Raw genomic sequence first — 57,671 nt, forward strand, 5'->3', positions numbered from 1 at the left:
CCGGTCACCTTCAACCCGCTGTTCCTCTATGGCGGCGTCGGCCTCGGCAAGACGCACCTGATGCATGCCATCGCCCATGAGCTGAACACCCGCCGTCCCGACCTGCGCGTGCTCTACCTCTCGGCCGAGCAATTCATGTATCGCTTCATCCAGGCGCTGCGCGAGCGTCAGATCATGGACTTCAAGGAGATGTTCCGCTCGGTCGACGTGCTGATGGTCGACGACGTGCAGTTCATCGCCGGCAAGGATTCGACGCAGGAAGAATTCTTCCATACGTTCAATGCCTTGGTCGATCAGGGCAAGCAGATCGTGATTTCCGCGGACCGTGCGCCGGGCGAGATCAAGGATCTCGAGGAACGCATCCGTTCGCGCCTGCAATGCGGCCTGATCGTGGACCTGCACCCGACCGATTACGAACTGCGCCTCGGCATCCTGCAAACCAAGACCGAGGCCTATCGCGCGCAATATCCGGCGCTTCAGATCGCCGATGGTGTGCTCGAATTCCTTGCCCATCGCATCACCACCAACGTGCGCGTGCTCGAAGGGGCCTTGACCCGCCTCTTTGCCTTTGCCTCGCTGGTCGGGCGCGAGATCACGCTGGATCTGGCGCAGGAATGCCTCGTCGATATCCTGCGCGCCTCGGACCGCAAGGTCACGATCGAGGAGATTCAGCGCAAGGTGGCCGAGCATTACAACGTGCGCCTGTCGGACCTCGTCGGGCCGAAGCGCGTGCGCACCATCGCGCGGCCCCGGCAGATCGCGATGTATCTGGCCAAGAACCTCACCACCCGCTCCTTGCCCGAGATCGGCCGCCGCTTTGGCGGGCGTGACCACACCACGATCATGCACGGTATCCGCAAGATCGAGGAGTTGAAGAGCTCGGACGTGCAACTGGCCGAAGACCTGAACCTGCTGCGGCGCCTTCTCGAGTCTTGACGCTCGGGGCAAACCGACGGAATGTCCGAAAAAATCTTGAGCCCGGGCGGGAACCTGCTAGGTTTCCGCTCCGGCTAGCGGTGAGGGATGGAAATGAAGATCAGCATTGAACGTGCAGCCCTGCTCGACGCGATTTCGAAGGCGCAATCGGTTGTCGAACGCCGCAACACGATCCCGATCCTCGCCAATGTCCTGATCGAAGCCGAGGGCGATAACGTGCAATTCCGCGCGACCGACTTGGATATCGAGGTGGTCGACAAGGCCCCCGCGCAGGTCGAACGCGCCGGCGCCACCACGGTTTCGGCGGTGATGCTGCATGAGATCGTGCGCAAGCTGCCCGATGGTGCGCTGGTGTCCCTGTCGGACGATCCGGCGGCGGGGCGTCTGTCGGTGCAGGCGGGTCGCTCGAGCTTCAACCTCGCGACGCTGCCGAAAGAAGATTTCCCGGTCATGGCCTCGTCGGAATACACGGCGAATTTCGCGGCCAAGGCGGGCGACCTGAAACGCCTGTTTGACAAGTCGAAATTCGCGATTTCGACCGAAGAGACCCGCTATTACCTGAACGGCGTCTACATGCATGTGGCCACCGGCGAAGATGGCGCAGTGCTGCGCTGCGTGGCCACCGACGGCCACCGTCTTGCCCGCATCGACGCGGTTCTGCCCGAGGGCGCCAATGGCATGCCCGGCGTGATCGTACCGCGCAAGACGGTGAACGAGCTGCGCAAGCTGCTGGACGATGACGATGCCGAAATCGCGGTTTCGGTTTCCGAAACCAAGGTGCGCTTTGCCACACCGGTGGTGACGCTGACCTCGAAGGTCATCGACGGCACTTTCCCCGATTACACGCGCGTCATTCCGATGGGCAACACCCGCCGCCTTGAGGTCGACGCGAAGGAATTCGCCAAGGCCGTCGACCGCGTGGCGACCGTGTCCTCGGAACGCTCGCGTGCCGTGAAACTGAGCCTCGACGAAGACCGCCTCGTGCTCTCGGTCAACGCCCCCGACGCGGGCGCCGCCGAAGAGGAGCTGGCCGTGGCCTATGGCGACGAGCCGCTGGAGATCGGCTTCAACGCGAAATACCTGCAAGAGATCGCCGATCAGGTCGATCGCGAGAATGCGGTCTTCATGTTCAATTCCTCGGCCGATCCGACGCTGATGCGCGAAGGCAATGACACGTCGGCGGTCTATGTCGTGATGCCGATGCGCGTGTGACCCGATCCGGGCGCCGCGGCAGGCAACTGACCAACGCAATGAGGGGCCGATGCTGCGCGAACTGACATTGTTGCAGTTCCGCTCTCATCGGCGCAGCCATCTGGAACTGGATGGCCGCCCGGTGGCGATCTACGGGCCGAATGGCGCGGGCAAGACCAACATCCTCGAAGCGATTTCCCTGCTCAGCCCCGGTCGCGGGCTGCGCCGCGCCAGTGCCGAAGAGCTGATGCGCCGCGAAGAGGCCGTCGGCTGGAAGCTGCGCGCGACGCTGGGCGACGGGCAAGAGATTGAAACCTCGGCCCTGCCCGGCAACTCGCGCGAGGTGCTGATCGACGGCAAATCCGCACCACAGGTCGCGCTTGGCCGCATCCTGCGCGTGGTCTGGCTGGTGCCCTCGATGGACCGGCTCTGGATAGAGGGGGCCGAAGGGCGGAGGCGCTTCCTTGACCGCCTCACGCTCTCGTTTCAGCCCGGCCATGCCGAAAGCGTGCTGGCCTATGAAAAGGCGATGCGTGAGCGCAATCGGCTGCTCAAGGACATGGTGCGCGATGCTTCGTGGTATCATGCGCTCGAACTGCAGATGGCCGAGGCGGCGCAACTGATCCGCGCCAATCGCGCCACCGCGCTGACTCGTCTGGCCGAGGCGCAGGCCGATGCCGAAACCGCCTTTCCCGCCGCCGATCTGACCTTGGTCCAGGATGGCCCCGACGATCTGGCCACCGCCTTGGCCGAGGGGCGCGGGCGTGACATGCAGGCCGGGCGCACGCTGCAAGGGCCGCATCGCGCCGATCTCGAGGCGCGCTATGCCGCCAAGGACCAGATCGCCGCGCAATGCTCCACCGGCGAGCAAAAGGCCCTGCTGATCTCGCTGATCCTCGCCAATGCGCGCGCGCTCAAGGCCGAAACCGGCGAGGCGCCGATCGTTCTGCTCGACGAGGTGGCCGCGCATCTCGATGTGAACCGTCGCGCCGCGCTTTACGACGAGATCTGTGCGCTTGGCGTGCAGGCTTTCATGACCGGAACCGACCCCAATCTGTTCGACAACCTGGGTCCGCGCGCACAATACTGGACGGCATCCGAAGCCGCCGAAGGCACTTCGGTTTTGCATCAGGAGGGCTAGATGAACTATCCGGTTCAGCGCGTGACCTTGATTACGCTGGGCGTCGAAAGCCTGCCCCGCGCGCGGGCCTTTTACGAGGCTTTGGGCTGGGTTGCGACCCAGGCGCAAGAGGGCGTCGTGTTCTTCCAGATGCACGGGGCGGTGCTGGGCCTCTTTGGCCGCGCCGATCTGGCCGCCGATCAGGGGCGCCCGGACGCAAACCTCGGCACCGGCGCGATGACGCTCGCCCAGAACTTCGACACCGAAGCCGATGTCGACGCCGCCTATGCCGCCGCGCTGGCGGCCGGGGCGCAGCCCCTGAAGGCGCCGGAAAAGGTGTTCTGGGGTGGCTATTCTGGCTATTTCGCCGACCCCGACGGCCATGTCTGGGAGCTCGCGATGAACCCGTTCTGGCCGCTCGCGAAAGACGGCTCGCTGACCCTTCCGTCGCAGGCGTAATCCTACCAAATATTGTGTCTGAGGCGTGACATTCCTGCGCTAAGCCCCTATAAATTCGCAACCTAATTCAGGACGCGCAGGCATGACCGAGACCACCCCGAAGAAAAACGAATACGGCGCCGAATCCATCAAGGTTCTCAAGGGCTTGGAGGCCGTCCGCAAACGTCCGGGCATGTATATCGGCGACACTGACGACGGCTCGGGCCTGCATCACATGGTTTATGAGGTCGTGGACAACGGCATCGACGAGGCGCTGGCGGGTCACGCCGACTACGTCAATGTCAAAATCCACGCCGACAGCTCGGTCTCGGTGCGCGACAACGGGCGCGGCATCCCGGTCGACATGCACCCCGAAGAGGGCGTCTCGGCGGCCGAGGTCATCATGACCCAGCTGCACGCGGGCGGCAAATTCAATAACACCGACGACGACGGCAACGCCTACAAGGTCTCGGGCGGGTTGCACGGCGTGGGCGTGTCGGTCGTGAACGCGCTCTCCGACTGGCTGGAACTGCGCGTCTGGCGCAACGACAAGGAATATTACGCGCGCTTCGAAAAGGGCGAATGCGTCGAGCATGTGCGCGAAGTGGGCGACGCACCCGGCGAGAAGGGCACCGAGGTGCGCTTCATGGCCTCGTCCAAGACCCACGACCCCGAAGGCACCTTTTCGAACCTGGAATACTCGTTCAAGACGCTGGAGACCCGCCTGCGCGAGCTGGCCTTCCTGAACTCGGGCGTGCGCATCATCATCGAAGACGAGCGCCCCGCCGAAGCCGTGAAAACCGAGCTGTTCTACGAAGGCGGCGTCAAGGAATTCGTGAAATACCTCGACCGCTCGAAAACGCCCGTCATGCCCGAGCCGATCTACATGCTGGGCGAGGTGCGCGGCATCGGCGTGGAAATCGCGATGTGGTGGAACGACAGCTACCACGAAAACGTCCTGCCCTTCACCAACAACATCCCGCAACGCGACGGCGGCACCCACCTTGCCGGCCTGCGCGGGGCGCTGACGCGCACCATCAACAACTACGCGCAAAGCTCGGGGATCGCGAAGAAGGAAAAGGTCGATTTTACCGGCGATGATGCGCGCGAAGGCCTGACCTGCGTGCTCTCGGTCAAGGTGCCTGATCCGAAATTCTCCAGCCAGACCAAGGACAAGCTGGTCTCCTCCGAGGTTCGCCCGGCGGTCGAGAACCTTGTAAACGAAAAGCTCGGCGAGTGGTTCGAGGAACACCCCGCCGAGGCCAAATCAATCGTCGGCAAGATCATCGAGGCCGCGCTGGCGCGTGAAGCCGCCCGTAAGGCGCGCGAACTGACCCGGCGCAAAACGGCGATGGATGTCGCCTCGCTGCCCGGGAAACTGGCCGACTGTCAGGAAAAAGACCCCGCGCTGTCCGAACTGTTCCTGGTCGAGGGTGACTCGGCCGGCGGCTCGGCCAAACAGGGCCGCGAACGGAAAAACCAGGCGGTGCTGCCGCTCCGCGGGAAAATCCTCAACGTCGAGCGCGCGCGCTTTGACCGGATGCTGTCCTCGGACCAGATCGGCACGCTGATCACCGCGCTCGGCACCGGCATCGGCCGCGACGAGTTCAACATCGGCAAGCTGCGTTACCACAAGATCGTCATCATGACCGATGCTGACGTCGATGGTGCCCACATCCGCACGCTCTTGCTGACGTTCTTCTTCCGCCAGATGCCCGAGCTGATCGAGCACGGCTATCTCTACATCGCGCAGCCGCCGCTCTACAAAGTCGCGCGCGGCAAGTCCGAGGTGTATCTGAAGGATCAGGCCGCGCTTGAGGACTTCCTGATCCAGCAGGGCGTCGAGGGCGCGATGCTGCGCCTTGGCGACGGGCAAGAGATCGCCGGTCAGGATCTGGCGCGGCTGGTCGAAGAGGCCCGCGTGATCCGCCGCATCCTGCAGGCCTTCCCGACGCATTACCCCCAACGCATCATCGAGCAGGCCGCGATTGCCGGCGCGCTTCTGGCGGGCCGCTTGGATGCCGATGCGCAAGGCGTGGCCGACGAAGTCGCCCGGCGCCTTGACCTTGTTGCGCTGGAATATGAGCGCGGCTGGCAGGGGCGCCCGACGCAAGACCACGGGCTGCGTTTCACCCGCATCCTGCGCGGCGTCGAAGAGGCCCGCACGCTCGATGGTCCGGTGCTTCGCTCGGGCGAGGCGCGGCGCCTCTCGCAGCATACCGAAAGCCTGCAAGAGGCCTATGCCAAGCCCGCCAAGCTCGTGCGCAAAGACCGTGAGACGCTGATCCACGGCCCGATCGAGCTGTTGAACGCGGTGCTGCAAGAGGGCGAGAAAGGCCTCTCGCTGCAGCGCTACAAGGGTCTGGGCGAGATGAACCCCGAACAACTCTGGGAAACCACGCTGGACCCCTCGGCGCGCACGCTCTTGCAGGTCCGGATCGAGGACGTGGCCGAGGCGGACGACATCTTCACCAAGCTGATGGGCGATGTCGTCGAACCCCGGCGCGAGTTCATCCAGCAAAACGCGCTGAGCGTCGAAAACCTCGACTTCTGAGGCCCGCGACACCACCAAAGCCCCGGTCGGCACCCGCCACCGGGGCTTTTTTCTTGGCGAACTCTGCCCTCTTGACGCGGCCCGGTGCATTTTGTTAGTGGTCACTCACTTACTTATGGAGTCACCATGCGCAAACGGGCCGAGCTTCGCAAAGCCGAGATCGTCCAGACGGTTCTGGACCTTGCCGACCAGATCGGGCCGGACCGCGTGACCACCAATGCCGTCGCGGGCGAGATCGACGTGACGCAGGCCGCGCTGTTCCGGCATTTCCCCAGCAAGGCGACGCTCTGGCAGTCAGTGGCCGAGCAGCTCGCCGAGACAATGGCCGCCGCCTGGGAGGCCGCCCTGCAAGGCGCAGACGGCCCGGAGGCCCGCATCCTGGCCCTGATCGGCGCGCAGCTTTCGCAGATCGAGGCCACACCCGCGCTGCCGATGCTGCTGTTCTCGCGTGAACTGAACGTCGAAAACGACGCGCTGCGCGGGGTCTTCCGCACGCAGCTCGCGCGCTTTCACGCCCTGCTGTTGGCCGAGGTCGATCAGGCCCAAAAACAGGCTCTGTTCCGGCCTGATATTCCTGCCGATGACGTTGTCGTGCTGCTGACCTCGCTGGTTCAGGGCGTGGCAATCCGCTGGGCCTTGGGCAAGCGCGACTTTTCACTTCTCGATACGGGGCTGCGCCTGCTGAACGCACAGCTCCGCCTGCTTTCGACCGACGAAAGGATCTGACCTGATGCGCCGGAAATGGATCTATGCGACCCTGCTTGGGGCAGGAATTGCGGCGGGGGCCTTTGCACTTAGCCATCGCCCGCTGAGCGTCTCGGTCATCGCCCCCGAGACCGACGTGCCGCTGCGCCTGTATGGGCTGGGCACGGTCGAGGCACGGGTGTTGAGCAAGGCAGGGTTCGACTTGGCCGGAACGCTTGAGGCGCTTTTGGCCGATGCAGGCGACACGGTGAGCGCGGGCCAAGCCCTCGCGCGGCTCCATTCCGCCGAACAAGAGGCCCGTGTCGCCCGCGCCGAACAGGCCGTTCTGGCCGCCGAAGCCGCCCGCGCCAAGGCAGAAGCTGCGATCCCACGCGCCGAGGCGGTTCTGGCGCAATCCGAGGCTGCCAACCGTCGGCAGCAGGAATTGGCCAGAACAGACACTATTTCAGCCCAAAAAGCCGAAGAAGCGCAACGGGACCTTGATGTCGCCACCGCCGATCTGGCGATTGCGCGCGCGGATGTTGCCGTGCTTCAGGCGCAGCTTGAGGACGCCCGCGCATCCCTGCGGCTCGAACAGGCGCTCTTGCAGAAATACACGCTCAGCGCGCCCTATGACGCGCGCATCGTGACCCGCCACGCCGAGGCTGGCGCGGCGGTCAAATCCGGCGACACGGTGTTCACGCTGATCGACCCCGGCTCGATCTGGATTCAGGCCTATATCGACGAGGAACGCGCCGGGCAGATCGCGCTGGAGCAAAGCGGCGAAATCCGCCTGCGTTCCCACCCGCAAGAGACATTCTCGGGTCGTGTCGTGCGGATCGGGCTCGAAAGCGACCGCGTGAACGAAGAGCGCAAGATCTGGCTGCACTGCACCGACTGCCCCACCGAGATGTATCTGGGCGAACAGGCCGAGGTGCGCGTGCTGACCGGCCAGCGCGACCGGGCGCTGATGGTTCCGCAGATCGCGATCCGTGGCTTTGATGGCCAAAGCGGCCGCGTCTGGATCGTGAAGGACGGCAAGCTGGCCGAGGCGACCCTGAGCTTTGGCGCAGGCGATGACCGGGGCCGTGTCGAGGTCGTCAATGGCCTGCCGGATGGCGCAGCAATCGTCTCTAATCCACCTAAAAACGTAGAAATCGGCCGTGCCGTCCGGGTCGAAACGGGGGCCGAATGAACCTCGCGCTCAAGGATATCCGGCACAGCCTGTTCCGCTTTGTGCTGACCTGTTTCGGGCTGGGCCTGCTGATGACGGTCGTGCTGGCAATGATCGGGATCTACAACGGGCTGGTGGCCGATGCGCTGGCGATCGTGAAGGCGCCCGAGGCCGAGCTTTGGGTCGTCGAGGCGGGCACGCAGGGCCCCTTTGCCGAGGCCTCCAGCATCCCCGCCGACACCCGCGACGCGGTGGCGCGCCTGCCCGGCATCGCCGCCTCGGGCGCGATCACCTATCAGACGCTGGAAACCGAGAGCGCGGGCAAGGCGCTGCGGCTTTATGTGATCGGCTATGAAACCGGGCGCCTTGGCGGGCCGTCGCACCTGATTGCGGGCCGCGAGATCGGCACCAGCCATTTCGAGGCCGTCGCCGACCGCAAGACGGGGCTTGTTCCGGGCGACACGATCCGGCTGGGCCGCGACCGCTTCACCGTCGTCGGGCTGACCGAAGAGGCGATGAATTCGGGCGGTGACCCCGCGATCTTCGTGACGTTGGCCGACGCGATTGCCCTTCAGACCGAGATCGCCCCCGCGGCCGAGCGGGTCCGGGCCGCGCGCGGCGCCACGCCGCCCAGCGCCAACAACGTTGCCGCCGTAATCGCACGGCTTGAACCCGACGCGGATGTCGAGTTGGTCGCCGCCACGATCCGGCAGTGGAAACACCTCTCGGCGCTCAGCCAATCCGATCAGGAAAACCTGCTTCTGGCCTCGGTGGTGGACCGTGCACGGCGCCAGATCGGCCTGTTCCTCGGCATCCTGCTGAGCGTCTCGGCGGTCGTGATCGCGCTCATCATCTACACGATGACGATGGAAAAGCTGAAACAGATCGCCACGCTCAAGCTGATCGGCGCACCCGACCGCACGATCCTTGGCCTGATCGTGCAGCAGGCGCTGATCCTTGGTGGCTCGGGCTGGGGGATCGGGCTGACGCTGATCTTGCTGGTGAAAGACAACTTCCCCCGCCGCGTGCTGCTGGAACCGATGAACGCCGCCGTTCTGGCCGGGATCATCGTCGTCGTCTGCCTCGTCGCCTCGGGGCTGGGAATCCGCGCCGCGCTCAAGGTCGATCCGGCCACCGCATTGGGAGGCTGAGATGGCCATCGGAGACCTTCTGATCGACGTGCAACAGGTTGCCAAGCATTACGGCGAGGGAGAAACCCGCGTCGATGCGCTGCGCGAGGTGAACCTGCAGGTCCATGCGGGCGAGGTGATCGCGCTGCTCGGGCCGTCGGGGTCGGGCAAGACGACGCTGCTCAATATCATCGGCTGCATCGTGGCGCCGTCGACCGGGCGCGTCGAGCTGGATGGCGAGCCGGTGTTTGACGGGCATTGGCTGCGCGGCGATCTGCGCAAGCTGCGGCTCGATAAGATCGGCTTTATTTTTCAGGCGCATAACCTCTTGCCCTTCCTGACCGCCGAAGAAAATGTCTCGGTCGTTCTGGATCTGGCCGGGCAATCGCAGGCAGTGGGCAAGGCCCGGGCGCGCGAATTGCTGGATTACCTCGAGGTCGGGCATCGCGCGCCGGTGAAGCCGTCGCATCTGTCGGGCGGCGAGGCGCAGCGCGTCGCGATTGCCCGCGCGCTGGCGAACCGCCCGCGGATCATCCTGGCCGATGAGCCGACCGCCGCGCTGGATAGCAAGCGCGCGCAGCTGGTGATGGACCTGTTGCGCAAGCTCGCCGCCGAGCAAGAGGCCTGCATCGTCACCGTCACCCATGACGAAAAGATCTTTGATCGCTTCGACCGGCTGATCCATCTGCGCGATGGCCGGCTGGAGGATGCCGGCGCCTGACCCGCCCAAGCCGTTGATTTCGGGCCTCCCATGCGCGAAGAAGGGGCAAAGGGGGCAGTCGTGTATCGGGTTTTTCACTTTGCCAGCGGGCTTTGGAACCGCTTGCTGATCAGCAATATCAGCCTGATTTCGGCAGGGGTCGCGTTCTACGCGATGCTGGCGCTGTTTCCCGGCCTGACCGCGACGATCGCGATCTGGAGCTCGGTCGCCGACCCCACGATCATCTCGACCTATCTTGAGGTGGCCGACGATTTCATGCCCCCCGAGGCCTTCGAGATCGTGCAAAGCCAGATCCTCGCGTTGCTCGCCATGCCGAAAAGCGCGTTCAGCATCAGCACGCTGGTCTCGATCGCGGTTGCGCTGTTCTCGGCGCGAGCGGGCGTGGGGGCGCTGATCCTCGGGCTGAACGTGATCCACGGCACCCGGCCCCGCACGACGCTGGCCAGTTTTCTGATTGGCATAGTGATGACGCTGGCGCTGGTGGGCGTGATGCTGGTCGCATTGGCGACGGTGGTTCTGGCACCGATCCTGATCAATCTCTTGCCGTTCCATGCGCTTGGTGGCTGGCTGATGTCGGGCCTGCCCTGGATCGGGATGCTTCTGCTTCTCCTGACGGCTCTGGGCATCCTCTATCGCTATGGTCCGAACGCCGAATTCGGGCGCGATCCGATCCTGTCGATCGGCTCGCTCGTCGCCACCCTGGTCTGGAGCCTCGCCTCGCTGAGCCTGACCTACTACCTCGCGAATTTCGCGTCCTACAACAAGGTTTACGGCTCGATCGGGGCGGTGATCGCGCTCCTGATGTGGCTCTATGTCAGCGCGTTTTCGATCCTGCTCGGCGCGGCCGTAAATGCCGAATGGGCCGAGCGGCGGCGCGACCCTCAGTAGTCTTTCTCAAAGAAGATCCCGATCCCGGTCTCGCCCTCGGCGGTCACCGAGCCGCGCGCCGTCAGGTTCGGCGTCAGATCGAGGTTCAGGTTGATCTCGGTCTTGCCCTGACTGTCGATCGCCACGTCGGTATAGAGATTATCCGAGATATATTTCCCCGCACGCACCGTCGCGGCGCCGGATTCGTCGGTGCTCACGTCAAGATCATCAAGGCCGGTGGTTTCGCGCAGCTTGTTGATGATGCCACCACCGCCCTTGCCCGCGAGCGTCGCCACCGCCGCCGCCAGCTGCGCGGCCTGCAAGGGCGACAGGTTGGTCAGGCCCCGGTCAAACAACAGCCGCGCCAAGACCTCTTCCTCGGGCAGTTCAGGCACCGAGGTGAAGGTGATCTCGGGCTCGCTGGCCGGGCCTTCGATGGCAACCGTCGTGGCATAGTCCGATTGCTTCGTCGTCGCGGCGAAAGAGATCCACGGCATCAACGCGCCCTGAAGCGCAATTCGACCCTCATCCAGCACAAAACGCTTGCCCAGAATGTCGAGACGCCCGCGGATCAGGTTGAACTCGCCCAGCGGGATCACGTTATTCGTGCTGCCAGTAACCGAAAGCGCGCCGCCCAACTCGGCATCAAGCCCACGGCCCCGCACAAAGATCGCACGCTCGGAGGAAATCGTCACATCCAGCGGAAAATCGGCCCCGGTACCGCGCGTTTCGGCCTGCGCCAAGAGCCCCGCCTTGCGGCGCGTTTCATGCACCGAGGCGGGCTCGGCAATATGGGTGATCTCAGGGATCGCGCTGGCCCCGCCAAGCCCCGAAGACGGCACTTGCAGCTCTGTCTCGGAAAGGGTCAGAGCGCCCGAAATCCGCGCGCCGCCCATCAGGGGGCCGCTGATGTCGACCGCGCCGCTCACGCGGGAATCGTAAAGCTCGGGGTCGCGGAACCGCGCGCGATCGAAGGTGATTTGCAGATCGCCCGAATAGGGCGAGGCAAGCGCCACACGACCTCCCAGAGCCACGCGACCGCCCGCCTCCATCGCGCCATCAGCATTGACCTGCGCCTGCCCGGAGGCCAGCTGCACATCCACGCCCAGATCCTTCATCGAAAGGCCAAGGTTCGGCGCCACAACCACCGCCTGGCTCAAGCCGACCTGCCCGGAAAGCGACGACACCGCGAAGGGGCCATCAAGGCGCAGATCAAAGCTCAGCGGACCGTTGATCGAGCGCGGCGCGATAAAGGCATTGAGCAACGCCGACTGGCTCTGCCCCGAGATCGACAGGTCGCCGCCAGACAAATCGGGCCGTAACAGACCCGAAACGCGCGCCTGCGTACCCCCCGGGCCCGAGCCATCCAACGCAAGCTGATAGCCGGCCTCGACATCGGCAAGCGTGCCGTCGATCGTGGCCGGGCCGGGGAAGCTCGGCGCCAGAACGGCCATGTTCACGAGCCGCCCCGAAAGCGCGAGCTTGCGGCTGCCCTCTCCGTCGGCCGCGCTTGCCTGCACATCGAGTTGCGTGGTCTCAAGCCGCGCCGCCGTGATCGCCACACGATCCTTCGCGATTTGCAGATCAAGGCTGGCGATCGCGCGACCGCCTAGCAGCTGGTGCAGCTCCGGCTGTTGCGCGCTCAGGTTCGAGCCCGCCAGATCGAGGGACAGCTGTCCCTCAAGGCCTGCGCCTTCAAACGTCAGATCCCCGTCAACCTGCCCACCGAACCCAATGCCCATCCGCGCCAGATCCGGCAGGCGTGCCTGCGCCGTCATCCAGCTTTGCTCGGAATTCAGATGCCCGGAGCCCGCGAAATGCAGGCCCTCGGCGCTCAGCTCCAGATCCTGCACCGAGATCCCATCCTGATCGCGCCGCATCCGGCCCGTCAGCAGGGTCTCACCGGTCAGCAGCGGATCGACCTGCACCTGCCCGATCGCCAGATCCTGCGCGACCAGATCGAAACCGGTGTCGAACGCACCGGTCAGAACGGTGAACTGCCCCTCAAGCGCGCCGCTGATCGCGCCCGCCAAGGGCCGCCCGGCCAGAGCCGAAAGCCGCGACAGATCGTCGATCCGGGGCTTCAGCAGCCCCTCAATCCGCAGCCCCTCGGTCGGGTCCATCACGCGCGCATCAAGCCCCAGCCCATAGCCCTGACCGGTCAGCGAAAAGCCCGACAGGCGCAACGGCGTGCCCTTGGCCCAGCTGAACCGACCATGGCCACTCAGAAACGGGCCCAGCGCCTCGGCCAGCGCGGCATCGCGGCTTTGCACCCCGCCCAGCATCACCGAGACGGTGCCGCCCAAGCTCGGCATGGTTTGCGACTGGCGAATGCGGCCCGAGCCGGACAGCCGCGCGGCAACGGCCGAAACAACCGGACCCTGCAGCCCGATCACCTGACCGTCGAGGTTCCAGGCCTCATCCTCCGCGGCATCGTAATCAAAGCGCAGCGTCGCGCGACGCAGGGTCGTGCCTTCGCCCGCGAAGGGCAGCGGCACATCCCCGCCATCGGGCAGCGCGATACGCAGGTTCAGATCGGCGCGCTCGGGCAACCCGCCCGGGTTCAGAACCGCCTGACCGGTCAGATCAAAGGCATTCGTCGTCAGATCCAGCGCCGAAAGCTCCATCCGGCCCGTCGCGGCACGCTTGCCTTCGGCCAAAACAGAGACTGTTTCGCCAAAAAACGGCCGATATTCCGCCGGGAACAGGGGCGCGAGGTTCCCCTCCAGATTGGCCGAAAAACGGCTCGATCCGGGCGTGTCCGGGCCGGCAAGCTGCAGCGCCACGGAACCGCCCAGCCGCCGCTGCCCATCGGTCGAGAGCACGATATCGGCTTTGTAATCTTCAAGCGGTGCGTCGCCCGCGATGGCCAGCGTGATCGCCGGCGCGCCGGGCAGCCCCAGCAGTTGCGAGGCAACCCCGCCCGCGGCCTCATCGAACAACAGGTCAAGCGTGAGCTGCCGCGTCGCATTGGCGAATCCCGCATCAATCGAGATCTGGCCCTTGACCTGATCGGCGCGCAGCGCCTTCAGCCGCATCATCCCTTCGCCATTCGACAGCGCGATCGAGCCCGACAGCGACGCCGTCACCGCCTGCCCGATCACCGGCGCGCCCAGTTTGATCTGCTTGGCCTGAATCCGGCCAACCTCAACCGAGACCGGCAGTTCGGGCAGCGAAAACGGGCTTACTTCGGGGCTGGCTGCCTCAGATCCGGCATTCGGCAGGCGCGGCAGGTCGATTTCATCGGCGGAAAGCTCTCCGATCTGAATCCGCCCCGACAAGAGCGCGCCGCGCTCCCAGGCCATCGCGCCCTTGCGGATCGTGATCCAGACGCCATCCGCATCGGCAATTGTCAGCGTGTCGAATGTCGCGCGCGAGGACAGCGCGCCCTCGAACCCCTCAAGCCGGACCGTGACCGTGTCGCTGGAGAGGTTATCTTCGATCAGACTGGTCAGGTACGAACGATCCCGCGCCGTTTCCTCGGCACTGACCTCGGGCGTCAGCGCATCCTGCGCGGCAGAAAGCGCCGGCCAGAGAGACAGAACAAGGATCGCCAAGCCGCGCCGCATCAGAAAGCCTGCCCTATGCCGATGTAGATCTGCGTGCCTTCGCCGGTATCGCCACTGACGGGCTGCGCGATATCGAGCCGGATCGGTCCGATCCCGGTCAGATAGCGCAGGCCGAGACCCGCGCCGGCGTGCCAATCCTCGAAATCGCTGGCGACGCCCGGGTCCGACACGTGGCCCGCGTCATAAAAGGCCACGAGTCCGATCGTCGGCGTGATCCGCGTGCGCAATTCGGTCGAGAAGGCCAGGAATTCGGTGCCACCGGTGCGCAGCGTTCCGCCATCCAGCACATCAACGCCAAGCGACTGATAGGGCTGGCCGCGCACCGTCCCGCCGCCACCCGAGAAGAACAGGTAGTCACGCGGCGTTTCCGCCAGATCAGAGCCGAAAACCTTGCCGAATTGTAGCCGCCCGGCCAGAGTCAGCCGCTTGGTGTCGCCGAAGGCGCGATAGGCCCGGAAATCGCCCTTGATCTGCGCCCCCGTGCCGGTATTGTTGAACCCGACGAAGGGCGTCGCGGTCAGCTCTCCGAAATAGCCCGAGGTCGCATCCAGCACCGAGTCGCGGTTATCCCAGATCAGCCCGACAGGCAGCGCAAGGCTGCTGTAGCGCGTGGTATCGCCGCCCTCATCCTCGACATCCTGCCAGCCATAGCTCAGCGCAGCCGACCCCGTCAGGCGCGGGTTGAAGATATGCTCAAGGCCAAAGCCCAACCGCGCGCCGGTGCTGATGTAATCGGCCTCATGTGCGCGATAGATCTCGGCCTCGACAAAGGCGGAGGTATCGGCGCCCAGCGTTGCGGGCCGGTCGATCCGCGCCCCGAGGCTGTAATCCATGCCGCCATTTGACCCGCCGATCCCCTCGATGGCGCCATCCACGCGCAGCCGCGCGCCGCCGCCAAAAAGGTTGCGATGCAGCCAGTAGGCCGACAGATCGAGCCCGTCGAAACTGGCCAGTTCTGCGCCAAAACCGAGCCGTCGCAAAGGTGCCTCGGCTACGGTCAGCGTCGCATCAAGCGTGTTTTCAGGTGAAACAGTGTCTGATTCCACCAAAGACACGGCGTTGAAGATGCCCGTCCGGCGCAGGCGCTGACGCACCTCGTCCAGATCGTCGGGATCGAACCACTCGCCGGTCGGGAAGCCCGCGATCTTGGCCAGGCGGCGCGGGTTCATCCGCTCGTAACCGGTCATCTCCATCTGGCCGAACCGCAGCCGTTCACCGGGCGCGATCGTGATCGCGGCATCCAGCAGGCTCTTGCGATGATCGGCGCTCAGCGCCTGCGTTCCGACGGCGGCCTTGGCGTGGCCGGTCTGCCGCCAGCCCTCGATCCCGGCCGAGACGGCCTCCTGAATGACCGAAACCTGCGCCACCGCGCCGGGGCGGAACCCCTCGGGCAGCTTGGTGTGTTTCGCAAGCGGCGCCAGCTCGGCCTTGCCGAAGGTGAAAACCGGACCCGGCTCGACCGAAATCTCGACGCTCGACAGGGTCTCGGGCGCGTCCAGAAGCGCAATCGTCGCCGCCTCACGCCCGTTCAGCCGCAGCGAAATCCGCCCGCCATAATAGCCCGCATCATAGAGCGTCGCGAGAAGGCGCGAATAATCCGCCAGAGCGGCCGCCAAAAGCTCTTGCGTGGTGGTTTCGGGGTTGTCGGCGGCGGTCACCGTGACCGAGTTCTGCCGCAGTGCCGCGCGCAAATCGTCAGGCGCGCCCGGTGTGGAAAACTGCAGGTCAAGGGCCATCACTGCCGAGGCGCTGCCCAGTGCCAGCACCAACCCCATAACCGCTTTCGCAGAAACACTCACGACACACCCCCCGGTTCGGCGCCAGAATCGCATTCGCGCGCCCGGAACGCCAGTGTTCATCGCCGTGATTTTCGGTCCGCTGCGCGGGATCGGCGAAAAAGTGATCGCTCTAGCGGATCATCGCCCCAAAGATCCGGTCCATGTGCTTCGACAGATAGATCGCGAGCCATTTTGAAAAGCGTTCGGGGTGGCGCTGAACCTCGGCGGCAAGGTCATAAAGCCCGACCCAGCGAATCTCCGAAACCTCGGCGGGGTCGGGCTCGATCGTCATGCCGGCGCGGGCATAGGCCAGATAAACATCGACGACCTCGTGCTCGATCAGCCCGTTATCGACCTCGGCGCGGTATTCAAGCCGGTCCGCATGCGCCGGATACAACCCGCGAATGCCCAGCTCTTCGCGCAGCCGCCGCACCGCGCAATCCTCGGCCCGCTCGCCCCATTTCGGATGGGTACAGCAGGTGTTCGACCACAACCCTCCCGAGTGGTATTTGCCGCCCGCACGCTTCTGGATCAGGATCCGGTCCCGATCCACGACAAAGATCGACACCGCCTTGTGGCGGAGCCCAAGCCGATGGGCTTCAAGTTTCTCGACGGGGCGCAATTCCCCTTCGACCCAGGCAGGGATGATGTCATTCATATGGTCACGGCCCAAACGCATAACGCCGCCCTAGGATATACCCTGAGGCGGCGTTGTCATCCGGTCAGCTTGTCTCTGGGGCAGCTTGACGCGCCCCGGGGCCGAAATCAGGACTTGACGGCCTCGGCCGCCTGCTGCTCGGCGCGGCGGGTCAGCTCGGCGCGATAGAGCGCGACGAAGTCCACCATGTCGAGGTTGAAGGGCGGGAAACCGCCGTCGCGGGTCACATCCGACACGATGCGGCGCACGAAGGGGAACAGCTGGCGCGGGCATTCGATCAGCAGGAAGGGGTGCATCTGGTCTTCCGGCACGCCTTCGACGTGGAAGATGCCGCCGTAATCCAGCTCAAGCAGGTAAAGCGGCGTGTTCGTCGCCTTGTTGTTCGCGGTGATCTTGAACTTGGTCAGAACCTCATACTGGTTCTCGGCAGGGCGCTTGCGCGCATCGAGGCTGACCTGAACAGCCATCTCGGGCTGCACTTCACCAGCTTGCAGGCCCTTTTGCGCAACCGCATTCTCGAAGGACATGTCGCGCACGTATTGCGCGAGGATCTTCATGGTCAGCTGCGGCTGGGCAGCGGCGGCGCCGTTATTCGCTTCGGTCATGGCTGTCTCCAAAATTTCGTTGCGCAGGGTTTAGCACCCCGTGCCCCGCGCCTCAATGGCGAGTCCAGCCCGAATCTCCAGGCCGCGAGGGCGGAATATCGTCGATTTCCTCGGCGTCGATGATGTCGGGCGCACGCGGATCGCGCCAATCCTGCTCGGGCCAGTCCTGCGCGGCGCCACGGATCGTGCTGCCGCCCATCGAAAAGCTCTGAACCTTCACCCGTTTGGAAATGTAGCTCAGCACCAGATCGCGGAATTTCGGGATCAGGAGCGCAATCCCCAGCCCGTCGGTAAAGAACCCCGGCGTCAGCAAAAGCGCGCCGGCAAACAGGATCATCGCGCCATGCGCCAGCGGCCGGCCCGGATCGCTCATTTCGTCGAGCGAGCGGCGCAGGTCCTGCATCGCCGCAGCCCCCTGCGAGCGCATCAGCGTCATCCCCACCGCCGCCGTCAGCAGCACAAGCCCCAAGGTCGGCCAGAGCCCGATCAGCCCGCCAACCTGAATGAACAGCCCGATCTCAATCAACGGAACGAGCGCGAAGGCCAGAAACAACCACATTGCCGTGTTTTCACCTGCTTTTGCATTTGCTTGGGGCTGGTAGACTTGAAACTGCCCCTGCCCTACATAGGTGGAGACTAGCAAAATACCAACCGCCTCCGGGAAAGGAGCCGCATGTCCAGCGCCGTGATCCAGCTGATTGTCCTTGCCGCGATTGCGATTTTCCTCGTGTTGCGGCTCAAGAATGTTCTGGGCACCCGGGAAGGGTTCGAAAAGCCCATCGTTCCCGAAGATCAACCCGAACCCAGCGCCCGCAAGCGCTTTGAGGTGATCGAGGGCGAGAAGGACCACGACATCATCGACAACGTCCCCGAAGGCTCCGACGCCGCGCGGGCGCTGGCGGCAATGAAGCGCATTGAACCCTCGTTCCACGTGACGGAGTTCCTGAGCGGGGCGCGCGGCGCCTATGAAATGATCGTGATGGCCTTCGAGACCGGCAAGCTCGACACGGTGCGCCCGTTCCTTGCACCCGATGTGGCCGATGCCTTCGAGGCGGCGGTTAATGCCCGCACCGAGCAGGGGCTTGAGGTGCAGGCCGAATTCCTCGGACTGCGCGAGCTTGTGCTGCAGGAGGCCGAGCTTGACCCGGCGACCGGCGAGGCGGAAATCACCGTGCGCTTCGGCGGCGAACTGATCTCGGTCGCGCGCGATGCCAATGGCAACGTGGTCGAAGGCGACCCGAAAACGCCGCGCAAACAGCGCGACATCTGGACCTTCGCCCGCAAGATGGGCAGCGCGGACCCGAACTGGCAGCTCGTCGCAACGGGCGGCTGACCCGATGCGCCGCCTGCCCTGGACAGAAATCGAAGGCTGGGAAAATGACGATCACGCCGCCGCTCTGGCGGCGTTTCGCGTCACGGCCGATCTGTTCGGGATCGCGGTCGAGGATGGGGCCGATCCGCGCGACTTCTTCGAGGCACATTTCGAGCCCGTCGAGCTTTGTGCGTCTGAGGCCCATTTCACCGGCTATTACGAACCTGAAGTCCCCGGCGCACTAGCCCCCTCGGACCGGTTTGCGCATGCGCTTTATGCATTTCCGGCTGGTATAGAGCCTGAAACGCCCTGGTTCACTCGTGCCGAGATCGTTGCTGGCGACAAGCTCGCGGGGCTGGAACTGGTTTACCTCGAAAGCGCGATCGAGGCGTTTCTGGCGCAGGTGCAGGGCTCGATCCGGGTGCGGCTCGAGGATGGCACGAGCCTGCGGCTGGGCTTTGCGGGCAAGAACGGCCACCCCTATCGCTCAATCGGCAAGGAACTGGTCGCGCGCGGCGTCGCCCCCGCCGCCGAGATGACGCCCGAGGTGATCCGCGACTGGTGTGCGCATCACCCCGAGGCGGTGCAGGATTTGCTCAATACCAACCCGTCCTTCGTGTTCTTCCGCCCACTCGACCTGCCCGAAGAGGCCGGTCCGATTGGCGCGATGGGTCGCTCGGTCACACCCGGGCGCAGTCTGGCCGTCGACCCCGAGATCGTGCCGCTGGGCAGCCCGGCCTGGATCGCCGCGCCCTCGATCGGCGCGCGATTGGTGGTGGCGCAAGATATCGGCTCGGCGATCCGCGGGCTTGGCCGGGGTGATCTATTCCTCGGCTCGGGGCCCGAAGCCGGGCGGGCCGCCGGCGCGCTGAATGAACGCGGACGCATGATCGTGCTGCGGAGGCGCCCATGAGCCGTCGCCGCAAGCTATCCCCTGAAGAGCGCGATCTATGGACCAAGGTCGCCTCGACCACCCGCGCGCTTCGCCCCGACAGGCCCATTTCAGGCGAAACAGAGCCTGAATCGAGCCTGCACGACCGCCTTCCGCCACCCAAGAAACCGCGCCCTGACGTGCGCGATTTCCGTATCGGGCAATCCACGCCGGATTACGCGTTCCGCCATGACCTCGCGCCCTCGATCGCCGAGGGGCTCGCGCGTCAGCCGATCCAGATGGACCGCAAGGCCTATCGCAACATGACCCGCGGCAAGCTTGAACCCGAGGCACGGATCGACCTGCACGGGATGACGCTGGCACAGGCGCATCCGGCGCTCACCCGCTTCATCCTGGGCGCCGAAGGGCGTGGCGCGCGGCTGGTTCTGGTGATTACCGGCAAAGGCAAGATGGGCCTCGACGAAGGCCCGATCCCGCAGCGTCAGGGTGTCTTGCGCCATCAGGTGCCGCATTGGCTGCAACTGCCGCCGCTTGGCGCGGTGGTGTTGCAGGTCACGCCCGCGCATCTGCGCCATGGCGGCTCGGGCGCCTATTACGTCTATCTGCGCCGCCGGGGTTAACCGCCCAGCGGCCGCAGGATGATATGCGTGGTGTTCTGCACGGTGATGATCATCGCCGAGGTCAGATCCTGATGCCCATCCTGCTCGGCCTCCAGCACCGCCGCGACGCGCCCCGTCGCCTGCAGGAGTTTGATCAGCGCCGGCGATTCCCCGATGTTGAAATGCCCGTCACCGGTGTTGAACGCCGCCGTGTCGATCACCGTGAGCTTGAGGTCGGCCAGCTTCGTCACATCCTCCACCAACCCCAATCGAGCCTTTTCACGCGATATCAGGGTCGAAAGTCGCAGCGCCATGTCCTTTTTCGAGGTGAACAGGATGAAAGGCTGCGGCAGCGGCTGCACCTTTTGTGCCTGCGCGCGGAACAGGTCGATGTCGATATCGGGCGAGACCAGAACCACCCCCGAAATCCGGTTCATCAACGCATCCTGCCCCGAGATCCGGATCTGGCGCAGCGTTTCCATGGTCAGCGCCGAGCCCATCGAATGCGCGACGATGGTGATCTTGCGCGCGCCAGCCCGCTGCAGGCTTTGCAGCAGCTCTTCGAACCCGTCGCGCGCGAACAGCGCGGAATCGCGGTCATAGGCATAGCCCATCACATGCGCCTGCGAGGGCCAGGAGTAATGCACGAGCACGCCGGGCAGCGCGAAATCCTCGCCCAATTGCGCCACGCGATAGAGCCCCTCGGCGAAGTTCACGTTGTAGCCATGAACGAAGACGATCGCTTCGTTCCCGTTACGCGCCAAGGCCGTCGACAGATCGGCATCGAACGCCCCGCGCGCCGCGTAGCTTTGGCGCTCGGCCAGCAGGAAATCGTGCTTGGGGTCGGGTTTGCTGTGGATCGTCGGATAGGCGATATCGCCCGTCTCGCGTTCCGGCGGCACCGCGATCTTGAACCGCAAGAGATGTAGTTTCTCACTGCGGCTGTCGCCATACTCGGCGCCAGTGATCCGATCAGGGCCGCGGGTCGTGCCGACGAACACCTCGCGGGTCTCCGCCGCGGGGCCATCAAGCATCGCCAATTCGCCGCGCGGTGCGCAGGCGGCCAGCGTCAGGATCGCGACAAGACAGATTCGCCGAAGCACCGGGAGCCCCCTTTTTGGTGCTTCGAGCATAGCAAATCCGGCGCCCGGTTCCAGCGCCGCGCTAAAGCACGTAGCGGCTCAGGTCGGCGGATTTCGACAACTCGCCCAGGCGCTCCTCGACATAGCCCGCGTTCACCGTCACGCTCTCGCCGAAACGGTCCGGCGCGGTGAAGGACAGCTCCTCGAACACGCGTTCCAGCACGGTATAGAGCCTGCGCGCGCCGATATTCTCGACCGAGCGGTTCACCTCGGCCGCGATCCGCGCGAGCGCCGCGATCCCGTCTTCGGTGAAGGTGACGGCGACATCCTCGGTCTCCATCAGCGCCCTGTATTGCAGGGTCAGCGCGTTGTCGGTCTCGGTCAGGATGCGGGCGAAATCCTCTTCGGTCAGCGCCTGCAGCTCGACCCGGATCGGCAGGCGGCCCTGCAGTTCGGGCAAAAGGTCCGACGGCTTCGCGATGTGGAACGCCCCCGAGGCGATGAACAGGATATGGTCGGTTTTCACCGGCCCATATTTCGTCGAGACCGTCGTGCCCTCGATCAGCGGCAGGAGATCGCGCTGCACGCCTTCGCGCGAGACATCGGCGCCACGCGTTTCGGCGCGAGCGGCGACCTTGTCGATCTCGTCGATGAAGACGATGCCAGATTCCTGCACAGCCTCAAGCGCCGCGGCCTTCACCGCCTCGTCATCCAAAAGCTTGTCGGCCTCTTCCGAGATCAGCACCTCGTAGCTTTCGGCCACGGTCATCTTGCGGCGGCTCTTGCGCCCGCCAAAGGCCTTGAACAGCTCTTCGAGGCCCTGGATCTGCATCTCCATGCCCGGACCACCCATGCCCGCCATCGGGCCGGGGCCGGACGGCTCGGCAACCTCAACCTCGATCACCTTGTCATCAAGCTCGCCCGCCTTGAGCTTGGCGCGGAACATCTCGCGCGTGGCTTCGCGCGCATCCGACCCGGCGATCGCCTCGACGACACGGTCTTCGGCAGCACGATGGGCGCGCGCCTTCACCGCCTCGCGCATCCGTTCGCGGGTTTCGATCATGGCGGCATCGGTCAGGTCGCGGATGATCTGTTCGACATCGCGCCCGACATAGCCCACTTCGGTGAATTTCGTCGCCTCGACCTTGATGAAGGGCGCCTTGGCGAGCTTGGCCAGACGGCGCGAGATTTCGGTCTTGCCGACGCCGGTCGGGCCGATCATCAGGATATTCTTGGGGTAAACCTCGTCGCGCAGCGCGTCGGGCAGCTGCTTGCGCCGCCAGCGGTTGCGCAGCGCCACGGCCACGGCGCGCTTGGCGTCCTTCTGGCCGATGATGAAGCGGTCGAGTTCCGAGACGATCTCGCGCGGGGTGAGGTTGGTCATTTCGAGATGCTCTCCACCGTCAGATTTCCGTTGGTATAGACACAGATATCGGCCGCGATCGCCATCGCCTTGCGGGCGACCTCTTCGGCATCGAGGTCGGTCTCGATCAGCCCGCGCGCGGCGGCGAGGGCGAAATTGCCGCCCGAACCGATGGCGGCGATGTTGTGTTCGGGCTCGAGCACATCGCCCGCACCGGTAATCACGAAAAGATCGGCGCCGTCAGTCACGATGAGCATGGCCTCAAGGTTGCGCAGGTATTTGTCGGTGCGCCAGTCCTTGGCCAGCTCGACGCTGGCGCGGGCCAGTTGCCCGGGCGCGGCCTCAAGTTTCTTCTCAAGCCGTTCGAGCAGAGTGAAGGCATCCGCGGTCGAGCCGGCAAAGCCCGCGACCACCTCATGACCGCCCGGATTGAGGCGGCGCACCTTGCGCGCGGTGCCCTTGATCACGGTCTGACCCAGGCTGACCTGCCCATCGCCCACCACCACGACGCGGCCGCCCTTACGCACGCCGATGATCGTCGTGCCGTGCCAACCGGGGAATTTATCGTCTGCCATCGTGCAACTACCTCCGCCTTTGCGGACTATATGGAGCCCACCGCGCCCTGCCACAACCCCGCGCCCCGTTTCCGGCGCCCCGAAACGAAAAAGGCGCCCCGAGAGGCGCCTTTTCGATGGGTCTGTCAAAGCAATCAGATCGCGGATTCGATCCAGCTTTGCAGCGCGGCCTTGGGGGCGGCACCAACCTTGTTCGAGACGACCTCGCCATCCTTGAACAGGAACAGCGCCGGGATGCCGCGAACGCCAAGAACGGCCGGGCTTTCCGGGTTTTCGTCAACGTTGACCTTCACGATCTTGACCTTGCCCTCGAACTCGGTGGCGAGTTCTTCGAGCGACGGGCCGATCATACGGCAGGGGCCACACCATTCGGCCCAGAAATCGACGACGACGGGGATGGACGACTTGCGCACTTCCTCGTCGAAAGTGGCATCGGTGACAGCGACGGTGGCCATGATTATCTCCTAAGGACAGCTAGGGAAGGAACCTAGGGCGCCCCCCTTGGTGCGTCAAGATGCGGTGTCTGTGCATAGTGCCGCATCTAGTTGTGCCTCGCTGAGCAGCATCGCACTGGCATCCGCCGTCCAGAGGATGCTGCAGGTGATTGTCCGGCCCGGATAAATCTGCCGCAGGGCAGAGCGATAGGCCGCCATCTGGCGCACGATACCAAGGGGCACATCCTCGGGGCGGGCGGGCACGGTGGCGTTGGATTTGTAATCCAGCACGCGCACCAGATCGGGCTCAACCACAAGCCGGTCGATCGTGCCGTGAATGCGCTGCCCGCCCAGCTCGGGCAATTCGGCCGTCACCTCGACCTCGGCCAGGGAGCCGGGAACAAGGAAAGGCTGCATCGCATCGCTCTGCAAAACACGCGTCGCCTCGGCCAAAATAGTCTCTATTTCGGCCAAATCCGTCCCATATTCGGGATCTGACAGCAGAGAAATCGCCTGATCGCGCCACTCGGCCGCGGGCAACTCCGGCAGGTGCTCCAGCAAGAGATGCAGCATCGTGCCGCGTCGCATCGCAGCCTCGGTATCGAGCTGGTTCGCTTCGCCGGGCAGGGCTTTGGCGCCACCCAGATCCGAGGGCGACAGCGCCCGCGTGGGCCGCTCCGGCGCGGGCAGCTTTTGCGCGAACCAGGATGGCAGCGGAGCTTCCTCTGTTGCGCTATCCTTGGCAGGCCCAGCGGTGGGCGCCGGCCATTTGCCCGACGCAAAGCGTTCAATCTGCCCGAAGCCGGAAAGCGTCTCTGAATAAGGCAAAACAGGCTCTAAATCAGCAGAACCCATCGCTTCCTTGACCAACGAATACCAGCTGTCTTCCCCCTCGCCGAGTTTGCCCGCACCGGCAACGATCAGCCAGTGCTCGGCCCGCGTCATCGCGACATACAAGAGCCGCATCCGCTCTTCGTCGCGCGCGGCCTTAGCCAGCGCGATCTGTTCCGCCATCGACAGGGGCGCCGAATCCTGCGGTTGGCGCAGCACCGCGACACCGTTTGCCATCTCAAGGATCAGATCGCGCAGGTCATTCTTGCGCACCATGGTTTCGGGCAAGATCACGATCGGCGCTTCAAGACCCTTCGAGCCATGCACCGTCATCACCCGGATCGCCTTGCCCGCCGACTCGATCTGGCGCTTGACCTGCACCTCGTCGGCCGACAACCAGCCAAGGAAGCCGGTCAGCGAGGGCACCTCGTTACGCTCGAACGCCAGCGCCTGCGCCAGCAACTCGTCGATGCCGTCCTCGGCCTCGGGGCCAAGCCGCGCCAGCAGCTTTTCGCGCCCACCGTGATGGGTCAAAAGTCGCTCGATCAGCTCGAAGGGGCGCAGAAAATCCGCGTTATTGCGCAAATCCTGCAAGATTTCGCGCGTCTCGGCCTGATCCGAGGCATGGCGCAACGCCTCCCAAAGATAGCCCTTTCGCGGCTGCGCGAGATCATAAAGCGCCTGCTCACTCAGGCCGAACAGCGGCGAACGCAGCGCCTCGGCCAGCGCCAGATCGTCTTCGGGGGTGGCCAGAAACGCCAGGACCGAGCGGATATCCTTTACCGCCAGCTCGGCACCAAGCTTCAGCCGATCCGCCCCCGCAATCGCGAGCCCCTTGGCCTTGCAGGCGCGGATCACCTCATGGAACAGCTCGCTGCGACGTTGCACGAGGATCAGGAAATCCCCTTCGTGAACGCGCCGCGCCCCATCTTTTGACGGGATCTGTGTGCCGGCGGCAATAATCCCGGCGATTTCCTCGGCAATCGCCTGCGCCAGCGTCGGATTGTGCTGGCGCTTGTTTTGCAGGTCGATCGGCAACTCCCAATCGGAATCCTCTTCGGCTGGCGCGGCCTCGATCGCGGGCCAGATATCGACACGCCCCGGGTGCTCGAAGAAGGCGATATGCTCGGGCTTGCCGCCAAGCCCGGCATTGGCGCTGCTCTCGAACACCCGATCCACTGCCCGCAGGATCGCGGGCGACGAGCGGAAGGAATGCAGTAGCGCCTCGCTCCGCAGGGGGCGCTGAATCGCCATGAATTTCTCAGAAAAGTGGCTCTCTACCGCCTCAAAATGGCGCAAATCGGCCCCTTGGAAGGAATAGATCGACTGCTTGCGATCGCCCACCACAAAGATCGTCCGGGGCATCGCCCGGGCCGATTCGCCACTGGTGAATTCGTCGGCCAGCCGCTCGATCACGCGCCACTGCCCAGGGCTGGTATCTTGCGCCTCATCCACAAGGATGTGGTCGATCCCGCCATCGAGCCGGAACAGCACCCATTGCGCCACCGACGGCGTCGACAAAAGGTAGCCCGCGCGCTCGATCAGGTCATCGAAATCGAGCAGGCCGCGCAGCCGCTTGCGCTGCGCATAAAGATCGAGGAAGGCACGCGCGAAGCGATGGAAAGACAGGTTACGTTCGACGGCGGCCAGGCCCAGCCGCAGGGGGCGTGCCTCGGCCACGCGCTCCATCAGGTCGTTGAGGTCATCGAGCGTTCCGGCGGGCAGCAGTTTCTGCGTCGGTTTTGTCGGAATAGACCCTATCTTGGCAGAAAATGGCCCTGCTTTCGATGGGCCCGCCCCAGTCAAAAGCCGCCCTTCAAGCACCGTCAGCGCCTCAATCGTCGCCTCCCCGATCGCCGCAAAGATGTCCGCGTTCGTCACGTCAGTCACGCTACCCTTGCGCATGAACGGCACAAGGCCTTGCAGCATCTCGATGTCCTGATCGGTCAGCACATCGTAAAGCAACGCCTCCGGCGTCAGGCCCGGCGGCAGATCGAAAACCGCCATAAGGTCTTCGCGGGTCAGATCGGCCGGAAAGCCCGTGCGATTGCCAATGATATCCTTCAGCAGCCCGCTCAGATCTTCGCTCGTGAAATGGCGCAGCAGGTCATCCAGGAGCCCCGCCTGCGGCCCCGAGGCGATCTCTTCCAGGAGATCCTGCGCCAATAGATCCGTCGCGCGCTCATCCATCTCGGCAAAGCCATGCGGAACGCCCGCCTCAAGCGGAAAACGCCGCAACAGAGACGAACAGAACGAGTGAATCGTCTGGATCTTGAGGCCACCCGGCGCCTCGATCGCCTTGGCAAAAAGGCGCCGCGCCTCGGCCAGATCAGGCTCTGATATGGCGGAATCGATGCCCAATTCGGCCAAAGCCTTGCGTAGATCGGCCTCTGGCAGCATCGCCCATTCGCCCAAACGCTTCAGCAGGCGGTTCTGCATCTCGGCGGCGGCGGCTTTGGTGTAGGTCAGGCACAGGATCTTTTGCGGCTCGGTGCCCTGCATCAGAAGTCGCGCAACGCGATCGGTCAGCACCTTGGTCTTGCCCGAGCCCGCATTGGCCGACAGCCAGACCGAGCTTTCGGGCGAGGCGGCGCGCATCTGGCGCTGGCTGGCGGTGTCCGATTGGCTCATGCCTTGTCCTCCCCGCCCGGTTCCGACAAATCCCACTCACCAAAGCGCGAGAGGTGATCGTAATCGCTGATGTCATCGGATTTCAGCATCGCGCGCCGCGCCGTGTAACCCTGATCGGCCGAAAGATAAGCCGCGATCAACTTGCCCAGTTTTTCCCAGACCTGCGCAATGGTTTCCTCTTTGACAGAGATCTGGCGCACCTTGGCGTCCCGGCTCAGGCCGACATAGGTCATGGCGCTGGTGTGCCGCGGCCCGATCATCTCAAACCCGCCACGCTCGGCGATCGCGGCCTCAAGGAGCAGCTGTTTGTCGTAGCTGAGCACCTGCTTATCGGTCGGTAGCTGCCCGGACTTATAGTCATAAATATGGATCGATCCGTCCTCCAGAAGGTCGATCCGGTCGGGCTTTGCCGTCAGCACAAAAGCAACGTTTTGCAGTGAAACAGAGCCTTTTTGTTCGATAATGACCGGTGTCCCGGCGGCGCTTCTCTCGGCTTCACCCTGGACGAAGCCGCGCGCCATGGCGGCGACGCGCGCGCGCCAGAGGCGCCGCGCGCCGGGGAAAGGCACCTCGGCCTCCAACACCTCGTCAGCCAACGCAAGCAAGCGCGCCTGAGCCGCCTCGGGTGTTTCGTCCTCGGGGCGCGTTCTAATGAACTTTTCGACGATCAGGTGCAAAGCCTGTCCGCGCAGGCGTGCATCCGGCGCAGGCCGCACCGGATCGAGCTTGCGCAGCCTCAGGATCCGTTGCGCATAAATCGCGTAGGGGTCCCGGATCAACGTCTTGATCGCAGTCACCGGTAGTTCGCGCGGGCGCACCTCGGGCGGCGGCCTGGGCGAGGGGCGCGGCTCGGGCTGCGTCGATTTCGCCGGCACATCCAGACGCTCGGCCAGTGCGATCCATTGCGCCCCGCGGGTGCGCATTTCTTCTAGCGCCTTATCGCCGTTCTGCCCCGGCAAGCCACCGATCAGGTTCAGCAAACGGTTCAGCCAGCGCGACGGCACGGTTTCGGCCTCATCGTCGCGGCGCGCGCGGGTCAGGACGACTTCGGGCGCGGCAATCGCCTGCTCGAAGTCATGCGCGGCGAGGCCGATTTGCCTTTCAGGCAATAATAGACCCGATTCAAGCCGCATCCGGCGGCTCAGCCAAGGGTCCGGTTCGGGCGCAGAGGGCCAGACACCTTCATTCAAGCCGCCCAGGATCACAAGGTCCGCATCCTGCGTCCGCGCCTCAAGCGTCCCCCAAATCGCGGCCTGCGGATGAGTCATGCGACCGTGGCGCACCGTCCCGGCCTGCAGGAGACGCGCGACGAGTTCCGCGTGATCCGGGCGCGCAATATCGCCAGCGGCGCCAGCCTCGCGCGACAGCCCCTCCATCACCAGACGCGCCTCGGCGCCCCCCTCTTCGAGCCAAAGTTCGCTCGCACCAGCACTCCCACCCGGCCCTGCGGCCAAGCCTTCGACAATACGCAGAAGACGCGCGACAAACCCTGCCAGACCGAGAGCCAGATCAGGCTCTATTTCGGCCAAAAACGTCGTAATCCATTCCGCCCAAAGCTCTCGCTCACTGGGGTCACGGGCAGCCCAATTCCGCACGGCATCCGCGTCAGGAAAGGCGCAGCCTTTGCGCCGCAAGGTCAGCTCCAGCTCGCGGGTCAGGCGCAGGTGATCCCCGCGCATCGTCGATCCGGTCGCGACCAGCGGATGTTTGAGCAGGATCAGCAGGGTCTCCAGCGTGGGCCGCCGGCCCATCGCCTGCGCAACATGGCGTAACAGCCGCCCCGGCGCCGTCTGATGCAGCGGCTCCCCGGCGCTGTCATCCGGGCGAATGCCCCAGCGATCCAGCGCAACCGACACCCGCCGCGTCAGCATCCGGTCGGGCGAGATCAGTGCCACTTTTCGACCCTGTTCCAGCGCATTTCGCATGATCAGCGCGATCGACAGCGCCTCTTGCCGGGGTGACGCCGCCTCGACCAGAGACACATCACGCATCGCGGAACGCAGGTCACCGAGCCCCTGCCCCTCGCTCATCCATTGATCGGTCACAGGCGCGGGCCGCAACGCCAGCGAGGTCACCCGGTTGCGCGCGGCACATGGTACTGGCGCCTCGGTCCAGCGCTGCACTTCGGCAGGCTGAAGACCAAGCGACCGGCACAGCGCCAGAAAGCGATATTGCGGGTGGTCTTCGAGCGGGATTTCGCTGAAGTCGAGACTATTCCAGACCTCGGGAGGCATCTCGAAATCGAAACCGGGCAACACAACGGCCCCGTTCGCAAGACGCGCGGCGGCTTCCATGATCTGCCGCGTGGCCCCGCGTGAGCCCGTCGAACCCGCGATCAGGATCGGATCGCGCGGCGGTGCGACGCTCCAATTCGCCACCAATGCTTCGATCACCCGCCGTTGGCGCGCCTCAGCGTCAAGCTCGGCGCTATCCTCGAAGAACCGGCCGACGATGCGGATGAATTCGAGGCTGGCGCGCCAGTGTTCGGCATGCGTTTCATCGACATTCAGCCCCTCAAGCGCCGTAACCGAGACACCTTCGGTCTGCATTTCGGCCATCAGCCGCGCCAGACTGTCCGAGAGGCCAAACACGTCCGCGCCCGCCTCGAAACCCGGAAGCCGCTCAACGAATTGCTCGACCAGTTGCGCCAGTTCGAGACGCCGGCGCAATCCGGGGATCGCCGGTGCAAGCCCGGGCACCGGCGCGCGGCCCAGATCGGTCACCAGACCGATTCGCGGCAGGAGCAACGCGCCCTGCGCATCGAACTCCTCTTGCACGCGCCGCTTCATCCGGCCCGCGTTGAGGTAAAGGCGCAACCGTGCCAGCTCTTCGGGCGGGCGATCCCGGTAGCGGTCAATCAGCCCGCGCACGAGTTCAGCGGCAAAGTCGACGCCGGGCGGCAGGGCAAAAAGCGTGGCGCGCGTCATACCCTCATCCCATCATCGCTTCGGCCAGCGGAATGCTTTCGGGCCGACCGACATCACACCAACCGCCCGAATGCACCACGCCAAACAGGCGCCCCTGGGAAATCATCCGATCCCACAGCAGGTTCAGCGAGAATGATTTGCCCGGAATCGTCTCTATTCCAGCCGGATTCACGATTTGTGCGCCGGAATAGACATGACCCGGGCCGCGCGAAAGCCGCCCCTCCGGATCGCAGGAAAAATCGCCCGAGCCGCGATGGCCGACGGCGTTTCCCGGCGGAATCAGCGCGAGCAGAGCGTCCATCCGGTTCGGGTCCCATGCGGCGCGGAGGGTCTGGATCACGTTCGGGCCCGTCCAGATCGCATCGGTATTGAGCGTGAACACCGGGCCGGCGCCCAGCAAGGGCAGCGCCTTTCGCAACCCACCACCCGTTTCAAGGATCTCATCGCTTTCGTCGGAAATCAGAACCTCGCTGCCCGCCAAATGCTCCTCGATCTGCGCGCCAAGATAGTGCGTATTGGCGACGATGCGCCCCATACCCGCCGCCCGCACCAGATCCAGCGCGTGGTCAAGCAGCGGGCGCCCCGCCACTTCCACCAGCGGCTTCGGCCGATTGCGCGTCAGCTCGCCCATCCGCGTGCCGAAACCGGCCGCGAAGAGCATCAAGGCCTCGGGTGTTGTCCGCATTCGGCCCTCAGCTTTTGCAGGAGTTCATCGTCCGGCGCCGGGTAAGCCGCCGCCATCGGCGCACGCAGATCCGCCAGCGCCGGGTGTTCGAGGTTACGCTGAATATAGGCCCAGCTGCGCGGCAAAAGACTGACATACTGCGGCTTGCCACCCGCCTTGCAGAGCCGCGCAAACACCCCGAGGATCCGCAAGGAGCGCTGCAGCCCGAGCAGCGCATAAATCGCCTCAAATCGACCCTGTTCGATCCCGATTTGGCTGGAATAGTGTCGAATTTCGGCATGCTCGACCTCGCGGGAAACCTCCCTCCGGGCATCTTGCAGCGCCGAAACCAGATCATAGGCCGGGTGCGCCGCGACAGCGTCCTGAAAATCCAGAAGCCCCAGCCGCGCCACGCCCGCCCGTTCGGGCAACCAGATGATATTCTCGGCGTGGAAATCACGCAGGCACATCACGAGGTCTTCGCGCGCATACGCCTCGTAGACCTGCCGGATCAGCGCGGGAAGTTGCGCGGCGGTCTCGGGCGAGCGACAGGGATACCACTCGGCGGTGATCGTCACCATCTCGCCCAGCCGGGGGCCATCAAGACGTTCAAGATTGCTCGGCGCGGGATGACGGTGCAGGGCCAGAAGAAACTCGGTGATTGCCCGGTAAAGCGGTGCCTCGCGATCGGGGTGCGCGGCGACCAGCCGCGCGATCAGACCGTCGCCAAGGTCTTCGAGCAACAAGAGCCCGCGCAGAGCATCTTGGGCGAAAAGGCGGGGTGCCGAATAGCCCTGCGTCAGCAACCATTCCGCAATCTCAACGAAGCGGGGCGTGTCTCCGCCGGGCGGCGCATCCATCAGGATCGCGGCGTCCTCGCCCCGGCGCAGGCGCTGATAGCGGCGCGTCGAGGCGTCGCCGGTCAGCGCCGCGCGCGACGCCGATCCCCAGCCTGCGTCCGTCAGGAACCGGTCGATTTCATCCGCCCGCGCCGTCATGGGCAAATCCCGGCAAGGCGCGGGTCCCAGTCCGGGCCCCCGGAAATCTCGACAACGCGCGACGCGCCCCCCGCAGCCAGCGAGAAGGACAGGCGCAGCGCCCCCTCCGGCACGAGTTCGGCCAGCCGGTCGGGCCATTCGACAAGGCAGATCGCGGTTTCAAACGCCTCGTCCAGTCCCAGCTCGATCACCTCGTCCGGGTGCGTCAGGCGGTAAAGATCAGCGTGCCAGATCTCGACATCGGCGTCATAGGTCTGCACCAGCGTGAAGGTCGGCGAGGGGATGTCTTCGTGCCTGCCCAGCCGTGCCAGCCGCGCGGCGATCAGCGCGCGGGCGAAATGGGTCTTGCCCGCGCCGATCTGGCCATCGAGCAGCAGAACATCACCCGCATCGAGGCGGTCGGCAAAGGCCTGACCCAGACGCGCGGTGGCGTCGGCATCGGCGAGATCGAGGTGGCAAATAACCCGCGGCATGGGTGCAGTTTTACCGCCCCGCCTGCCCGCCGCAAGACGCGATCACTCCGCCGGCAGTCCGGGACGGGTTTGGGCATGCTCCAGTGTCGGCTTGTGCGCCATGCTCTCCGCCTGCACGGGCCAGAAACGCACCATGACAGCACCGCCGGGCAGGCCTGACATTTCATAACCAAGGGACTGCCCGGTGCGCATCTCGACACGGCCCGAAATCGCGGTGGCGACCCCGATCCTGTTGGCGAAGTCACGCATTTTCGCCCAGGTCGGATCGGGGCGGCATTGGTCTTGCCAGATCCGCGTCGCATCCGCGAAGGTGAAGCGCCCAAGGCTCGAATCCGGCTCAACTCCCCAGAGTTTGGCGAAGGCGGCGTTAGACATCGCCAGCTCTCCTGAGGCCTGAAACACGGCAACCCCGTCAGGCAGCAGATCGAACACACGATGCGACAGCTCAAGCTCGGCCCGGAACCGCCGCGTCAGAGCAATCTCGGAGGAAATATCCTCGAACAGGAAGGCCACCGCGCCATTGGGGTGCGGGCGCCCGGTCACGCGATAGGTCTGCCCGCTGGGAAGGCTCCAAGTTTCGGTGTGGAACCCTGCCGCCGAGGCTTTCTCAAGCTCGGTCATCTGCAGCCGCCAGCTACGGTAATCCTTGGGTTCGGGGACCATGCGCGCCTCGCGCAGCCGGTCGAGAAAGGCGTAAAGCGTCGGGCGCGCCGACAGGAACTCGGGGCCAAGCTGCGTCAGGTCGAGCAGCGCGGGGTTGAACAGCTGCAACTGCCGCTGCCGGTCAAACACCGCAAGGCCGATCGGCAGGTCGGCGAAGGTCTTGGTCAGGGTCTGAACGAAGTCGCGCAGGGTTTTTTCGGCGCGCACGGCCGAATCCGCCGAGAGCGCGAAATGCAGCGTGCCCTTGGTGTAAGGATAGGCGTAGCAATCGAACCAGCGCCCCTCGTCCGAACCGTCATCGACACGCGCGCGGCGCGGCGCGCCCGGTGCACCTTCCTGCGCGAGAGGGAATATCTTGGGCAAAGGCCAGATCAGGGTCTCTTCAGCATGATCGAGCGCGCCCGACTGCAGGATATAGGCCCGGTTCGCCCAGCTGACCTCACCCGAAGCATCCTCGCGCCAGACCAGCGTCGGCGCGTGATCGAGCGTGTCGCGCAAAAGATCCAGTTCATCCTCGATCGCGCGCATCGAAAGGCCATCGACCAGAACCCCGCGCCCCTCGGCGGAGGGATCGACCAAGGTCAGCCGCGCCAGCCCCGCGACATCTTCGGCGATCAGGCGGATCGGGGCGCGATCACCGTCTTCGCTTCGGCCCGTCATCTCGATCCGGCCTTCGGCGCTCAAGGCGGCCATGCGCCCCGGAAAATCGTCAAGCCGCGGCCCGAGGAACGCAGCGAGCCGGGCCCAATCGGACCCAGCCAGCAGCACCGCCTCCAGCAGTTTGCGCGCCGGAACCGTGGCGTCGACCAGATCCTGATCGTCGAACAGGAACACCGTCTGTTCAACCTCGGGCACCGGGCTCGCCTTGAGCGCCGGACGCAGACGCTGACCCGTGATGAAAGAGATCGCAATCAGGGCGACCACCGCGGCGAAAACCGAGGTAAATGCAATAAGAGCGGCCTGAATCCAGTGATCCATGACGATGCAGCCTTGTTACCTGTCCCGGGGATCACGGTGGGCAAGAAAGGTTAATGCGCCGTTAAGCACCACCTGGTTTTCGTTAATTCACGGGCTTTCAGGCCTTGAACGGGAGGTTTTCGCCCAGAGCTTCGCTGGAAGGCGCCAGAATCCGCTGCACCGGCCAGGTCACCTCGATCACCGCGCCCGAGCGGCGCGGATGCTCGGCGTTGCGCACATAGGGCGCGGTGCCATTGGCAAAGCTCACCCGCGCGCCGGTGCGTTCGGCCAGCGTCTTGGCGATGAACAGCCCCAACCCCATGCCTTCGTATCCGGGCCGCTGGGATCGCTCGGAGGCCGAGGGGCGGTTGTGCAGGAACGGGTCGCCGATGCGATGGATCACCGAGGGCGCATAGCCCTTGCCATCGTCACTGACCCGCACCGTCAGAAATTGATCGTCCCATTCCGCCTCGACCCAGACTGTGCTGAAGGCGAAATCCACGGCGTTCTGGATGAAGTTCCGCAGCGCATGGATCACCTCGGGGTAGCGATGGATCGTGGGCTGCCGGTCCGAGCCGCCGGTCGAGGGCATCGCGTCGAAATAAATTGCCTTGCCGCGATCCAGATGCGGCTCGGCCGCCTCGCGCAGCACCGCAAGAACCGGCGCGCTGCGCAGGTGCAGGTCGTCCTTGCCGGCCCGGCCCATCGAGTGAAGGATATCGCGGCAACGGTCAGCCTGCTGACGGATCAGCTCGGCGTCTTCGCGCAGCTCGGGTCGGTCATCCAGCTCATCGGCCAGCTCCGAGGAGACCAGCTTGATCGTCGCCAGCGGCGTGCCCAGCTCGTGCGCGGCGGCGGCCACCACGCCGCCAAGATCGGTAAGCTTCTGTTCCCGCGCGAGCGCCATCTGCGTCGCCACCAGCGCATCCGACATGGTGTGAATTTCATGCGCGATGCGGTGCGCATAGCCGCCCAGAAACGCCACCCCGATCACAATCGCCAGCCAGGCACCGAATTCGAGGATCGGCGGGATGCCGATGGTTTCGCCGCTCATCAACCGCAGCGGCTCGGCGTAGATCGCGGTCAGGGTGATCATGCCGATCGTCGCCGCGCCCAGCATCAGCGTCGGCTTCCGTTCAAGCGCGGTCGCCGCAATCGTCACCGGCACGAGGATCAGCAGCGCGAAGGGGTTGTTCATCCCCCCCGTCAGCATCAGCAACAGCGCCAGTTGCGCGGTATCGAACAACAGCATCGCCGCCGCTTCGGTCTGCGTCAGGCGCTTGTTCTCCGGGAAGTGATAGATCGCGACAAGGTTCGCCGCCGCCGAAGCCCCGACCGTCGCGAGGCACAGCGGCAGATCCAGCGCGATCCGATAATAGAGCACCGCCACCGCAATCGCGCCCAACTGCCCCAGAACTGCCGTCCAGCGCAAAAAGATCAGCGTGCGCAGCCTCACCCAATCGTGATGCGCAACCATCAGCGTTTGATCTGTCGCAAAGTCTTGTTCTTGCTCTTTTGACAAAAGATAAATCTCAGTGTCAGGTTTACTGCCTCGTAAAGCGATATTAGACACTCAGAGAGACGAAACGCAAAGACGAATACAGGACGCTTGGATGGCCATCACAACTCGGACCTACGCGATCATCGCCGCGACTGCCGTCGTCGCCGGTTTGGGAGTGATGTGGCTCGCGACGAATTCGCAGCAGGCGCAGCCCGAAAGCACCGATGTTTTCGCGCAATGCCGCCAGGGCGTGGTGAGCGGTGCCGGCGCGATCGGCGGCGCCTTTGAACTGGTGTCGGAAACCGGCGCGACCGTGACCGAGAAAGACGTCATCACCAAGCCGTCGCTATTGTATTTCGGCTATACCTATTGCCCCGATGTCTGCCCGCTCGACAGCACGCGCAACGCCGAGGCCGTCTATCTGCTGGATGACCGCGGCTATGATGTGACCCCGGTGTTCATCTCGGTCGACAGCGCTCGCGACACGCCCGAGCTTCTGGCCGAGTTCACCGATATCATGCATCCGCGCATGATCGGCCTTTCGGGCAGCGAAGAGCAGATCAAGGCCGCCTCGAAAGCCTATCGCACCTATTTCAAGGTGCAGGACCCGAGCGACCCCTACACGCTCATCGACCACTCGACCCAGACCTATCTGGTGTTTCCCGACACCGGCTTCGTCGAATTTTTCAACCGCGACGTGACGCCCGAAGACATGGCCGATCGCGTCGCCTGTTTCGTCGACGCCTGGAAGACAACCCAACCGGGAGGGGCGCAGTAACGCGCGGCACCGATCAAGGAGGAGCAAACATGGCCGAAGAAGAAAAACTCGATCTGGGCTCGGATCCTTCCCTGCTGCTCGTCGATGACGATGTGCCGTTCCTGAGCCGCCTCGCGCGGGCGATGGAAAAGCGCGGCTTCAAGCCCGTCACCGCGGAAACCGTCGCCGCCGGAAAGGCGATCGCGCAATCGGACGCGCCCGCCTATGCGGTAATCGACCTGCGGCTTGAAGACGGCAACGGCCTTGATGTGGTCGAATTGCTGCGCCAGCGCCGCCCCGATGCGCGGATCGTCGTGCTGACCGGCTATGGTGCGATTGCTACTGCTGTGGCGGCGGTGAAAATGGGTGCGACCGATTATCTGTCGAAGCCCGCCGACGCGACCGACATCACCAACGCGCTGCTGGCGCGCGGAGAAGACCTGCCGCCGCCGCCGGAAAACCCGATGAGTGCGGATCGCGTGCGTTGGGAACATATCCAGCGGGTCTACGAGCTTTGCGACCGCAACGTCTCGGAAACCGCCCGGCGCCTGAATATGCACCGCCGCACGCTTCAGCGGATTTTGGCTAAACGCAGCCCGAGATAATATCCTTTTGCACAGGTATTCATTGGTCGGGGTTGTATTTTTTTAAAACACCCGACCTATTCCTGCGGAATATTTATTCCGGAGGCAGAAATGGATCTTGAGACCCTCTCGCTTGCTGAACTGAAAGCCCTGCGCAACCGCGTCGATCACGCGATTGCCTCTTTCGAAGAGCGCAAGAAAAAAGAAGCCGCCCAGCAGCTTGAAGAAAAAGCCCGCGAAATGGGGTATTCCCTGAGCGAGCTTGCCGGGCTGTCGGCGGTGAAAAAGCGCAAGCCCGCCGCGCCGAAATACGCCAATCCGGCGGATACGTCGCAAACCTGGACCGGGCGCGGGCGCAAGCCGCTTTGGGTGCAGGCGGCGCTGGACGCGGGTAAATCGCTCGACGATCTGAAGATCTGAGTAAAAGGCCGGGCAACCGGCCTTTTATTTTTCCGCCGCGATCTCGGCCAGCAACGCATCATGGCGCGCGGTATATTCGGCGCGCACCTCGGGCGCCGGACGCAGGCGGATTTTCAACCCGCGCGTCACCGCCGGGTCGATCTTGCCAAAGAGCTTGTCGGCCTCGGATTTGGAAAACCCGGCGAGCTGCTCGGCCTCAAGCCGCGCCGAAACGATATCCGCCGACTTGATCGCCTTCTTGATCGGCGCGGGCAGCACCGCAGGCAGACCAAAGCGCAGATGCACCGCCGCCGTCAGTCGCCGGTCCAGCTCGCCATAGCCAGCGCCGATCGTGGCCTTCACCGGCGAAATCATGTCCCCCAGCACATATTCGGGCGCGTCATGCAGCAGCGCGGCCAGCTTCCAGCGCGCCCCGATGCCCGGATTCTGCCGCGCGAAGATCTGTTCGACGAACAGCGAATGCTCGGCCACCGAATAGGGAAAATCGCCCAGCGTCTGTCCGTTCCAGCGCGCCACAAACGCCAGCCCATGCGCGATGTCCTCGACCTCGACATCCAGAGGGGTCGGGTCCAGCAGGTCCAGCCGCCGCCCCGAGAGCATCCTTTGCCACGCGCGCGCCATTTTGCCTCCGTCAGGTCAGTTCCGCGGATCGGGCTACCCGAACCGGCCCGCTCTGTAAACGATGGGCTGCGGCATTGCATTGCCGCAAGCGGAAGCCGGTGCTAAAGAGCCCGCAAAATAAAGGTTAGGAGCACGGCATGGCCGATTACATCATCAAGGATATCGCGCTTGCGGATTATGGCCGCAAGGAACTGGATATCGCGGAAACCGAAATGCCCGGTCTGATGGCTCTGCGTGAAGAGTATGGCAGCGCAAAACCCCTGAAAGGCGCCCGTATCGCGGGGTCGCTGCACATGACCGTGCAGACCGCCGTTCTGATCGAGACGCTGAAGGCGCTGGGCGCCGATGTGCGCTGGGCCTCGTGCAACATCTTCTCGACGCAGGACCACGCGGCGGCGGCGATCGCTGCGGGCGGCACCCCGGTCTTTGCGATCAAGGGCGAGACGCTCGAAGACTACTGGGCCTATACCGACAAGATTTTCCAGTTCGAGGAAGGCACCTGCAACATGATCCTCGACGATGGCGGGGATGCGACGCTGTATATCCTGCTGGGCGCGCGCGTCGAAGCGGGCGAAACCGGCCTGATCGAAGTGCCGACCAGCGAGGAAGAGGTCTGCCTCTTCAACCAGATCAAGAAGCGCCTTGCCGAAACCCCCGGCTGGTTCACCAAGCAACGCGACGCGATCAAGGGCGTTTCCGAGGAAACCACCACCGGCGTGCACCGTCTTTACGACCTGCACAAGAAGGGCCTCCTGCCCTTCCCGGCGATCAACGTGAACGATTCCGTCACCAAGTCGAAATTCGACAACAAATACGGCTGCAAAGAATCGCTCGTTGACGGCATCCGCCGCGCAACCGACGTTATGATGGCCGGCAAGGTCGCCGTGGTCTGCGGCTATGGCGATGTGGGCAAGGGCTCGGCCGCCTCGCTGCGCGGCGCGGGCGCCCGCGTGAAGGTGACCGAGGTCGACCCGATCTGCGCGCTGCAAGCGGCGATGGACGGGTTCGAGGTCGTCGTGCTCGAAGACGTGGTCGACAGCGCCGACATCTTCATCACCACCACCGGCAACAAGGACGTGATCCGCATCGAGCATATGCGCGAGATGAAGGACATGGCGATCGTCGGCAACATCGGCCATTTCGACAACGAGATTCAGGTCGCCGCGCTGAAAAACCACAAATGGACCAACATCAAGGACCAGGTGGATATGATCGAGATGCCCTCGGGCGCGCGGATCATCCTCTTGTCCGAGGGCCGCCTGCTGAACCTCGGCAACGCCACCGGCCACCCGAGCTTCGTGATGTCGGCCTCGTTCACCAACCAGGTGCTGGCGCAGCTCGAGCTGTGGACCAAGGGCGACGAGTATCAGCCCGGCGTCTACATCCTGCCCAAGCATCTCGATGAAAAGGTCGCGCGCCTGCATCTGGCCAAGATCGGCGTCAAGCTGACCACGCTGCGCCCCGATCAGGCGGAGTATATCGGCGTCACCGTCGAAGGCCCGTTCAAGGCGGATCACTACCGCTACTAATACTTGCCGCTACGGCATTTGACGGGCGGGGGCGCGGCCTCCGCCCGTTTTGCGTTGCGGGCCTGCGAATAACCGCCGCAAGTGGAAAAACCGGGGAAATTTTCCCTTGGTTGGTGCAAGGCTTCGTCTTAGCATCCCGGGCGTGACGGCCATTGATCGGCCGGACGGAAACAACGGGTAGGAAAAACCATGGGAAAACGTGACGAGTTGATCGCCAAATATGCCGACGATCTGAAAAACAAATGCGGCATGGAGCCGGATATGGACCTGCTGACCAAGGTCACCATCGGCTGCGGCCCGGCGATCTACAACGCGGATGCCGAAACCGTCGCGGCCTCGGACAAATCCGAGCTGGAAACGGTGAAAAACAATTTCCTCGTGAAGAAGCTCGGCCTCGCGGACGGCCCCGAACTGATGGATGCGATCGACAGCGTCGTGGAAACCTATGGCCGCTCGGAGCGCAATAAATACCGCGCCGTGGTCTATTACATGCTGACCAAGCATTTCGGCAAAGAAGCCGTCTACGGCTGATCCTTTGCCAGGCCGCAATCATGCCCGGGGCCGAAGGCTCCGGGCATTTGCGTTCAGATCAGACCCTTGATGCCCGCGACATGTTCGGGCGTCGCGCCGCGCGCATCCGCGGCGAGGGTCATAACGGTTTCGTTCAAGGCCTCGGGCGCGACGATCCGGTCTATCAGCCCCCAGGACAGCGCCTCTTCGGCCTCGATCTTCTGCCCCGCCATCAGGATCATCTTGGCCCGCGCCGGTCCGACCAGCGCCGCCATCCGTTTCGGGTCCGAAGGCTGCGGCAGGAAACCGAGCTTCATCACCGGGTAAAAGAACTTGGCCGAGGGCACCGCAATGCGCAGATCGCAGGCCAGCACCATCCCCATCGCGCCCCCCGCAAGCGTCCCGTTCAGCGCCGCGATCGTGAGGCAGGGCAGCGCCGCGATCGCGCCCGAAAGACGCTCCCAAACCCCATCCGTCGCGAGCCCCGCGCGCGCCTCGTCCAGATCCGCGCCGGCGGAAAACACCTTGCCCTCGCCGCGCAGCACAAAGACCCGCGCGCCCTCGCGTGCGGCCGCCTCTGCGGTCTCGGCAATCGTGCGCAGCATTTCACCTGTCAGCGAGTTCGCCTTGTCGGCCCGATCGATGGTGACGGTCCACAGACCGTCCTCCTTTTCCACTCGGATCATCCGCTCATCCTTTGTTCATTTCCTCGTGTGCTAAAGGAGCGCCAAGTCTTGACCATTGCAAGCGCTGGCGAGAAGGTGAGGCAGTTTTGACACCGAAAGGGTTTGATATGTGTTTCCAAAAACTGCCCGGCGCCAGCCTGACACTTGCTTTCGTGATCAGCGCGGGCGCGGCGCAGGCGGATGTTTCGGCCGAGCAGGTCTGGCAGGCCTGGATCAAGCAATATGAGGCCTATGGCTACACCGTAAGCACCGAAGCCCTGGACGAGAGCGGCGATACGCTGACCGCCAAGGGCGTCGTGATGCGCAGCGCGGTCGAAGGTTCGAGCTTTGATATCACGATCCCCGAGATCGCGATGCGCGAAACCGGGTCGGGCACCGTCGAAGTCAGCTTCTCGGAAGAAATGCTGGGCACCGCAATTACGGAAGTGCCCGAGCAGGCGCCGCTCAAGATGAATATCGCGATGCGGCAGGCCGATATGATGCTGATCGTCTCGGGTGCGCCCGAAGCTCTGAACTACGCCTTCACCATGCCGGAATTCGTGGCCGAGCTGGACCAGACCGTGATGGGCGACGCCGAGGCGGTGCCCGTGAAGGTCTGGATGTCGATGACCGGCGGCAAGGGCACCTATGACGTGACCGAGGCCAACGGCCAGACCATCGTCTCGCAGGCGACCTTGGGCGGGATGCGGATGACCGCCTCTGGCGCCGATCCCGAAACCGGCGGCACCTTCGCGATGGAATTCGACTTCTCCGACATGAGCTATGCTTCGAACGCGGTGATCCCGGACGGCATCAACATGCAGGATATGGGCGCAGCGCTCGCTGGCGGCGCGCAATTCCTGGTCGACTTCGGCTATGGCAAATCGACGGGCAAGATCACCGCCGACAGCCCCGATGGCCCGGTCGAGATGTCGTCGCTGACCGATTCCGGCACGGTGAAATTCGAGATGTCCGGCCAGTCGCTGCGCTATGCGGGCACCGGTGCCGGGCTCAAGATCGACGCGAATATCGCCACGCTGCCGATGCCGGTTTCGGCCAAGATGGCCTCGAGCGAGTTTGACTTCGCGATGCCGGTCGGCCCCTCGGATGAGTCGCAGCCGCTGATCGGCAAACTGGTGATGTCGGATCTGGTCGTCTCGGACGAGCTTTGGGCGCTGTTCGACCCGATGCAGCAACTGCCGCGCGATCCGGCGACGCTGGTCATCGACCTGAGCGGCAAGGGCCGCGCCATGATGAACCTGTTCTCGCCGGAAGCCGCGCAGATGCCGGTGCCGCCGATCCAGGTCGAGCAGCTCGATATCAACGCGCTGCGTCTTGACCTGGCCGGCGCCGAGCTGACCGGCAATGGCGCGCTGAGCTTCGACAACGCGATGGGCATGCCGATGCCGGTGGGCAAGATCGACCTGCGTCTTGCTGGTGCCAACGGGCTGATGGGCACGCTGACCGCGATGGGCCTGCTGCCCGAGGACCAGGCGATGTTCGCGCGGATGATGATGGGGCTCTATGCCGTCCCGGTCGGCGAGGATGAAGTCACCTCGACGATCGAGTTCAAGGAAGGCGGCGAAGTGCTCGCCAACGGCCAGCGCATCCAGTAAAGAGACCCAAGCCTTATCGGCCGTCCGGAGCTTCCGGGCGGCCGGTTTCATTCAGGAAGACCCATGACCGACACGCGCCTTTCCGACCTGACCGACGCCCTCCTGGCCGCCGCGAAACGCGCGGGTGCGGAGGCGGCGGATGCGATGTCGATCGACGGGCAAGCTGTGTCGATCGACGTGCGCGGCGGTGCGCTGGAACAGGCCGAGCGGGCCGAGGGCGTGGAAATCGGGCTGCGCGTACTGATCGGCAAGCGTCAGGCCTGCGTTTCGGCCTCGGATACCTCGTCGCGTACCATCGACGACATGGCCGAACGCGCGGTGGCGATGGCCCGCGAGGCCCCCGAAGACCCTTACATCGGCCTGGCCGACCCCGATCAGCTCGCGCGTGACTGGGATGTCGCCGCGCTTGAGCTTGAAGACCTCTCACCCGACCCGGCCGCGGCCGATCTCGAACGCGACGCGCGCGAAGCCGAGGCCGCGGCGCTGGCCGTCTCCGGCGTATCGCAGGCGCAATCGGCCTCGGCCTCCTATTCGCGCCGCCGCCTGCATCTGGCGGCCAGCAACGGGTTTTCCGGCGGCTACGGGCGCAGCTCGCGCTCGATCTCGGTGGTGGCGATCTCGGGCGTAGGCCTCGGGATGGAGCGCGACTGGTCCGCCGAGTCGCGCATCTTCCAGGCCGACCTGCCCGACGCCCGCAGCATCGGCACGCTGGCCGGAGAACGCGCGGTCGAACGCGCCAATCCCCGCCGCCCGAAAACCGGCGCCTACCCGGTCGTCTTCGACGAGCGAATTTCGGGCAGCCTGATCGGGCATCTTCTGGCCGCGATCAACGGCACCGCAATCGCGCGCGGCGCCAGCTGGCTGCGCGACGCAATGGGCGAACAGGTCCTGCCCGAAGGGCTCTCGCTGATCGAGGATCCGCATCGCGCGCGGATCTCGGGCTCGCGCCCCTTCGATGGCGAAGGCCTACCGACCGCGCGGCGCGCCATCGTCGAGAACGGCATGCTGAAGGGCTGGACGCTGGACCTTGCGACCGGGCGCAAGCTGGGCTTGCCCAGCACCGCGAATGCCGGGCGCGGCACCTCGGCCCCGCCCTCGCCGGGTGCGGGCAATGTCACGCTGACGCCGGGCACGCAAACCCGCGCCGATCTGCTGGCCGAGATGGGCACCGGGCTCCTGGTGACCTCGTTCATCGGCGCCACGATCAACCCGACCACCGGTGATTATTCGCGCGGCGCCTCGGGCTTCTGGGTCGAAAACGGCGAGATCCGCTATCCGGTCAACGAATGCACGCTGGCGGGCAACCTGCGCGACATGCTCACGCGGATCATCCCCGCCAATGACGCGCGCCCGCATCTGAGCCACCTCGTTCCCTCGCTTCTGATCGAAGGGCTCACGCTTGCCGGGGAATGATTTCGCACAAGAACTGAGCCTGCTGGAAAGCGCGGCGAAGGCCGCGGGCGATCTGGCGCTGCGCTACTGGAAGAACCGCCCCACCGCCTGGGACAAGGCCGATGGCGCCGGGCCGGTGTCCGAGGCGGATCTGGCGGTAAACGAGTTGATCGAAGCGCAGCTGCGCGGGGCGCGCCCCGATTACGGCTGGCTCTCCGAGGAAAGCGCCGACAATCCCTCGCGGCTGACGCGCAAGCGCGTGTTCATCGTCGACCCGATCGACGGCACCCGCGCCTTTCTGAACGAAGAAGGCAGTTTCGCCCATGCCATCGCATTGGCCGAGGGCGGCGAAATCATCGCCGGTGTCGTGCATCTGCCGGTTCTGGGCCTGACCTACAGCGCGCATCGCGACGATGTCGCACGGCTCAATGGCACGCCCCTCGTGCCCGGAACCGCGCATCAGGTGCAGGGCTCTTCGGTGCTGACCACGAAGCTGACCGAAGACCCGTCGCATTGGCGCGGCCCGGTGCCGGATTATCGGCGCGGGTTCCGCCCCTCGTTGGCCTGGCGGCTTTGCCTTGTCGCCGAGGGGCGGTTCGACGCGACGATGTCGCTGCGCCCTGCCTGGGAGTGGGATACTGCCGCCGCCAGCCTGATCGCCCAGCGCGCGGGCCTCCTGGCGACGGACCGGCTCGGCGCGGCCCTGCGCTTCAACAACCCGCATCCGCAATCGAACGGGCTTCTGGTGGCCAACCCCAAGCTGCATGCGGATTTCCTCGACAAGCTGCGGCCCTGGCCGATGTGACTTGCCCTCACCGCCCCGAGGGTTATCTCTGGGCTCAAGGAGGACCCGATGCGAGAGGGCGACGAAATCGAACAGGCGATGACACGAGCCGAGCAATCGAGCCGCGGCCATATCCCCAACCCCGACGATCCGGGCCTGCTGCGCCGCGCATTGGGGCAGTTCACCACCGGCGTGACGGTGGTCACCGCACTCGAGGCTGAAGGGGATGCGCCAATCGGGATCACGGTGAATTCCTTCGCGTCCGTGTCGCTCAATCCGGCGCTGGTGCTCTGGTCGGCGGCGCGCTCCTCGATGCGACACCGGCATTTCTCCTGCGCAGAATCCTTCGCGATCCACGTCCTCAAGGCCGGGCAACTTGATCTGGTCGATCGGTTCACGCGCAACGGGCACGGGTTCGACGGGCTCGCCTACGAGATCAACGCCGAGGGCACACCGGTTCTGCCCGACACGCTCGCGCGGTTCGAATGCGTGACCGAAGCCACCCATGAAGGCGGGGATCACACGATCATCATTGGCCGCGTCGCACGCTTCCAGTTCGCCGAGACCGGCGAGCCTCTGGTGTTCGGCCAGAGCCAGTACGGGCGCTTTCTGCCGGAACGCTGAGGCCCGGAAATCCTTCGCATTTTAGCTGTTAAACGCAGCTTAATCCCCGCCTGCTACATCTGGTTTCGGGTGAAATGAGGTGGTGGCATGAGCGTGGGTGGAAACGCGGCGCCAATCATCGTGAAGAGGAAAAAGGTCGTCGCGGGCGACGGGCATCATGGCGGCGCATGGAAGGTCGCCTATGCCGACTTCGTGACCGCCATGATGGCCTTCTTCATGCTGATGTGGCTCCTGAACGCAACGACGGAAAAACAACGCAAAGGGATCGCGGATTACTTCAATCCCACGATTCCGATCAACCGGATCTCGGGCGGGGGCGAGGGTGCTTTCGGCGGCGAGTCGGTCTTTTCCGAGGATCAGATCGCGCAGACCGGCACCGGCGCCTCGGCACAAAGCCCGACCGAACAGCGTCAGGCCCGAGGCCAGGACAGCGAGGATCACGCCAAGGACCAGAGCGAGGCCGAATTTCAACAGATGGCCCATGACCTCCGGACCGCATTGATGGGAAGCGGCGGCGAGTCGATGGTCTCAGACCAGCTTGCACGTCATATCCTGACCCGGGTCACGGACGAGGGCCTGATCGTCGAGTTCTTCGACCTTGAGGATGAGCCCCTTTTCGCGCGTGACAGCGCCAGCCCGACACCGATCACGCAAGAGATCGCCGCCATGATCGCGCGCGTCTTCGGCCTCATCGGCAACGAGATCGCGATCAACGGCCATATCCAGTCCTATCCCGAAATGCTGCGCAGAAACCCCGCGTGGGAGCTATCGACCGCCCGCGCTCAGGCCATGCGCGGCTTGCTTGAAACCAAGGGAATCGCGCCTCGGCGCATTCAACGCGTGACGGGTTTCGCAGATCGCAAGCTGGCGACCACCGCGCGTCCTCTGTCGGTACGCAACAACCGGATGGAACTGATCCTGCTGCGGAACTAGGCCGAAAATAGATCGGATTGTAGCTGTTAGCCGGATGTTAAGGGCTGGGTGCGCATGCTGCCTCTCACATAGGGACGCAGCAGCAGAAAGGCGCATTCATGTCCATCTCTTCTTCGCTCAATGCGGGCGTCGCCGGCTTGGCCGCCAATGCGACCCGCCTCGCGACCATCTCCGACAACATCGCCAATTCCAGCACCTATGGCTACAAACGCGCCACAGCCGATTTTGAAAGCATGGTGATCAACCAGGCGCGCGGGGCCGGGGCCTATTCGGCAGGCGGCGTTCGGGCCTCGACCACCCGCCTCATCGAAGAGCGCGGCGCGCTGGTCGGCACCTCGAATGCGCTTGATCTTGCGGTCTCTGGGCGCGGCATGCTGCCGGTGATCCCCTCGGTGTCGATTGATAACCAGATGGGCCAGCAACCCCTGATGATGACCACCACGGGCGCCTTCCGCACCGATGCAAACGGCACGCTGGTCACCGAGTCGGGGCTGGTCCTCCTTGGCTGGCCCGCGAATGCGGATGGCACGATTCCGATCATGCCGCGCGATACGGTCGCCGGGCTTGAGCCTGTGGTCGTCAACGCGAACCAGACCGCGGGCGATCCGACCACGGTGATGAACCTCGGCGTCAACCTCCCCGCCGTCGATACCGAAGCCGGCGCTGCAGGCGATGCGCTGCCGCTCTCGGTCGAGTATTTCGGCAACCTCGGCACGTCCGAAACCCTCGGCATCACCTTTACGCCGACGGTTCCCGCCACGGGCTCCTCGAACGAGTGGACGATGGTCATCACCGATTCCGCGCAGAACGATGCGGTGATCGGGGAGTATACGCTGACCTTCGACGACAGCCGCGGCAATGGCGGTACGCTCGCCTCCGTGTCGGTTGTCTCGGGTGGCATCTACGATCCGGCCACCGGCACCCTCGATCTGACCGTTGCGGGGGGCCCCCTGTCGATGACCATCGGGCGCATCGGCGACACCAATGGCCTTACCCAGCTATCCGACAGCTTCGCCCCGACCGCAATCACCAAGGATGGCTCGCCGGTCGGAAACCTGACTGCGGTCGAGGTCGATGAGAACGGTTACCTGAAGGCGACCTATGACACCGGCTTCATCCGCACCCTCTATCAGATCCCGCTGGTGGATGTGCCCAACCAGAATGGTCTGATCACTCTCGACAATCAGACCTTCCAGGTGTCGCCAACCTCCGGATCGTTCTTCCTTTGGGACGCAGGTGATGGTCCGACCGGGGCGATCGAAGGCTACGCCCGCGAAGGCTCTGCCGTCGATGTCGCGCAGGAACTGACCAACCTGATCCAGACGCAGCGGGCCTATTCGTCGAACGCGAAAGTGATCCAGACCGTGGACGAGATGCTGCAGGAGACGACGAACATCAAACGCTGATCTCGGGCCTGAGGAGGGCGTCACATGAGTATATCCGGCTCACTCATCAACGCCCTGTCGGGGCTGACCGCGACCTCGCGGCTGGCCGACATCGTCGCCTCCAACACGGCCAATGCAATGACCGAGGGGTACGCGCGGCGTGAAGTGCAACTTGCGTCGCGGGCCCTCTCGGGCGAAGGCGCCGGGGTCCGCGTCGTCGGCGTCACGCGCGATGTAAACGAGATAGTTCAGCGCGATTTGCGGCTTGCCAATTCTGCCGCAGCCGGCGCCGATCTGCGCGCGGACTTTTACACCCGGATTGAAACTGCGCTTGGGCTGCCAACCGATGACCATTCCCTCTCTGCAAAACTCGCGCAGTTCGAGGGTACGCTGATCGAGGCCGCCAGCCGCCCCGACAGTGAAACGCGGCTTAACGCCGTCCTGTCATCGGCTCGGGCAATCAGCGAGCACCTCAATGCTGCGTCGAAAACCGTCGAGAGCATCCGCAACGAAGCGGATCAGAAAATCGCGGCGCAGGTTTCGACGCTGAACACCTCACTGATCCAGATCGACGAGTTGAACGCCCAAATCCTGGCCCATGAAGCGGCCGGGCGTGATCCAACCGCCCTGATGGATCAGCGCGATCTCCTCATCGATTCCGTGTCCGAAATCGTGCCGGTTCGCACCGTGATGCGCGAGAATAACCAGGTCGCGCTCTATACTTCGGGCGGCGCAATCCTGCTGGAGGGCACCCCCGCAGAGATTGGGTTCGATCCAACGGGCTTCATTTCCGCGGATATGTCACTGGCCTCCGGGACCCTCTCGGGTCTGACCCTGAACGGGCGCCCCATCTCGGCAAGTGATACCGGGATTCTGGGCGGCGGATCGCTTGGGACCCTGTTCGACATCCGCGACACGCTCGCCCCTCAGGCGCAAACGCAACTCGATGCCTTTGCCCGCGACCTGATCGAGCGATTTTCTGACCCGACGCTCGATCCCACACTTGCTCCGGGTGCGGTAGGGCTTTTTACGGACAATGGCCTGACCCTCGACCCGGCCAATGAGCTCGGGCTGGCGCAACGCATCGCCATTTCAGCCGCCGCCGATCCGGCACAAGGCGGCGCGCTTTGGCGTTTACGTGACGGGCTGGGTGCGACAAGCTCCGGTGACCCCGGCGATGCCACCCTTTTGCACTCTCTGGTTTCTGCGTTGAACACCTCGCGGGCTCCTGCCTCCGGCACCTTCAGTGACGGCCCAAACAGCAGCGGCGATCTGCTGGCAGATCTTCTGTCTCAGGTCTCGGGCAGTCGGATCTCGGCCGAGGATCAGCAAACCTATCGCGGCTCGCAGCAGATCGCTCTGAAAGAGCTGTCGTTCGCGGATGGCGTCGATACCGATCAGGAAATGCAGATGCTGCTCCAGATCGAACAAGCCTACGCGGCGAATGCCCGCGTAATCCAAACGCTCGACGTCCTCATCAATCAGATCCTGGAGCTGTGACATGAACTACCTCTCGGTCGGAGACATGGCCCTGCAGTTCCGCCTTCGGCAGCACAATGTCTCGCTGAAGCAAGAGATGAGCACGCTCTCCAAAGAGTTGATGACTGGCGTGCACAGCGACATCGGCAAGGCACTTGGCGGGGACATGACCGCCCTGGCCAGTATCAACAAGCAACTCCGCGCCCTGCAATCCTACGACACCGCCGTCTCCGAGGCCGCGACGCTGACCGGCTCGATGCAGTCCTCGCTTGAGGTTATTCAGGCGTTGACCGGAGACGTTGGCGTTTCGCTTCTGTCGGCGGCGACGACCACGAATTCGATCATCATCGACGCGACCGCCAAGGACGCAGCCGCCAAATTCCAAACGCTGGTCGCGACGCTGAATACCAATGTCGCGGGTCGCTATATCTTTTCCGGCGCGGCAAGCGACACGCGCCCTTTATCCTCTGCCAGCGATATTCTGCTGGAGTTGCAGACCCTCGTTGCAAGCGAAACCACGGCCTCGGGTGTTATGACGGCCGTCGATGACTGGTTTGCCGCGGCTCCGGGTGCGGGCGGTTTTCTCGATACGGCCTATGCCGGATCACTGACCGCACTCGGCCCGGTCATGACCTCGGACGGGGAAACGACAGATATCCCGGCCTCGGCGGCATCGCCCGAGATCCGACAGACCCTGAAGGGATTTGCCCTGTCCACACTCATTTCAGACGGGCTTTTCAGAAGTGATCTTGTCGAAAAAGCAAGCCTCGCGCGCCTCTCGGGCGAGACGATCGTGGCCGCTCAAACCAGCCTTGCCGATCTGCGCGCCGATCTGGGAACCAGCGAGGCCCTGATCGAGGATGCCAAGGCCAGAAACACGGCAGAGACCCACAGCCTCGAACTGGCGCGCCTGTCGATGATCGGCGTCGACGAATTTGACACCGCCTCCGCCCTGAACGCGCTGCAGACCCAACTTGAAACGCTCTACACATTGACTGCGCGCATGACCGACCTCTCGCTGGTGGACTACATCTGATGAAACGGCTCCTCTCCCTGCTTTTTATTCTGCTGCTGCCGACGCTTTGCGCGGCAAGCGAAATTCGCATCAAGGATCTCGTCGAATTCGATGGGGTCCGCGGCAACGATCTGGTCGGCTATGGGCTCGTCGTGGGACTTAACGGGACCGGCGATGGCATCCGCAACGCCCCTTTCACCGAAGAAATCATGTCGAACATTCTCGAACGGCTGGGCGTTAACGTTACCGGAGAGCAATTCCGTCCGAAGAACGTCGCGGCTGTTCTGGTGACGGCAACACTGCCCCCCTTCGGGCGCGCCGGCGGGCAGATTGATGTCTCGGTTGCGGCGATCGGGGATGCCAAGAGCCTCCTGGGCGGCACCCTGATCATGACACCGCTGAAGGCTGCCGACGGCGAAATCTATGCTGTCGCGCAGGGGCCGATCATTGCCGGCGGCGCGTCGGTCGAGGCGGACGCGGCTTCGGTGGTTCAGGGGGTTCCGACCTCGGGCAACATTCCGCGCGGTGCCCGCATCGAACGCGAAATCGATTTTGAGCTGAACAGCCTGCGGGCCATTCGACTGGCCCTGCGCACGCCCGACTTTACCACCGCCAACAAGATCGAGCGCGCGATCAATGCGAATTTCGGAGGCGCCATCGCGGCGATGCAGGACGCAGGAACCGTCGCGATTGACGTCGGGCGTTCGCGCGCACGTTCTCCGGCCCATCTGATCTCGCAGATCGAAAACATCACCATCGAGCCCGAGCAGCGCGCACGTGTCGTGGTCGATCAACGCTCCGGAACGATTGTGATGGGTGAAAATGTGCGCATCTCACGAGTCGCCGTCAGCCAAGGCAACCTGACGCTCAAGGTCGAAGAAGCGCCGATGGTGGTTCAGCCGAATCCCTTCGCGCGCGGCGAGACGGTGGTTGTTCCGCGCTCTGAAGCCTCCATCATGGAAGAGGCCGGGCTCAAGATGGCCGAAGTATCGGATGGCAGTTCACTCTCGGAGGTTGTCGCGGGACTGAATGCGCTTGGGGTTGGGCCGCGTGACATGATCGATATCTTGAAAAGCATCAACGCGGCGGGCGCGCTTCATGCCGAGTTCATCGTAAATTGATCAAGGCATAGCCTCGCCCGCGCTAGTTTGCGCGGGCGGGGTTTTCCTGCCGAGGGCAATTTTATCGTAATCTCTTCAGGACCTGGTGTTTTCCAAATGCCTGCTGTGCAGCAACGCGCTCTGCCTCCAGCGTAGTCAGGCCCGCCTCAAGCTGCTTCTTGACGATCTCGGCTTGCAGTGACGACCATGCCTCAAACGCAGCAAGCGCCTTCGCATCTTCCAGGGTTTTGCTTGATCTGCGCTGACGTACCGCTTCAGCCTGCAGATCAGCCAGACGATGCTCAAGCGCCCCAACCTCCGCTCCAATCCGGGCAAAACGTGCCAGCGCACGATCACTCATCAGCTCGGTGATCGCGCGCAGCCGCTCTTTCTGGCCGTTCTTGTCCATTACAGCCTCCGCCGCGCAACCTTGCGCATCTTTTCCGCAAAACGAATTGCGGCCGCGACCGCTTTGTAATGTTCGGGATGAATTTCCTGATCGACCTCGACCGCCGCGAAAAGCGCACGCGCCGTAGGTGGATCGGAATGGATCGGCACCCCGGATTCCATCGCGATTTCCCGAATGCGGCGCGCGATTTCGTCGACACCTTTCGCAACACAGATCGGTGCGCGCCTTGAGGCCCGATCCCACTTGAGCGCGACAGCATAATGCGTCGGGTTGACGATCACGACATCGGCCTTCGCAACATCACCCAGCATCTGCCGTGTCGCGATCTCGATCCCCTTCTGGCGTCTCTGCGCCTTCAGATGCGGATCACCCTCGGATTGCTTCATCTCATCCATGAGCTCTTTGCGCGTCATCCTGTTGCGCCGCAGAAACTCAAACCGTTGCCAGAGATAATCGGGCCCACCCAGCACGGCCGCGATCACCGTCAGAAGGATCAGGAACTCGACGATCATCGAGCCAAGGATCAAAATCACCCCGCCCGGCGCCTGACGCTGCGCCGCGAGCATCAGATCAAGCTCCCGCCAAAGGAAGACCCCAAGGAGCGCTCCGATCACGTTCAGCTTTACGAAGCTCTTGGCGAACTCGAACAGACCGGCGCGCCCGAATTTCTGTTTTGCGTTGGCGATCGGGTCAATCCGGCTCAGTTTGGGTATGAGCTTTTCGCCCGAAACAACAAGACTGCGTTGCGCAAAAATCGCCGCCAGAACCGCAAGCGCCGGAAACAGGAACCACGGCAGAACCGCGATCAGTGCGCGCGAGATGCCCCCGGCAATGATGGATACCCCGCCCCGAAACACGGTCCAGGAAAGCGTGTCCGAATTCGCGATCATGGCTGCTATGGTTTCGCCAAATTCGCCGATCGTCACACCCGCGAGGGCCATGAATGCGATGAGCAGCCCGGCATAGGCTGCGGCCACGTTAATCTCTGCCGACTTGACCAGATCACCCCGGCGGCGCGCCTCTTCGAGCTTCCGCGGGGATGGATCGAATTCCTTTTCGCTTTCGTCCGTTTCGCTCATGGCGCAAGCTCGAACGGAGCGATCAGGAAATCGACAAAGGCCTGATGCCAGATCATCAACGTCGCAGGCGCAACAATCGCCAGCAGGATCAGGCCCCCGGCTGTCAGCGCGGGCGCGCCGACGAATGCCACCATCAGCTGGGGCATCGCACGGTTGATCGCCCCCAGCGCAACGTTATAGATCAGCCCCCCGATCACGAAGGGCGCAGCAAGGGAAAACGCCAGCGAGAAGCTATGCGAAATCCCTTCGAGCCCCCAGGCCTTCATCAACGCGGCATCCGGAATCACGCCGGGCGGCAGAGCGCTGTAAGAGGCGATCAGAAGTTCGGCAAATTGCACATGCAGCCCGAGCCCCATCGCAAGAGCCAGAGCCCCTAGCACCAGCAGATTGCCGATAGCCGGCTGCGGCTCGCCGCTGGACCCGCCGAAAAGCTGCGAAAGGGAGCTGGCCTGAGACATCATCGTTCCCGCCAGCATCAGCGCAATCAGAAAGAACCGCAGAACTGCCCCGATCGAAAGCCCGATCGCGCTTTCAACCAGGACCCAGCGCCAGATCGACCCCTCTTGCAGACCCGCGCGCAGCTCCGGCGCCACTGCGGGAAAGACCACCAAGGTGAAAGCCACCGCGAGCGACAGGCGGATACGTGGCGGGATCGAACGTTCGCCAAACCCCGGCGCAAGGGCAAGCACGGAGCCGACGCGCAGAAAGATGATAAACCCAGCTTGTAGCAGGTCGCCTGAAATCCGGGTCAGCTCTGCCAGCGCCTCGATCATGCCGGGACAACTCCCAACATCGCGGGCCGTGCGTCATATCCGATCTCGTCAAAGCTCAGAACCGGCGCGCCCAGCCCCTTGGCGCCGACAACCGCGTGCAGGAACCGCCTGCGGCGCGCGGTGGTGACAAGGGCGGGAAATGCGCCCGCTTCGCCCGCCTTCGACAGACGGTCCGCGATATTCGCGGCGAGGCGGTTGAACTTGTCGGGCGGCAGCGCGATATCTCCGCCCCGGTCGCCCGGCAGCTGATAGGTCGCGAAAAGCTCCTCCCATTCGGGAGCAAGCTGGATCATCGGGATCGTGCCATCCTCGCGGCGCAATTCCGCGACCAGCTGAAACCCGAGCCGCTGCCGCACATGCTCACAGATCGCCTCAGGGTTCTGCAGGCTGCGCACCTCGGCGATCGCCTCGATGATCAGCAGAAGGTTGCGGATCGAAACACGCTCTTCCAGCAACAGCCGCAGCACCGCCAGCAAGAGGTCGGGTGGAACCTTGTCGGGGATCAGCTCATCGAGGATACGACGGTTGGCGTCAGAGCGGGCCGGGTCCGACAGGTTACAGGTCTCTTCCAGCAGCCGCTTGAGCGCGCGCAGGGTCATCAGGCGGCTGAAGTTGCGCTTGATCACCTCCAGCAAATGAGTCGCCAAAACCTCCGTCGCGGTGACCACGGTCGATCCGCTCAGCGCCGCTTCCTCTTGCGCCTTTGCCGGAACCCAGCGTGCCGGCGCGCCATAGACCGGCTCGCGGACATCCTCGCCATCGGGAAAGAAATCGCTGTTATCCGCGATCAGCGCCAGCACGCTGTCGGGATAAAGCCGGTCCTTGGCCTGCTCGGCACCCTGAATGCGAATGCGGTAATGGCCCGGCTCCAGCGCGCCATCATCGGTCAGGCGAATTTCCGGAAGGATCAGCCCGAAGCTCGAAGCCACGTGCTGGCGCATATTCGCGATACGAACGTCAAGCCCCGTTGCCGGGTCCAACGCCATGCTGACCAGATCGGGCGCAAACTCGACATGGATATCATCCATATCAAGCACGTCACCCATCGACTTCTTGCGCGGCGCGGTTTCGGGGGCCGGCATCTTCATCGCCTCACGCTGGCGCCGTTTCTGCTCAGCCCGGCGCAGCATGACCGCCGAACCAATCAGAACGATTGCACCCGCCACGAAGGGGATGAATGGCAGACCCGGCACCAGCGCGAAAAGCGCCATCAACACCCCGACCGTCATCAGCGCCGGTGGAAACCTGCCCAGCTGCCGGAACAGCTCCAGATCGGCCGAACCCTTGGCCCCGCCGCGGGCGAGCAAAATCGCCGAGGCGATCGAGATGATGACGGCGGGGATCTGGCTGACCAGCCCATCCCCGACCGTCAGGATCGAGTAGGTTTCAATCGCGCGACCGATCGGCATCCCATGAACGGCGGTGCCGATGATCAGCCCCATCACGAGGTTCAGCATCGTGATCAAGAGCCCCGCCACCGCATCGCCTTTGACGAATTTCGACGCCCCGTCGAGCGATCCGAAAAAGGTCGTCTCGGCCTGTTCGCGTTCGCGCCGCGCGCGAGCCTCGGCATGATCAATCGCGCCCGCATTCATATCGCTGTCGATGGCCAGCTGCTTGCCCGGCATCGCATCGAGGGCAAAGCGCGCGCCGACCTCGGCCATGCGCCCGGCGCCCTTGGTGATGACGATGAAATTCACGATCAGGATCACGCAAAACACCACAAGCCCGATCAGCACCGACCCGCCCATGATGAAATTCGCGAAACCCTCGATCACATCGCCTGCCGCCGCCGTCCCGGTATGCCCCTGCCCGATGATCAACTTAGTTGAGGAGACGTTGAGCGAGAGCCGCAGCATCAGCGAGGCCAGCAGGATCGTCGGGAAGGCCGAGAAATCCAGCGGCCGCTCGATGAACAGAGTGACGGTGAAGATCAGGATGGCAATGGCGAAGGAGGCGGCAAGACCGATATCGAGCACCCAGGCCGGCACCGGCAGGATCATCATCACGATCACCGCCATCAGCGCCAGCGACAAGAGGATCGTCGGCTGGAAGACCTTGAGAAGCGTCCCGTTGCCCATCACTGCGCCTTCGATTTTTCGAAAGCGACGGCGAAAAGGCTGGCCCCCGAAGCGCCGCCCATCCGGGCCTCGCCACCCTCTTTGCGGATGAAAAGCGGAAAGGTGTTGACCCGCGCGCGGTCGCGGCGGGATCCGGGTGCGTTGGCGGCAACGATATCGGGGATGTCGGGCACTTCGCCCCTCGCACCGGGCAGAGCATCAACGTGCCCACCGGCAACATCTTCGCCCATCAAGTTTTCCCGAAACCGCTCAAAACGCGCGGCATAACGATCGGCATATTTCGGGGTGCGCGAGTGATAGGCGCCAGCGGCGGCTTTCCAGGACCCTTTCTCCTGATACAGCTCTTTCAGGAAGGTCGCGGCATAGATCCCGTTTTCCAGCGGGTCGAACATCGCATCGATCGAGGCGAAGGCCTCGCCGTGCCATTTGAAATTGATCTGGAAGCAGCCGACATCGAAACTGCGCGCACCGCGCTGGTATTCCTTGGCGACATAGGCACGCGCCTCGTCGCGGGTTTCGAACCAGACGCCCTTCCCCTCCATATTGACCGTCCAGGCCCAGGGCCGGAACTGACCATTCAGCTTGCGCCCGGTTTCATTGAGGGAAATCGCCTTGAGCACCGAGACCGGCACGCCGGTGCGCGCAGAGGCCATCTCGGCCGCGGATTCGCACAGCGCCGCATTGTCGGTCATGCGCCCGGCATGCCCCGGCGCGCCCAGCGCCAGAAGACATCCGAAAATCAGCAGGCCAAGACGCCAGATCGTAACCATGGGTTTCACCCTTGAGTGCAATTCTTGCACCTCCAGAGCTAGACCGATCTGGTTTAGAAATGGTTTCCGCGCACCGGCAAAATGCTAGATCCGAACCCGCGCGATACAGAACAGGTTCTGGGTCAGCAGGTCGCGATCGGTCAGATGCGGATACCGGTTGCGGATGCCGTCCGTGATACGAAGCGCGCCATTTTCCGGCCGCGTCGGGATCTCTTCCGAGAATTCGATGTCGAAATACTTCTCGGTCAGGGCAATCAGATCATCCAGCATGATCCGGTTCAGGCCGCGCGAGATGTAATGCTCGGGCGGCGGATCGAAGGCGATATGCGCCCAGTCCATCATCTCTTTCTGCTTCGGATCGCCGGGCTTGATCGCCGAGATCGATTTGGGCGGAAGGTGGTGCCCGTTCCAGGTGTAGAAGTTGTGATGGTTGTAGATCATGACCCCGCCCGGACGCAGCCGCAGGGAAAGATCGCGGAACACATCCTCGATCTGCAGAAGGTGTTCGGTTACATTGTGCAGGGTCGCGACATCGAACATGCGCTCTTCGGGCAGTTCATAGGAGAGCTTGGGCGTGATCTTCCACGGCTCGATCAGCTCCGCGATCTCATTCGGAGTCCAGCCGAAGGGCTCCTTGCATTTCGCGGTGAGGTTCTTGACCCGATCCTTGTCGAGCTTGACGATCGGATCCAGACCCACATAGCTGCGCGCCCCGCCGACCAGATAGCCGATCCCGTGCAGACCCGGCCCACATCCGATATCAATGATATCCTTGTCGCGGATGTGTTCCTGGATTTTGCTGGGCCAGCTCATGTAGCCATAGTCGAAAGCCTTGCTGAGGATTTCGGGGCGGAACGAGGTTCCGCGCCAGGGCTTGTCGGCATTGTTCAGCCAATAGGCCCGCATCGCCTGCGCCGCACTCCGCCCATAGGCGATCGAGCCCGGCTGGATACCGGCGCTGCCATGATGGAACGCGTAGATATCCGAAAAAACGGCCAGATCCTCCTGCGCCTCGGGGCTGAGATCAAGCCGCCCCTCGACCTCGTCCCAGGCCGTCAGCATGCGCAGGCTCGGGCTCATCTTGGAGAGATGATCATAGGCGCCCGGCCAGTCCAGCTTGGTCAGACGGCGCTGGATCTCGGCCAGCAAGAAGGCGTCATCGGCCTGCGCTTCGGGGGATTGCTCCTCTTCGGGAGCATTTTCGGCGATCTCCGCAAGATCCGCGAAGGCCGGTCCGACACGGCAGGCCAGCATGTTGCTGCCGACCGGCCCTTCGATCTCGGAGGCGATCAGCGCCTCGCGCCGCATCAGCGCGTGGAACGTCAAGACGACCTCCGGATAGGAGGGGTTCAGGGCGTTCTTGATCAGGATGATCGTGTCTTCACCGACATGGCCGATCAGTTTCGAGAGGATCTCGATCATCCCCTCGACAGTCTTCGGCCCGTCAATCACCACCAGGTCGATCTTGGGGCCGTTCCAGACGAAATCGGCAAACGGCGTGACATGGACCGCGGCCTTGAGCCCGCGCTTTTTCAGAACCGCTTCATAGAGCGCCTGAAAGGAGTCGCCGGGATCGAGCACATCGGGCACGCGCCGCGCATGATCCTTCGTCCAGACGAAATTATCGACGGCGTGCAACTGCCCCGCCTTCGCCAGATGCACCGAGATCGATCCGAGCCAGGGGCCGAATTCAACGATCACCGGGTTCGGGGGAAGCAGGTCCAGATGGCGGGCGATCAAGTCGATATCCGACTTCGCGACCATCGAGGGAATATCGGTGGCCGCAGTCCGGATGAATGCCTTGCGAGCCGATGCAGT

General features: G+C 64.0%; 51 protein-coding genes (2 of these 51 running past the window's edge). 27 read left to right on the forward strand and 24 right to left on the reverse strand.

Going from position 1 to position 57,671, the window contains the following annotated elements; genetic code table 11:
* From dnaA to CLN94_RS08300, 10 genes are all read left to right on the forward strand, one after another.
* A protein-coding gene (gene dnaA, locus CLN94_RS08255) for a chromosomal replication initiator protein DnaA (protein WP_096433297.1) crosses the window boundary here: on the forward strand, window positions 1-936 show its 3' portion. Its footprint begins 432 nt before the window's first position; the window shows 936 of its 1,368 coding nt (coding positions 433-1,368); its start codon lies beyond the left edge, outside the window; it ends in the stop codon at window positions 934-936.
* A gap of 93 nt (window positions 937-1,029) precedes the next feature.
* The gene (gene dnaN, locus CLN94_RS08260) at window positions 1,030-2,148 is read left to right on the forward strand and encodes a DNA polymerase III subunit beta (protein ID WP_096433299.1); all 1,119 of its coding nucleotides are present in this window, start codon (window positions 1,030-1,032) and stop codon (window positions 2,146-2,148) included.
* A gap of 49 nt (window positions 2,149-2,197) precedes the next feature.
* The gene (gene recF, locus CLN94_RS08265; RefSeq protein ID WP_096433074.1) at window positions 2,198-3,268 is read left to right on the forward strand and encodes a DNA replication/repair protein RecF; all 1,071 of its coding nucleotides are present in this window, start codon (window positions 2,198-2,200) and stop codon (window positions 3,266-3,268) included.
* Entirely contained in the window at window positions 3,269-3,706 is a 438-nt protein-coding gene (locus CLN94_RS08270) for a VOC family protein (RefSeq protein WP_096433076.1), read from the forward strand.
* A gap of 82 nt (window positions 3,707-3,788) precedes the next feature.
* The gene (gyrB, locus tag CLN94_RS08275; RefSeq protein ID WP_096433078.1) at window positions 3,789-6,239 is read left to right on the forward strand and encodes a DNA topoisomerase (ATP-hydrolyzing) subunit B; all 2,451 of its coding nucleotides are present in this window, start codon (window positions 3,789-3,791) and stop codon (window positions 6,237-6,239) included.
* Window positions 6,240-6,365: 126 nt separating this feature from the next.
* Window positions 6,366-6,965: a TetR/AcrR family transcriptional regulator gene (locus tag CLN94_RS08280; RefSeq protein ID WP_096433080.1), complete on the forward strand. Its 600-nt coding sequence runs from the start codon at window positions 6,366-6,368 to the stop codon at window positions 6,963-6,965.
* 4 nt (window positions 6,966-6,969) lie between these two features.
* Window positions 6,970-8,118, forward strand: coding sequence for an efflux RND transporter periplasmic adaptor subunit (locus tag CLN94_RS08285; RefSeq protein WP_096433082.1), 1,149 nt, complete (start codon window positions 6,970-6,972; stop codon window positions 8,116-8,118).
* On the forward strand, window positions 8,115-9,248 hold the full coding sequence (locus CLN94_RS08290; protein ID WP_096433084.1) for an ABC transporter permease: 1,134 nt from the start codon (window positions 8,115-8,117) through the stop codon (window positions 9,246-9,248). Before CLN94_RS08285 ends, CLN94_RS08290 begins: the two co-directional genes overlap by 4 nt.
* 1 nt (window position 9,249) lies before the next feature.
* Window positions 9,250-9,948 carry an ABC transporter ATP-binding protein gene (locus CLN94_RS08295; RefSeq protein ID WP_096433086.1) on the forward strand — a complete coding sequence of 233 codons (699 nt, stop codon included), beginning with the start codon at window positions 9,250-9,252 and terminating at the stop codon, window positions 9,946-9,948.
* Window positions 9,949-10,008: 60 nt separating this feature from the next.
* A complete protein-coding gene (locus tag CLN94_RS08300) occupies window positions 10,009-10,836 on the forward strand; it encodes a YihY/virulence factor BrkB family protein (RefSeq protein WP_179300273.1) in 828 nt (275 codons plus the stop codon).
* Here CLN94_RS08300 and CLN94_RS08305 read toward each other — a convergent pair.
* The 5 genes from CLN94_RS08305 to CLN94_RS08325 all read right to left on the reverse strand — a co-directional run bounded on the left by CLN94_RS08305 (window position 10,830) and on the right by CLN94_RS08325 (window position 17,984).
* Window positions 10,830-14,384 (reverse strand): translocation/assembly module TamB domain-containing protein, encoded by a 3,555-nt coding sequence (locus CLN94_RS08305; RefSeq protein ID WP_096433090.1) that lies wholly within the window; start codon window positions 14,382-14,384, stop codon window positions 10,830-10,832. The genes CLN94_RS08300 and CLN94_RS08305 overlap by 7 nt on opposite strands.
* On the reverse strand, window positions 14,384-16,183 hold the full coding sequence (locus CLN94_RS08310; RefSeq protein WP_245845158.1) for an autotransporter assembly complex protein TamA: 1,800 nt from the start codon (window positions 16,181-16,183) through the stop codon (window positions 14,384-14,386). The genes CLN94_RS08305 and CLN94_RS08310 overlap by 1 nt, the downstream gene beginning before the upstream one ends.
* Before the next feature lie 109 nt (window positions 16,184-16,292).
* Entirely contained in the window at window positions 16,293-16,820 is a 528-nt protein-coding gene (idi, locus tag CLN94_RS08315) for an isopentenyl-diphosphate Delta-isomerase (RefSeq protein ID WP_096433094.1), read from the reverse strand.
* A gap of 107 nt (window positions 16,821-16,927) precedes the next feature.
* A complete protein-coding gene (gene secB / locus CLN94_RS08320; protein ID WP_096433096.1) occupies window positions 16,928-17,425 on the reverse strand; it encodes a protein-export chaperone SecB in 498 nt (165 codons plus the stop codon).
* Window positions 17,426-17,477: 52 nt separating this feature from the next.
* Complete coding sequence (locus CLN94_RS08325) at window positions 17,478-17,984, reverse strand: FxsA family protein (RefSeq protein ID WP_096433098.1); 507 nt, start codon at window positions 17,982-17,984, stop codon at window positions 17,478-17,480.
* A 114-nt stretch (window positions 17,985-18,098) separates the two neighbouring features.
* On the opposite strand from CLN94_RS08325, the gene CLN94_RS08330 reads away from it, so the two are divergent.
* The 3 genes from CLN94_RS08330 to CLN94_RS08340 are packed head-to-tail and all read left to right on the forward strand — an operon-like array spanning window position 18,099 to window position 20,249.
* A complete protein-coding gene (locus tag CLN94_RS08330; protein ID WP_096433100.1) occupies window positions 18,099-18,758 on the forward strand; it encodes a Tim44/TimA family putative adaptor protein in 660 nt (219 codons plus the stop codon).
* 4 nt (window positions 18,759-18,762) lie between these two features.
* Window positions 18,763-19,650 (forward strand): murein transglycosylase A, encoded by an 888-nt coding sequence (gene mltA, locus CLN94_RS08335; RefSeq protein WP_096433103.1) that lies wholly within the window; start codon window positions 18,763-18,765, stop codon window positions 19,648-19,650.
* On the forward strand, window positions 19,647-20,249 hold the full coding sequence (locus tag CLN94_RS08340; protein ID WP_096433105.1) for a Smr/MutS family protein: 603 nt from the start codon (window positions 19,647-19,649) through the stop codon (window positions 20,247-20,249). The genes mltA and CLN94_RS08340 overlap by 4 nt, the downstream gene beginning before the upstream one ends.
* On the opposite strand, the gene CLN94_RS08345 is transcribed toward CLN94_RS08340, so the two are convergent.
* The 11 genes from CLN94_RS08345 to regB all read right to left on the reverse strand — a co-directional run bounded on the left by CLN94_RS08345 (window position 20,246) and on the right by regB (window position 35,303).
* Window positions 20,246-21,331 (reverse strand): alpha/beta hydrolase, encoded by a 1,086-nt coding sequence (locus CLN94_RS08345; RefSeq protein ID WP_179300274.1) that lies wholly within the window; start codon window positions 21,329-21,331, stop codon window positions 20,246-20,248. The two genes, CLN94_RS08340 and CLN94_RS08345, sit on opposite strands and share 4 nt — an antisense overlap.
* 61 nt (window positions 21,332-21,392) lie before the next feature.
* Complete coding sequence (gene hslU / locus CLN94_RS08350) at window positions 21,393-22,694, reverse strand: ATP-dependent protease ATPase subunit HslU (RefSeq protein WP_096433109.1); 1,302 nt, start codon at window positions 22,692-22,694, stop codon at window positions 21,393-21,395.
* Window positions 22,691-23,248: an ATP-dependent protease subunit HslV gene (hslV, locus tag CLN94_RS08355; protein ID WP_096433111.1), complete on the reverse strand. Its 558-nt coding sequence runs from the start codon at window positions 23,246-23,248 to the stop codon at window positions 22,691-22,693. The genes hslU and hslV overlap by 4 nt, the downstream gene beginning before the upstream one ends.
* A 134-nt stretch (window positions 23,249-23,382) precedes the next feature.
* Window positions 23,383-23,703 (reverse strand): thioredoxin, encoded by a 321-nt coding sequence (trxA, locus tag CLN94_RS08360; RefSeq protein ID WP_096433113.1) that lies wholly within the window; start codon window positions 23,701-23,703, stop codon window positions 23,383-23,385.
* 54 nt (window positions 23,704-23,757) lie between these two features.
* Window positions 23,758-27,144, reverse strand: coding sequence for a double-strand break repair helicase AddA (gene addA / locus CLN94_RS08365; RefSeq protein ID WP_096433115.1), 3,387 nt, complete (start codon window positions 27,142-27,144; stop codon window positions 23,758-23,760).
* The gene (addB, locus tag CLN94_RS08370; RefSeq protein WP_096433117.1) at window positions 27,141-30,071 is read right to left on the reverse strand and encodes a double-strand break repair protein AddB; all 2,931 of its coding nucleotides are present in this window, start codon (window positions 30,069-30,071) and stop codon (window positions 27,141-27,143) included. Before addB ends, addA begins: the two co-directional genes overlap by 4 nt.
* 4 nt (window positions 30,072-30,075) lie before the next feature.
* Window positions 30,076-30,756, reverse strand: coding sequence for a nucleotidyltransferase family protein (locus CLN94_RS08375; protein WP_096433119.1), 681 nt, complete (start codon window positions 30,754-30,756; stop codon window positions 30,076-30,078).
* Window positions 30,732-31,733, reverse strand: a complete 1,002-nt coding sequence (locus CLN94_RS08380; protein WP_096433121.1) for an aminoglycoside phosphotransferase family protein — start codon at window positions 31,731-31,733, stop codon at window positions 30,732-30,734. The genes CLN94_RS08375 and CLN94_RS08380 overlap by 25 nt, the downstream gene beginning before the upstream one ends.
* Window positions 31,730-32,206, reverse strand: coding sequence for a tRNA (adenosine(37)-N6)-threonylcarbamoyltransferase complex ATPase subunit type 1 TsaE (gene tsaE, locus CLN94_RS08385; protein ID WP_096433123.1), 477 nt, complete (start codon window positions 32,204-32,206; stop codon window positions 31,730-31,732). The genes CLN94_RS08380 and tsaE overlap by 4 nt, the downstream gene beginning before the upstream one ends.
* 42 nt (window positions 32,207-32,248) lie before the next feature.
* Complete coding sequence (locus tag CLN94_RS08390; protein ID WP_096433125.1) at window positions 32,249-33,847, reverse strand: PAS-domain containing protein; 1,599 nt, start codon at window positions 33,845-33,847, stop codon at window positions 32,249-32,251.
* A 97-nt stretch (window positions 33,848-33,944) separates the two neighbouring features.
* Window positions 33,945-35,303, reverse strand: a complete 1,359-nt coding sequence (gene regB / locus CLN94_RS08395) for a sensor histidine kinase RegB (protein WP_096433127.1) — start codon at window positions 35,301-35,303, stop codon at window positions 33,945-33,947.
* Between the two features lie 136 nt (window positions 35,304-35,439).
* On the opposite strand from regB, the gene CLN94_RS08400 reads away from it, so the two are divergent.
* The 3 genes from CLN94_RS08400 (at window position 35,440) to CLN94_RS08410 (ending at window position 37,088) form a co-directional block, all read left to right on the forward strand.
* Window positions 35,440-36,105, forward strand: a complete 666-nt coding sequence (locus CLN94_RS08400; RefSeq protein ID WP_096433129.1) for an SCO family protein — start codon at window positions 35,440-35,442, stop codon at window positions 36,103-36,105.
* Between the two features lie 29 nt (window positions 36,106-36,134).
* Window positions 36,135-36,689 (forward strand): ActR/PrrA/RegA family redox response regulator transcription factor, encoded by a 555-nt coding sequence (locus CLN94_RS08405; RefSeq protein ID WP_096433131.1) that lies wholly within the window; start codon window positions 36,135-36,137, stop codon window positions 36,687-36,689.
* Between the two features lie 90 nt (window positions 36,690-36,779).
* Window positions 36,780-37,088: an H-NS histone family protein gene (locus CLN94_RS08410; RefSeq protein ID WP_096433133.1), complete on the forward strand. Its 309-nt coding sequence runs from the start codon at window positions 36,780-36,782 to the stop codon at window positions 37,086-37,088.
* A 24-nt stretch (window positions 37,089-37,112) separates the two neighbouring features.
* Here CLN94_RS08410 and CLN94_RS08415 read toward each other — a convergent pair whose 3' ends face one another.
* On the reverse strand, window positions 37,113-37,709 hold the full coding sequence (locus CLN94_RS08415) for an HD domain-containing protein (protein WP_096433135.1): 597 nt from the start codon (window positions 37,707-37,709) through the stop codon (window positions 37,113-37,115).
* A gap of 137 nt (window positions 37,710-37,846) precedes the next feature.
* Here CLN94_RS08415 and ahcY point away from each other — a divergent pair, with 137 nt between their 5' ends.
* Complete coding sequence (gene ahcY, locus CLN94_RS08420) at window positions 37,847-39,238, forward strand: adenosylhomocysteinase (RefSeq protein ID WP_096433137.1); 1,392 nt, start codon at window positions 37,847-37,849, stop codon at window positions 39,236-39,238.
* 189 nt (window positions 39,239-39,427) lie between these two features.
* The gene (locus CLN94_RS08425; RefSeq protein ID WP_096433139.1) at window positions 39,428-39,769 is read left to right on the forward strand and encodes a DUF2853 family protein; all 342 of its coding nucleotides are present in this window, start codon (window positions 39,428-39,430) and stop codon (window positions 39,767-39,769) included.
* A 53-nt stretch (window positions 39,770-39,822) separates the two neighbouring features.
* On the opposite strand, the gene CLN94_RS08430 is transcribed toward CLN94_RS08425, so the two are convergent.
* Window positions 39,823-40,434 (reverse strand): enoyl-CoA hydratase/isomerase family protein, encoded by a 612-nt coding sequence (locus CLN94_RS08430; protein WP_096433141.1) that lies wholly within the window; start codon window positions 40,432-40,434, stop codon window positions 39,823-39,825.
* 107 nt (window positions 40,435-40,541) lie between these two features.
* Between CLN94_RS08430 and CLN94_RS08435 the strand changes: the two genes are divergently transcribed.
* From CLN94_RS08435 to CLN94_RS08475, 9 genes are all read left to right on the forward strand, one after another.
* Complete coding sequence (locus CLN94_RS08435) at window positions 40,542-42,029, forward strand: DUF2125 domain-containing protein (protein WP_096433143.1); 1,488 nt, start codon at window positions 40,542-40,544, stop codon at window positions 42,027-42,029.
* 63 nt (window positions 42,030-42,092) lie between these two features.
* Window positions 42,093-43,442, forward strand: coding sequence for a TldD/PmbA family protein (locus CLN94_RS08440; protein ID WP_096433145.1), 1,350 nt, complete (start codon window positions 42,093-42,095; stop codon window positions 43,440-43,442).
* On the forward strand, window positions 43,429-44,226 hold the full coding sequence (locus tag CLN94_RS08445; protein WP_096433147.1) for a 3'(2'),5'-bisphosphate nucleotidase CysQ: 798 nt from the start codon (window positions 43,429-43,431) through the stop codon (window positions 44,224-44,226). Before CLN94_RS08440 ends, CLN94_RS08445 begins: the two co-directional genes overlap by 14 nt.
* 78 nt (window positions 44,227-44,304) lie before the next feature.
* Window positions 44,305-44,829 carry a flavin reductase family protein gene (locus tag CLN94_RS08450; RefSeq protein ID WP_096433301.1) on the forward strand — a complete coding sequence of 175 codons (525 nt, stop codon included), beginning with the start codon at window positions 44,305-44,307 and terminating at the stop codon, window positions 44,827-44,829.
* Between the two features lie 87 nt (window positions 44,830-44,916).
* A complete protein-coding gene (locus CLN94_RS08455) occupies window positions 44,917-45,762 on the forward strand; it encodes a flagellar motor protein MotB (protein ID WP_096433149.1) in 846 nt (281 codons plus the stop codon).
* Between the two features lie 98 nt (window positions 45,763-45,860).
* A complete protein-coding gene (locus tag CLN94_RS08460) occupies window positions 45,861-47,168 on the forward strand; it encodes a flagellar hook protein FlgE (protein WP_096433151.1) in 1,308 nt (435 codons plus the stop codon).
* A gap of 24 nt (window positions 47,169-47,192) precedes the next feature.
* Window positions 47,193-48,647: a flagellar hook-associated protein FlgK gene (gene flgK, locus CLN94_RS08465; RefSeq protein WP_096433153.1), complete on the forward strand. Its 1,455-nt coding sequence runs from the start codon at window positions 47,193-47,195 to the stop codon at window positions 48,645-48,647.
* Window position 48,648: 1 nt separating this feature from the next.
* Window positions 48,649-49,662 (forward strand): flagellin, encoded by a 1,014-nt coding sequence (locus tag CLN94_RS08470; RefSeq protein WP_096433155.1) that lies wholly within the window; start codon window positions 48,649-48,651, stop codon window positions 49,660-49,662.
* Window positions 49,662-50,762, forward strand: a complete 1,101-nt coding sequence (locus tag CLN94_RS08475) for a flagellar basal body P-ring protein FlgI (protein WP_179300275.1) — start codon at window positions 49,662-49,664, stop codon at window positions 50,760-50,762. Before CLN94_RS08470 ends, CLN94_RS08475 begins: the two co-directional genes overlap by 1 nt.
* A 61-nt stretch (window positions 50,763-50,823) precedes the next feature.
* On the opposite strand, the gene CLN94_RS08480 is transcribed toward CLN94_RS08475, so the two are convergent.
* The 6 genes from CLN94_RS08480 to CLN94_RS08505 all read right to left on the reverse strand — a co-directional run.
* On the reverse strand, window positions 50,824-51,150 hold the full coding sequence (locus CLN94_RS08480) for a hypothetical protein (RefSeq protein WP_096433159.1): 327 nt from the start codon (window positions 51,148-51,150) through the stop codon (window positions 50,824-50,826).
* Window positions 51,150-52,229, reverse strand: a complete 1,080-nt coding sequence (locus CLN94_RS08485) for an EscU/YscU/HrcU family type III secretion system export apparatus switch protein (RefSeq protein ID WP_096433161.1) — start codon at window positions 52,227-52,229, stop codon at window positions 51,150-51,152. Before CLN94_RS08485 ends, CLN94_RS08480 begins: the two co-directional genes overlap by 1 nt.
* The gene (locus CLN94_RS08490) at window positions 52,226-53,002 is read right to left on the reverse strand and encodes a flagellar biosynthetic protein FliR (protein WP_096433163.1); all 777 of its coding nucleotides are present in this window, start codon (window positions 53,000-53,002) and stop codon (window positions 52,226-52,228) included. Before CLN94_RS08490 ends, CLN94_RS08485 begins: the two co-directional genes overlap by 4 nt.
* Window positions 52,999-55,083 (reverse strand): flagellar biosynthesis protein FlhA, encoded by a 2,085-nt coding sequence (flhA, locus tag CLN94_RS08495; RefSeq protein WP_096433165.1) that lies wholly within the window; start codon window positions 55,081-55,083, stop codon window positions 52,999-53,001. Before flhA ends, CLN94_RS08490 begins: the two co-directional genes overlap by 4 nt.
* A complete protein-coding gene (locus tag CLN94_RS08500; RefSeq protein WP_096433167.1) occupies window positions 55,083-55,853 on the reverse strand; it encodes a transglycosylase SLT domain-containing protein in 771 nt (256 codons plus the stop codon). Before CLN94_RS08500 ends, flhA begins: the two co-directional genes overlap by 1 nt.
* A gap of 84 nt (window positions 55,854-55,937) precedes the next feature.
* Window positions 55,938-57,671: the 3' portion of a class I SAM-dependent methyltransferase gene (locus CLN94_RS08505; protein ID WP_143598892.1), read on the reverse strand. Its footprint extends 9 nt past the window's final position; 1,734 of the gene's 1,743 nt are visible here — the last part of the coding sequence; the start codon falls outside the window, past its right edge; its stop codon occupies window positions 55,938-55,940.

The sequence above is a fragment of the Pseudothioclava arenosa genome (genome assembly GCF_002358085.1).
Classification (GTDB): Bacteria; Pseudomonadota; Alphaproteobacteria; order Rhodobacterales; family Rhodobacteraceae; genus Pseudothioclava; species Pseudothioclava arenosa.

Coding starts and splice junctions, on each gene's coding strand:
- trxA (WP_096433113.1), bottom strand. CDS start 23,703: ATGGCCACCGTCGCTGTCACCGATGCCACTTTCGACGAGGAAGTGCGC.
- regB (WP_096433127.1), bottom strand. CDS start 35,303: ATGGTTGCGCATCACGATTGGGTGAGGCTGCGCACGCTGATCTTTTTG.
- CLN94_RS08435 (WP_096433143.1), top strand. CDS start 40,542: ATGTGTTTCCAAAAACTGCCCGGCGCCAGCCTGACACTTGCTTTCGTG.
- CLN94_RS08390 (WP_096433125.1), bottom strand. CDS start 33,847: ATGGATCACTGGATTCAGGCCGCTCTTATTGCATTTACCTCGGTTTTC.
- CLN94_RS08270 (WP_096433076.1), top strand. CDS start 3,269: ATGAACTATCCGGTTCAGCGCGTGACCTTGATTACGCTGGGCGTCGAA.
- CLN94_RS08415 (WP_096433135.1), bottom strand. CDS start 37,709: ATGGCGCGCGCGTGGCAAAGGATGCTCTCGGGGCGGCGGCTGGACCTG.
- CLN94_RS08290 (WP_096433084.1), top strand. CDS start 8,115: ATGAACCTCGCGCTCAAGGATATCCGGCACAGCCTGTTCCGCTTTGTG.
- CLN94_RS08470 (WP_096433155.1), top strand. CDS start 48,649: ATGAACTACCTCTCGGTCGGAGACATGGCCCTGCAGTTCCGCCTTCGG.
- recF (WP_096433074.1), top strand. CDS start 2,198: ATGCTGCGCGAACTGACATTGTTGCAGTTCCGCTCTCATCGGCGCAGC.
- gyrB (WP_096433078.1), top strand. CDS start 3,789: ATGACCGAGACCACCCCGAAGAAAAACGAATACGGCGCCGAATCCATC.
- CLN94_RS08295 (WP_096433086.1), top strand. CDS start 9,250: ATGGCCATCGGAGACCTTCTGATCGACGTGCAACAGGTTGCCAAGCAT.
- ahcY (WP_096433137.1), top strand. CDS start 37,847: ATGGCCGATTACATCATCAAGGATATCGCGCTTGCGGATTATGGCCGC.
- CLN94_RS08490 (WP_096433163.1), bottom strand. CDS start 53,002: ATGATCGAGGCGCTGGCAGAGCTGACCCGGATTTCAGGCGACCTGCTA.
- tsaE (WP_096433123.1), bottom strand. CDS start 32,206: ATGCCGCGGGTTATTTGCCACCTCGATCTCGCCGATGCCGACGCCACC.
- CLN94_RS08460 (WP_096433151.1), top strand. CDS start 45,861: ATGTCCATCTCTTCTTCGCTCAATGCGGGCGTCGCCGGCTTGGCCGCC.
- CLN94_RS08380 (WP_096433121.1), bottom strand. CDS start 31,733: ATGACGGCGCGGGCGGATGAAATCGACCGGTTCCTGACGGACGCAGGC.
- CLN94_RS08425 (WP_096433139.1), top strand. CDS start 39,428: ATGGGAAAACGTGACGAGTTGATCGCCAAATATGCCGACGATCTGAAA.
- CLN94_RS08325 (WP_096433098.1), bottom strand. CDS start 17,984: ATGTGGTTGTTTCTGGCCTTCGCGCTCGTTCCGTTGATTGAGATCGGG.
- addA (WP_096433115.1), bottom strand. CDS start 27,144: ATGAGCCAATCGGACACCGCCAGCCAGCGCCAGATGCGCGCCGCCTCG.
- mltA (WP_096433103.1), top strand. CDS start 18,763: ATGCGCCGCCTGCCCTGGACAGAAATCGAAGGCTGGGAAAATGACGAT.
- CLN94_RS08280 (WP_096433080.1), top strand. CDS start 6,366: ATGCGCAAACGGGCCGAGCTTCGCAAAGCCGAGATCGTCCAGACGGTT.
- hslV (WP_096433111.1), bottom strand. CDS start 23,248: ATGGCAGACGATAAATTCCCCGGTTGGCACGGCACGACGATCATCGGC.
- CLN94_RS08400 (WP_096433129.1), top strand. CDS start 35,440: ATGGCCATCACAACTCGGACCTACGCGATCATCGCCGCGACTGCCGTC.
- CLN94_RS08375 (WP_096433119.1), bottom strand. CDS start 30,756: ATGCGGACAACACCCGAGGCCTTGATGCTCTTCGCGGCCGGTTTCGGC.
- flhA (WP_096433165.1), bottom strand. CDS start 55,083: ATGGGCAACGGGACGCTTCTCAAGGTCTTCCAGCCGACGATCCTCTTG.
- CLN94_RS08475 (WP_179300275.1), top strand. CDS start 49,662: ATGAAACGGCTCCTCTCCCTGCTTTTTATTCTGCTGCTGCCGACGCTT.
- addB (WP_096433117.1), bottom strand. CDS start 30,071: ATGACGCGCGCCACGCTTTTTGCCCTGCCGCCCGGCGTCGACTTTGCC.
- CLN94_RS08440 (WP_096433145.1), top strand. CDS start 42,093: ATGACCGACACGCGCCTTTCCGACCTGACCGACGCCCTCCTGGCCGCC.
- CLN94_RS08305 (WP_096433090.1), bottom strand. CDS start 14,384: ATGCGGCGCGGCTTGGCGATCCTTGTTCTGTCTCTCTGGCCGGCGCTT.
- CLN94_RS08285 (WP_096433082.1), top strand. CDS start 6,970: ATGCGCCGGAAATGGATCTATGCGACCCTGCTTGGGGCAGGAATTGCG.
- CLN94_RS08455 (WP_096433149.1), top strand. CDS start 44,917: ATGAGCGTGGGTGGAAACGCGGCGCCAATCATCGTGAAGAGGAAAAAG.
- CLN94_RS08340 (WP_096433105.1), top strand. CDS start 19,647: ATGAGCCGTCGCCGCAAGCTATCCCCTGAAGAGCGCGATCTATGGACC.
- dnaN (WP_096433299.1), top strand. CDS start 1,030: ATGAAGATCAGCATTGAACGTGCAGCCCTGCTCGACGCGATTTCGAAG.
- CLN94_RS08450 (WP_096433301.1), top strand. CDS start 44,305: ATGACACGAGCCGAGCAATCGAGCCGCGGCCATATCCCCAACCCCGAC.
- idi (WP_096433094.1), bottom strand. CDS start 16,820: ATGAATGACATCATCCCTGCCTGGGTCGAAGGGGAATTGCGCCCCGTC.
- CLN94_RS08330 (WP_096433100.1), top strand. CDS start 18,099: ATGTCCAGCGCCGTGATCCAGCTGATTGTCCTTGCCGCGATTGCGATT.
- hslU (WP_096433109.1), bottom strand. CDS start 22,694: ATGACCAACCTCACCCCGCGCGAGATCGTCTCGGAACTCGACCGCTTC.
- CLN94_RS08410 (WP_096433133.1), top strand. CDS start 36,780: ATGGATCTTGAGACCCTCTCGCTTGCTGAACTGAAAGCCCTGCGCAAC.
- flgK (WP_096433153.1), top strand. CDS start 47,193: ATGAGTATATCCGGCTCACTCATCAACGCCCTGTCGGGGCTGACCGCG.
- CLN94_RS08405 (WP_096433131.1), top strand. CDS start 36,135: ATGGCCGAAGAAGAAAAACTCGATCTGGGCTCGGATCCTTCCCTGCTG.
- CLN94_RS08480 (WP_096433159.1), bottom strand. CDS start 51,150: ATGGACAAGAACGGCCAGAAAGAGCGGCTGCGCGCGATCACCGAGCTG.
- secB (WP_096433096.1), bottom strand. CDS start 17,425: ATGACCGAAGCGAATAACGGCGCCGCCGCTGCCCAGCCGCAGCTGACC.
- CLN94_RS08430 (WP_096433141.1), bottom strand. CDS start 40,434: ATGATCCGAGTGGAAAAGGAGGACGGTCTGTGGACCGTCACCATCGAT.
- CLN94_RS08485 (WP_096433161.1), bottom strand. CDS start 52,229: ATGAGCGAAACGGACGAAAGCGAAAAGGAATTCGATCCATCCCCGCGG.
- CLN94_RS08500 (WP_096433167.1), bottom strand. CDS start 55,853: ATGGTTACGATCTGGCGTCTTGGCCTGCTGATTTTCGGATGTCTTCTG.